Genomic DNA, 57,053 nt, shown 5'->3' with positions numbered 1-57,053 from the left:
AGGCCGCGGTACCGACATCGTGCTGGGCGGCAATATCGAAAAGCAGATTTCCGCCATCGAGGCCGACGAGTCGCTGTCCGAGACGGAGCGCCGCAACAAGGTCGAAGCCTTGCGCGCCGAGTGGAAGATCGAGCACGACAAGGTGACCGAGCTGGGCGGCCTGCGCATCATCGCGACCGAGCGCCATGAATCGCGCCGTATCGACAACCAGCTGCGTGGCCGTGCCGGCCGCCAGGGTGACCGTGGCTCCTCGCGTTTCTACCTGTCGCTGGACGACCAGCTGATGCGCATTTTCGCGGGCGACCGTGTCAAGGCCATCATGGAGCGCCTGAAGATGCCCGATGGCGAAGCCATTGAAGCGGGCATTGTGACCCGTTCCATCGAAAGCGCGCAGCGCAAGGTGGAAGCGCGCAACTTTGACATGCGCAAGCAATTGCTCGAGTACGACGACGTCGCCAATGACCAGCGCAAGGTCATCTACCAGCAGCGCAACGAGATTCTGGATGCGGTCGACCTGGCTCCGATGATCGACGGCATGCGTGACAGCGCGCTGGCCGATATCGTGCGCCAGTATGTACCCGAGCAGTCCATGGAAGAGCAGTGGGATCTGGCCGGTCTGGAGAAGGTGCTGCGCGAGGAATGGCACATCGACCTGCCACTGCAGCAGCTGCTCGATGGCGCGGAATCGATCTCCGACGAGGAAATCGAAGAGAAGGTCGTTGCCGAAGGCGCACGCCTCTTCAATGACAAGCTGGAGCAGGCGGGCAAGGAGAACTTCATGCAGTTCATGCGTGCGGTGCTGCTGCAGACCCTGGATTCCAGCTGGCGCGACCACCTGGCCGCCTTGGACTACCTGCGCCAGGGCATCCACCTGCGCGGCTACGCCCAAAAGCAGCCCAAGCAGGAATACAAGCGCGAGGCTTTCGAGCTGTTCAGCCAGCTGATCGACCAAGTCAAGACCCAGGTCACCCGCGTGATGATGTCGGTGCAGATCCGCTCGCCTGAGCAGCTCGATGAAGCGACCGAGCAGCTGGAGCAAAGCAACGACCGCACGGCCCATGTGACCTACAGCGGCCCCGACGAGTCGGGCGACGCCGAGTCCAGCGAGCCGCTGGCGCTGCCTGAAGGCGTGCGTGTGGCCCGCAATGATCCATGCCCATGCGGCAGTGGCAAGAAATACAAGCTCTGCCACGGTAAACTCGCATAAATTACCGGATTGCTTCACCACAACGGGCTTTGACTGGTTCATCGCCCGTTTTTTTCATGGTTTCAAGGAAAAGACTGATATGCCCGTCAATTTGAAAGCCCCAATAGCGCAGGACCTGGCTCCTGTCGCCGGTATTCGCATTGGTGTGACGGAGGCCGGCGTGCGCAAGGCCAACCGCAAGGATGTGACGGTGTTCTTGCTGGACGAGGGCAGCCATGTCGCTGGCGTGTTCACCAAGAACCGCTTTTGTGCCGCGCCGGTGCAGATCTGCCGTGAACACCTGGCCAGCCACAGCCAGTCGATACGCGCCATCGTCATCAACACCGGCAATGCCAATGCCGGCACCGGCGCCGATGGCCTGGCCCGTGCCCACGCCACCTGCGATGCGCTGGCAGGCCTCTTGAAGATCGATGCCCAGCAAGTGCTGCCGTTCTCGACCGGCGTGATCATGGAGCCGCTGCCAGTGGACCGCATCACTGCGGGCCTGCCTGCCGCCATTGCCGATGCGCAGCCGGGCCACTGGGCCAAGGCCGCTGAAGGCATCATGACCACCGACACCTTGCCCAAGGCGTTTTCCGCCTCGGCCACCGTGGGCGGCAAGACGGTGCAGATCACCGGCATCAGCAAGGGCGCGGGCATGATTCGCCCCAATATGGCGACCATGCTGAGTTTTCTGGGCACCGACGCAGCCATCAGCCCCGAGCTGATGCCGGCGCTGGCCAAAACCCTGGCCGACCAGTCGTTCAACCGCATCACCATCGATGGTGACACCTCGACCAATGACTCCTTTGTCGTGGTCGCTACCAACCAGGCCGGCAATGCCCCGATCAGCGACTGGAACACCACCGATGGCCAAGCCTTGATGGCTGCGCTGCGCGAAGTGGCACAAAAGCTGGCGCAAGCGATTGTGCGCGACGGCGAAGGCGCCACCAAGTTCATCCAGATCGAGGTCGAGCAAGGCCGTACCGAAGAAGAATGCCGCCTGGTGGCCTATGCGATTGCGCATTCGCCGCTGGTCAAAACGGCTTTCTTTGCTAGCGACCCCAACCTGGGACGCATTCTGGCTGCTGTGGGCTATGCCGGTATCGAGGACCTGGACCAGACCCAGATCGAGCTGTACCTGGACGATGTGCATGTGGCCACCCAGGGCGGCCGCAACCCGGCCTACCAGGAGGCCGATGGCCAGCGCGTGATGAAGCAGCAGGAGATTGTGGTGCGCGTGCAGCTGGGCCGTGGCAACGCATCCACCCAGCTGTGGACCTGCGACCTGAGCCACGACTATGTGAGCATCAACGCGGACTACCGCTCCTGATACCGCTTGGCCAGCGCGCTGGACTGCCCCCAAGCAGGGCGGGGTCCGGCCCCGCTGGCATCCCAACCCTGTGCGTCTGGATACCATGACCGAGTCTTCCCACTCTTCCCTCTCCCCGCTTGAGCGCCTGGTGCAGCGCGCCGAGCAGCTGATGCAGCGCATCGAGTCCGTCCTGCCCCAGGCGCTGCAGGCGCCGGCCGACTGGAGTGATGCCATTGCCTGGCGCTACCGCAAGCGGGCCAATGGCTGTGGCGTGCTGGAGCCGGTGCGCCATGTCGGGGCGATGTCCTTGTCCGACCTGCAGAACATCGACGGGCAAAAAGAGAAGATTGCGCGCAACACCGAGCAGTTTGTGCAAGGCAGCACCGCCAACAATGTGCTGCTGACGGGCGCGCGCGGTACTGGCAAGTCGTCCCTGATCCGCGCCTGCCTGCATGCCTATGCGCCCCAGGGCCTGCGCCTCATCGAGGTGGACAAGGCCGATCTCACCGACCTGCCTGATATCGTCGATGTGGTCGCTGGCCGGCCCGAGAAATTCATCATCTACTGCGATGACCTGAGTTTTGAAGAGGGCGAGCCCGGCTACAAGGCGATGAAGTCGATCCTGGATGGCTCGGTCTCTGCGGCCACACCGAATGTGCTGGTCTATGCGACCAGCAACCGGCGCCATCTGCTGCCCGAGTACATGACCGACAACCTGGCCCAGCAAAAGGGCGAGAACGGCGAGATCCACCCCGGCGAAGTGGTGGAAGAGAAGATTTCGCTGTCCGAGCGTTTTGGCCTGTGGGTGAGTTTCTACCCGTTCAGCCAGGACGAGTACCTGCGCGTAGTGGGCCAGTGGCTCTCAGCGCTGGGTGTGGCGGAGGCGGATATCGAGGCTGCCCGGCCCGAGGCCCTGGTCTGGGCGCTGGAGCGCGGCTCGCGCAGCGGCCGGGTGGCCCACCAGTTTGCCCGTGACTGGGCTGGCCGCAGCCACCGCGAGGTGCAAGGTCGCCAGAAAATTGCCGATGTGGCCGACCTGGGCGAAGAGGCCCAGGATTGAATATACCGGGCTGCTGTGCTGGCAGCCCATGAAGACCTATGAGCCAGACTGATACCACCGAGACCCGCAGCCACACCGAAGTGGCTGTGGGCGTGCTGATCCGCGAAAGTGACAATGCCCTGCTGATAACCAGCCGCCCCCTGGGCAAGCCCCGCGCGGGCTGGTGGGAGTTTCCCGGCGGCAAGCTCGAAGCGGGCGAGACCGTCGAAGAGGCGCTGCGCCGTGAGCTGGTCGAGGAGCTGGGCATCCGCATCGACAACTGCATCGCCTGGAAGGTGACCGAGCACGACTACAGCCATGCGCTGGTGCGCTTGCACTGGTGCAAGGTGACGCAGTGGTCGGGTGATTTTGAGATGCGTGAAGGCCAGCAGATGTCCTGGCAGCAGTTGCCGCTAACGGTGAGCCCGGTGCTGGAAGGCTCCTTCCCGGTGCTGCAATGGCTGAGCGAGGAGCGTGGGCTGCCTTTTGATGCGGACGCCTATGTGCAGGCGGCGCAAGCTGCAGTGAAATAAGCAACGGCAGCACCGCCAAGTGCTGCGGTTGCTAAACGTCGGGGGGCTCAGTCTTCCAGCCGGGGATCACCGTAGGGCTGGTCCAGCGGTGGCGATTGGGCGGGCACCCGAAAATCCTCATTGCCCCAGGCGCCCAGGTCAATGAGCTTGCAGCGCTCGCTGCAAAAAGGGCGAAACCGGTTGCTGCGTGCAAAGCTGGAAGGGCCGCCACACTGGGGACACTGGATGCTGGGGAGTGCGTTGTCTGCGGAAGAACTCATGCAGGCATTGTAGGGTGCCTGCGGGCTGGCGCGATGGCTACGCGGTCTTCAGGCGCAGAGCACCATCTCGTACTGGCCATCCTGTGTGGTCAACGCCAGCTGCCCGCTGTCGGTCTTTTGCAGCATGCGTATCGAGATCATCAGGCGGTTGCCGCTGATCTCGGGCACGAGGCTGGAGCTGGGGTCGATCTTGAGGCGCAGCAGCTGGTAGATGCGGCCCTGGGGCAGGTTCTGCTGGAACTGGCCGCGCACGGTTGCAATGCGCTGCGGCGCACCCGCATCCCGAAAGAGCCGCAGCAGCAAGATGAGGGCGCTGGCCAGCGGCGCAAAACAGGCCGTCCAGCCCTGCAGATCGGTGCGGCGGCTGTTGCTGTCGGCATGCAGCCAGGCGTGGTAGCTGGGCAGGTCAAAGGTGCAGGTGCCGCCAGGGATGCCGGTGCGGTTACGGATGGCCATCAGCCACTCGTTCTCGATCAGCAGCTGGCTGGGCTTGCCGTTCTGGGCCCGCAACTCGCTGTGGGCAGCGTCGATCTGGCCAATCACCTTGTCGAGCATGTCCACGGCGATCATCGGGTTGTCGCGGTAGGCATTGAACTGCTGGCGCTGGCGTTCGAGGTCCTTGAGCAGGTCGGTCTTGAGGTCGCTGCGGGAGGCCACATCCATCACCTCGAACAAGGTGGTGATGGCGAAATGGTGGTCGATGTCCGTGTCGCGCTGCAGGAGTACGTCAAGCCGGCGCAGCAGGTACTCCAGGCGGAGATAGGCTCGCACACGTTCGTTGAAGGGGTACTCGTAAATTATCACGGATCAGTCGGGCTGCAGAGGGCGGTAGTTCGCTATCAATTCATTGTATAGGTCGAATACGGCCTCGCCTAGCGCTTGTAACGACAGCGTTTCATTCCACAGCACCCAATCGGCCTTGCGCAGGCGCTGCAGCCGGCTCGCTTGCTGGGCCATGATGGCCTCGATCGCTGACGCGGCCAGCTGGTTTCGCTGCTGCACGCGGGCTATTTGCGTGCTCTCCAGGCAATCGACCACGATCACCTGGTCCAGGCGTGGGCTCCACTGGCTGGACTCGGCCAGCAGCGGGATATCGAAGATTACCAGGGGCGCATTGGTGGCGCTGCAGGCATGCTGGTACTGCTGGTCAATCTGTTGGCGGATCAAGGGGTGCAAGATCGCTTCGAGCAGTGCCTTGTAGGCGGGATCGCGAAAGGCGGCTTCGCGCATCTGTGCGCGGTCGAGCGCACCGTCCGCATCGACAAAGTGGGCACCCATCTGCGCCGCAATCGGGGCGATGGCCGCGCCGCCCGGCAGCGTGAGCTCGCGGGCAATGCGGTCGGCATCGATCACATGGCAGCCCCATTGGGCAAAGCCCTGGGCGACGGTGCTTTTGCCGCTGCCAATGCCCCCGGTGATGCCAATGCGCGGCCGCATATCAGGGTTGCAACAGGCGGTCGACGATACCGGTGCCGAACCACATGACCAAGAAGCCGGCACCTGCGAGAAAGGGGCCAAAGGGGATATAGCCGCCTTCGCGCAGGTTGGAAAAGATCTTCATGGCAATGCCGATCACCGCGCCCACCACCGACGAAAACAGTGCAATAGGTATCAGCGCTTGCCAGCCAAACCAGGCGCCCAGCGCAGCCAGTAGCTTGAAATCACCATAGCCCATGCCTTCCTTGCCGGTCAGCAGCTTGAAGGCCCAGTAAATGAGCCAGAGCGCCAGGTAGCCAATGGCGGCACCAAACAGCGAGTCCTTGAGCGGCACATCGATCCAGCCCATCGCACTGGCCAGCAAGCCTGCCCAGAGCAGCGGCAAGGTCAGGTCATCGGGCAGCAGGGTCGTGTCCCAGTCGATCAGCGCCGCAGTCAGCAGCACCGATGCAAAAAAGCACCAGGCCAGGCCCGTGGCGCCCAGGCCCCAGCGGTGGATGCAGTAGGCCCAGAGCAGGCTGTTGGCGATTTCTACGACGGGGTAGCGGGCAGAAATACGCGCTTTGCACTGGCTGCAGCGCCCCTTCAGAAAAAGCCAGCTGACCACGGGCACGTTCTCGTACCAGCGGATCTGGTGGCTGCAATGGGGGCAGCGTGAGGCGGGGGTCCAGAGGTTAAAGCGGTCTGTTTTGGTTTCCACCGCAGGCGCTGCCTGCGGTGCTTGGGTACTGTCCGTAGCTGCCAGCATGTCCTGGGCATCACGCCGCCATTGGCGCTCCAGCATCAGCGGCAGGCGGTGCACCACCACATTCAAAAAGCTGCCCACCAGCAGGCCCAGCAGGGCAAACAGCCCTGTGTTCAATTGCGCTTCTGACATGCTTACACCACCTGGCCCAGCTTGAAGATCGGCAGGTACATCGACACCACAATGCCGCCGATGATCGTGCCCAGAAACACGATGATGATGGGCTCCATCAGGCTGGACAGGCCGGCAACGGCCTCGTCCACCTCGGCTTCGTAAAAGTCTGCCGCTTTGCCCAGCATATGGTCGATGGAGCCGGATTCCTCACCGATCGCGCACATCTGCAGCACCATCGAGGGGAACACATGGGCATCCGACATGGCGACTGTGAGGCTGGTGCCGGTAGAGACCTGCGCCTGGATCTTCTCGGTTGCCACCGCAAACACGGCATTGCCGGAGGCGCCACCGACCGAGTCCAGCGCTTCGACCAGGGGAACACCAGCTGCAAACATGGTCGACAAGGTGCGCGTCCAGCGTGCCACGCAGGATTTTTCAATCAAGGGGCCAAAGATCGGCACCTTCAGCAGCCAGCGGTCCATGGTGCGCTGCATTTTCTCGCTGCGCTTCCAGGCCTGCAAAAAGAAGTAGATGCTGCCGCCAATGCCAAAAAAGATCAGGTACCAGTAACTGACAAAGAAATCACTGATGGCCATCACGATCAAGGTGGGGCCGGGCAGGTCGGCGCCAAACGACGTGAAAACCTCTTTGAACGCCGGAATCACAAAGATCATGATGATGGCCACCACGACAAAGGCGACGATGATCACCGAAGTCGGGTACATCAGGGCCGAGCGGATCTTGCTCTTGATGGCCTCGGTCTTTTCCATGTAGGTGGCCAAGCGGTCGAGCAGGCCTTCCAAAATACCGGCTGCCTCACCGGCCTCGACGAGGTTGCAATACAGCGCATTGAAGTACATCGGATGGCGGCGAAAGGCGGTGCTCAGTGACGAGCCCGACTCCACATCGCTGCGTACATCGTTGAGCAGCTTGGTCACGCTGGGGTTGGTGCTGCCCCGGCCGACAATGTCAAAAGCCTGCAGCAAAGGCACACCGGCCTTCATCATCGTGGCCAGCTGGCGCGTGAACAAGGCGATGTCCTTGGGCTTGATGCGCTTGCCCGAGCGCATGCGGCGCTTTTTGATCTTGGACGGCAAAATGCCCTGCCGGCGCAGCGACGCGATGACCTGGTTTTCTCCACCCGCGCGGGACTCGCCGCGCACGATCTTGCCGTTGCGGTCCTTGCCTTCCCACTCATAAACGGCTTCGTTCGATGTTTTCTTGTTGACTGTGGTTGCCATTTATCCCTGCCCTCATTGCTTTATTCGTTGGTGACGGCTAAGACCTCTTCGAGTGAGGTCAGTCCCTTTTTGACTTTGTGCAGGCCTGACGTGCGCAAGGAGCGGACATTTTCTATGTCGGCTTGCTCGGCGATTTCCAGTGCGCTGCCATCGCGCAAGATGATGCGCTGTGTTTCTTCGGAGATGGGCATCACCTGGTAGATGCCCAGGCGGCCCTTGTAGCCATTGTTGCAGGCGTCGCAGCCAACGGGCTCGTAGGGCATCCAGGTGCCATCCAGGTCCTCTTCCTTGAAGCCCGCTTCCAGCAGCGCTTCATGGGGGATTTCGGTGGGGCGCTTGCAGATCGGGCAGAGCTTGCGTGCCAGGCGCTGCGCGGTGATCAAGATCACGCTCGACGCGATATTGAAGGGCGCGATCCCCATATTGCGCATACGCGTCAAGGTGGTGGGGGCGTCGTTGGTGTGCAGGGTCGACAGCACCAAGTGACCGGTCTGCGCCGCCTTGATGGCGATGTCGGCCGTCTCGAGGTCACGGATTTCACCGACCATGATGATGTCGGGATCCTGGCGCAGAAAGGACTTGAGCGCGGTCGCAAAGGTCAGACCGGCCTTTTCATTGACATTGACCTGGTTGACCCCGGGCAGGTTGATTTCCGACGGGTCTTCGGCAGTCGCTATATTGACCGCTGGCGTATTGAGAATATTCAGGCAGGTGTAGAGCGACACGGTCTTGCCCGAACCCGTGGGCCCCGTGACCAGAATCATGCCGTAAGGGCGCTTGATGGCGCTGAGCAGGCGCTCCTTCTCTTCGGGCTCATAGCCCAGTGCATCAATGCCCAGCTTGGCGCTGCTCGGATCGAGAATACGGATCACGATCTTTTCGCCAAACAAGGTGGGCAAGGTGCTGACCCGGAAATCGATCACCCGATCCGCGCCGATCTTGAGCTTCATGCGGCCGTCCTGCGGCACGCGCTTTTCCGAGATATCCAGGCGCGAGATCACCTTGATCCGCGATGCCAGCTTGTCCTTGATGCCCGGGGGCGGCGAAGCGATTTCGCGCAGCTCTCCATCGATGCGAAAGCGGATGCGGTACTGGTGCTCATAGGGTTCGAAATGCAAGTCCGATGCACGCATATTGAAGGCATCGATCAGCATCTTCTGCAAAAACTTGACGATGGGCGCATCTTCGACCTCATCTCCGTCATTGCTCGCGGTGTCGGTGTTTACCGACTCATCATCAATCTCGAATTCATTGAGGTTGACATCGCCGGTGATCATGTCCTGGATGTTGTCGCCGCCCTTTTTCGCAACAGACTCCAGCGCCTTGACCAGCTTGGAATGTTCTGCAATCACCCAGTCCACGCTCAGCTGGGTGGAGAACTTGATCTGCTCGGCCACCGAGTGGTCGGTCGGGTCGGCGGTAACGACGATCAGCCGGTTGCCGCGTTTGGCCAGGGGAATGATCTTATTGCTGAGCGCCAGTTTGGGATCAAGCAAACCTGTTGCCAGCCGGGTCAAATCGATAGCATCGAGGTCGACCAGCGGCGCGCCATAGACCGTCGAGATGATGCTGGCTACATCGCTGCCGGAGACGGCACCACTGGCCACCAGCTCTCCAATGAAGCTGTTCTTGCTTTTGAGACTGGTGGCGTACAAGGCCTCCGCCTTGGCAACAGGAAGCTTTCCACTGGCTACCAGCGCTCTGGCAATGCCGGGGAGGGCGACGGCTTTGGGGGGGGTGTTGATGTCAGGCATGTAAAGGGAAGACGCCTATCGTCGATAGCCTCGCTGCGTAATCCGGCAAACTGTAGCAGTTGTTCGGAGATTTAACAAAGAAATGCACCCTGCAGGCCGCGCCACTGCAGTGGATCTGCGACAGTCTGCACGGTACCCTTGGCCCATGTGCACTCGCCTTGGTGCTTACTCTCGGCGGTCCAGCAACTGCGAGGCCAGTGTGGTCAGTGCCTGGGTGTAGGCATTGCTGGGCAATAAAGCCAGACAGTCGATGGCCTCCTGGGCCTGCAGCGCAGCCGCTGCCCGCGTGGCTTGCAGCGAGCCGGTGTCCTTGACGACCTGCACGATATGGGTCATATGCGGGGTGGAGCCCTGCTCAATCGCGCTGACAATCATCTGCCTATCATCGGCGCTGGCGCGCTGCATGGCAATGATCAGGGGCAGGGTGACCTTGCCTTCGCGCAAATCATCGCCAATATTCTTGCCCATTACGGTAGTGTCGCCGTCATAGTCCAGTGCGTCGTCAATCACCTGGAAGGCCGTGCCCAGCGAGCGGCCATAGTTGGCGCAGGCCTCCTCCAGCGCTGCGGGTGCGTCCGTCAGCACGGCAGCAAGGCGGGCGCTGGCCTCGAAGAGCTTGGCGGTTTTGGAGCGGATGACGGAGAGGTAGCCAGCCTCGTCGAGATCGACATTGTGGGTGTTGATCAGCTGCTGCACCTCGCCCTCGGCAATGATGTTGGTCGCCTCCGACAGGATCTGCATGACGCGCATGCTGTCGGCATCAACCATCATCTGGAAGGCGCGTGAGTGCAGAAAATCACCGACGAGCACACTGGCGGCATTGCCAAAGCTCTCGTTGGCGGTAGGTTTGCCGCGCCGCATCGTGGACTCGTCCACCACATCGTCGTGCAGCAAGGTGGCGGTGTGGATGAACTCGACCACCGCCGCCAGGTTGAAATGCTGCTCGCCCCGGTACTCCAGCGCGCCGGCCACCAGCAGCAGCAGTGCCGGGCGCAGGCGCTTGCCGCCCGCCGAGATGATGTAGTGCGATACCTCGCCGATCAGTGGAACGGAGGAGCTCAGGCGCCTGGCAATCACGGCATCCACCTGCCGCATATCTCCGGCGACGAGGCTCAAGGGGTTGGACGGGTTGGGAGTGTTGGACTCGGACAAGGCGGCTATCTCGGCATTTTATGGATATCGCATTATAGAAACGAGAGCAGCGCCACTTGCAGACATGCCCGGTTGTCCGTCTCGGGGATGCGCTTTCTGGCCCGGTTGTGGTGCAAAAGCGTGCAGGGTTTGCGTCTTTTCAGACCCCGTGCTACAATCTTCGGCTCTTGCGAAATTTCTTTGCAAGCTATCCCCTTTTTAGAGGTTCTTATGTACGCGGTCATAAAAACCGGTGGCAAACAGTATCGTGTTGCTTCCGGCGAAAAAATCAAGGTAGAACAGATCGCTGCGGACGTAGGCCAAGAAATCGTGATCGACCAGGTTCTGGCAGTCGGCGACGGCGCAGAGTTGAAGGTTGGTACGCCCTTGGTGTCCGGAGCAACTGTGACGGTTACGGTAGTAGCCCACGGCAAGCACGACAAGGTGCGCATTTTCAAGATGCGTCGTCGTAAGCACTATCAAAAGCGCCAAGGCCATCGCCAGCAGTTCACTGAGCTGCAAATCGGTGCGATTGCAGCTTAACAGGAGCTATATCTCATGGCACAGAAAAAAGGCGGCGGCTCTACGCGCAACGGACGTGATTCCAAGCCAAAGATGCTGGGTGTGAAGGCTTTCGGTGGTCAATTGATCAGCGCCGGTTCGATCATCGTGCGTCAACGCGGCACCAAGTTCCACCCCGGCACCAATGTCGGCGTGGGCAAGGACCACACCTTGTTTGCTCTGGTGGACGGCCACGTGTCGTTCGAAACCAAGGGCGCTTTGTCCAAGCACACGGTGAGCATCACCAAGGCTGCTTAAGACAAGACAAGTGTCTTGAAGGCCTTCATTGGCCTTGTCCAAAGCCCCGCGCAGTCGGGGCTTTGGTGTTTTTGGGCCGGACCGCCTGGCGCCTCGGTGCGACAATAGCGGTTTTGGCAAGGCTGCATGTATCGGTATGCAGCAGAACAATTCCCGTAATTCCTGTACCAGGGCGGGTGGATAACGACCATGAAATTCGTAGATGAAGCGTTTATTGACATTGCAGCTGGCGATGGTGGCAATGGCTGTGTGTCGTTCCGCCATGAAAAGTACAAGGAATTCGGTGGCCCCGATGGCGGCGACGGCGGCCGCGGCGGCCATGTGTACGCGCTGGCCGATGTCAACCTCAACACCCTGATCGATTACCGCTACTCGCGCCGCCACGAGGCCGAGCGCGGTGAGCACGGCAAGGGATCGGACATGTTCGGCAGCGCGGGCAAGGACATCACCTTGCACATGCCGGTGGGCACGATCATCACCGATGCGCAAACGGGCGAAGTGCTGTTTGAGCTGCTCAACCCGGGCGAGGTCATCACCATCGCCAAGGGCGGTGACGGCGGTTTTGGCAACCTGCGTTTCAAGAGCGCAATCAACCGTGCGCCGCGCCAGAAGACCCCGGGCTGGAAAGGCGAGCGCCGCAACCTGAAGCTGGAGCTCAAGGTGCTGGCCGATGTGGGCCTGCTGGGCATGCCCAATGCCGGCAAGTCGACCTTTATCTCGGCGGTCTCCAACGCCCGCCCCAAGATTGCCGACTACCCCTTCACCACCTTGCACCCGAACCTGGGCGTGGTGCGCGTGGGGCCGGAAAAGAGCTTTGTGGTGGCCGACATTCCTGGCCTCATCGAAGGCGCCTCGGACGGTGCCGGCCTGGGCCACCAGTTCCTGCGCCACCTGCAGCGCACGCGCTTGCTGCTGCATATTGTGGATCTGGCACCGTTTGACGAGGGCGTGGACCCTGTCGCGCAGGCCAAGGCGATTGTCGGCGAGCTCAAGAAGTACGACGAGGAGCTCTACAACAAGCCGCGCTGGCTGGTGCTCAACAAGCTGGACATGGTGCCCGGCGACGAGCGGGTCGCCAAGGTCAAGGATTTTGTCAAGCGCTACAAGTGGAAGGGCCCGGTCTACGAGATCTCGGCGCTGACCCGCGAGGGCTGCGAGCCGCTGATCAAGGAGATCTTCCAGTTCGTGCACAAGATGCAAAAGGCCGAGCAGGAGCCCCAAGAGGTCGATCCGCGCTTTGCGGCAGGCGCCGAGCAGGATGCGCCCGACTTCTCGGACGACCCGCGCTTTTCGTCGCCGGACTGAGTGGCAACCCTTGCACCCTAGATTTCTCATTGTTGGATAGCTGCTTGCGCTTGCCAGGCGGGCGCAATGCCGGAAAAAGCAAAAATGGCATCGAATGTTCTGCGCGACGCACGTCGCATCGTCGTCAAAGTCGGCTCCAGTCTGGTCACCAACGAAGGCAAGGGCCTCGATGAAGGCGCCATCACCGAATGGAGCCGCCAGCTCGCCGCGCTGGTGCATGGCGAGGGCGGGGCCAAGCGCGAAGTGATCATGGTCTCCAGCGGCGCGGTGGCCGAGGGCATGAAGCGCCTGGGCTGGCAGCAGCGTCCCAAGGAGATCCATGAGCTGCAGGCGGCAGCGGCTGTCGGCCAGATGGGCCTGGTGCAGATGTACGAGACCAAGCTGCGCGAGCAAAACCTGGGCAGCGCCCAGGTGCTGCTGACCCATGCCGACCTGGCCGACCGCGAGCGCTACCTCAATGCCCGCGTCACCTTGCTGACCTTGCTGCAGCTGGGGGTGGTGCCGGTCATCAACGAAAACGACACGGTGGTCAACGACGAAATCAAGTTTGGCGACAACGACACCCTGGGTGCGCTGGTGGCCAACCTGGTCGAGGCCGACGCGCTGGTGATTCTGACGGACCAGAAGGGCCTCTACACCGCCGATCCCCGCAAGAACCCGGACGCCCAATTTGTGCACGAGGCGCAAGCGGGTGACCTGAAGCTCGAAGCGATGGCCGGTGGTGCCGGCTCCGGTATTGGCAAGGGCGGCATGCTCACCAAGATCCTGGCCGCCAAGCGCGCGGCTGGCTCGGGCGCATCCACGGTGATTGCCTGGGGGCGCGAGCAGAATGTGCTGCTGCGCCTGGCCGCAGGTGAGGCCATCGGCACCTTGCTGGTCGCCGATACCCACAAGAACCAGGCGCGCAAGCAGTGGATGATGGACCACCTGCAGATGCATGGCTATGTGACGGTGGACGAAGGCGCTGCCCTGAAGCTGCGCAGCGACGGCAAGAGCTTGCTGCCCATCGGCATGGTGAGCGTGCATGGTGAGTTCTCGCGCGGCGAGGTGATTGGCGTGCGCGACCCGCAAGGCGTGGAGCTGGCACGCGGCCTGGCCAACTACAGCAGCGCCGAGGCGCGGCGCCTGTGCCGCAAGCCATCGTCAGAATTTGAGCAACTGCTGGGCTACACCGGTGAGCCCGAGATGCTGCACCGTGACAACATGGTATTGACGGGGCATTGATCGGGGCCCGCTAAGCCCGTTTGGCCTGTTTGGCCCGACAGGGCCTGCGGCGGCGGATCACACGAGCGCCGTGCAAGCACAAAAAAGCGTCCCTCGGGACGCTTTTTGCATGTAGCCACCGGTCAGCCGTCAGCCATTGTCAGCCGTTTTGCTGCGGGTCACGCCCGGCATTGCCCGGGTCCGGGTCAAAGCTGGCGCCGGGCGGCATCTCCATCTCCTGCATCATGCGCAGCGGAGAGTGGTAGCTCACCACCGTGGTGGTCGTCACCGACACCTGCAAGGTCTCGGTCAGCGCCGGGTCTGGCTCATGCGGCTCACCATCGCGCGCACGCGCATTACTGCGCAAATAGCGGTTACGCGGATCGTTGCGTGGCACAAAACGCGACAGCTCGGTCAAGGCCATTTCGTAGACGCCGCGCTTGAATTCCACCACCACATCGAGCGGCACCCAGTAGTCATTCCAGCGCCATGCATCAAACTCCGGGTGGTTGGTGGCGCGCAGATTCAGGTCCCAGTCGTGGCCTGTTAACTGGAGCAAAAACCAAATCTGCTTTTGTCCGCGATAATAGCCCCTGGCATCGCGGCGGATGAAGCGTTCGGGCACCTCGTACCGTAGCCAATCCCGCGTTCTAGCCACAATACGTACATGCTCCGGTCGCAAGCCCACTTCCTCATGCAGCTCTCGAAACATCGCCTGCTCGGGGGTTTCTCCACGGTCAATACCACCCTGCGGAAACTGCCAGCTATGGGTGCGGATGCGCTTGCCCCAAAACACCTGATTGCGCTGGTTGAGCAGGATGATGCCGACGTTTGGCCTAAAGCCATCTCGGTCCAGCATAATCTAACCCCAATTTTTTAAACTGTGTCCATTATGCCTGCGCCTTGAAGCCATCTTCAAGGGGGCAACTACTAGGTCCATTGTCATAGACTATGAAAGCTTCGCAATTTCTCATCTCGACCCTGAAAGAAGCGCCTGCGGACGCTGAAATCGCCAGCCACCAGCTGATGACGCGCGCCGGCATGATCAAGAAGCTTGGCGCCGGCATCTACAACTACATGCCGATGGGTCTGCGCGTGATCCGCAAGGTCGAGGCCATCGTGCGCGAAGAGATGAACCGCGCCGGCGCCATCGAGGTGACCATGCCCGTGGTGCAGCCCGCCGAGCTGTGGCAGGAGACTGGCCGCTTTGACAAGATGGGCGCCGAGCTGCTGCGCATCCAGGACCGCCACGCGCGTGACTTTGTCATCCAGCCTACCAGCGAGGAGGTGGTGACCGACATCGCGCGCCAGGAGTTCAAGAGCTACAAGCAGCTGCCCAAGAACCTCTACCAGATTCAGACCAAGTTCCGCGACGAGCGCCGTCCCCGCTTTGGCCTGATGCGGGGCCGCGAGTTCATCATGAAGGACGCCTATTCCTTCGACAAGGACCGCGACGCCGCCCAGATCAGCTACCAGACCATGCGCGCTGCCTACAAGCGCATCTTTGACCGTTTTGGCCTGCAGTACCGCGCCGTGCGTGCGGACAGTGGCGCCATCGGCGGCGACCTGAGCGAAGAGTTCCAGGTGATTGCCGCGACCGGCGAGGACGCGATTGTCTACTGCCCCAACAGCGACTACGCCGCCAATATCGAAAAGGCTGAAAGCCTGGCGCCCACCCAGCCCCGTGCGGCTGCCGTGCAGGCCATGACCAAGACGGCTACGCCTGGCAAGAGCACCTGCGCCGATGTGGCCCAGCTGCTGAACCTGCCGCTGGCCAACACCGTCAAATCGCTGGTGCTGGCCACCGACGAGACCAATGACAAGGGCGACATCCTGGGCTCGCAGGTCTGGCTGCTGCTGCTGCGCGGCGACCATGACATGAACGAGATCAAGGTCGGCAAGGTCGAGGGCCTGGCCAACTTCCGTTTTGCGACAGTGAGTGAGATCGAGGAGCACTTTGGCTGCCAGCCGGGCTACCTGGGCCCGATCGGCCTGCAAAAGCCCGTCAAGCTCGTGGTGGACCGCGATGTCGCCGTGATGGCCGACTGGGTCTGCGGCGCCAACGAGGCCGACTACCACCTGACCGGTGTGAACTGGGGCCGTGACCTGCCCGAGCCGGCCGTGGTCGCCGATCTGCGCAATGTGGTGGCGGGCGACCTGTCGCCAGACGGCCAGGGCGAGCTGGCCATCGAGCGTGGTATCGAGATCGGCCATGTGTTCTACCTGGGCACCAAGTACTCCAAGGCGATGAAGGCCACCTTCCTGGCCGAAAATGGCAAGCCCAGCGAGTTCGAAATGGGCTGCTACGGCATTGGCGTGACCCGCTTGCCAGCAGCCGCCGTGGAGCAGAACCACGACGAGCGCGGCATCATTTGGCCGGACGCGATTGCCCCCTTCACCGTGGTGATCTGCCCCATCGGCATGGACCGCAGCGAAGCAGTCAAGACTGCGGCTGAAAAGCTACACGCGGACTTGTTGGCTGCTGGCGTCGATGTGATACTGGACGACCGCGGCGAGCGCCCGGGCGCGATGCTGGCCGATTGGGAGCTGATTGGCGTGCCGCACCGCGTGGTGCTGGGCGACCGGGGCCTGCAAGAAGGCATGGTCGAGTACCAGCAGCGCCGCGAGACCGCCGCCACCAAGGTGCCTGTGGACGAGGTGTTCAGCTTCCTCACCAGCCGCCTGGCCTGATGCGGGCCATGGGCTGCACGCGCAGCCCCTGCCGCAGGCACAGCACAAATACAGTCACAGAGGGATCGATCGAGGATGTCAGGCTCACGCATTGCTTTACCTGCGGGCGTATCACGCCGCGCGGCCATGGCATCGTTGCTGGCCGGGCCAGGCGCCTGGCTGGCTGCGCCGCAGGCTGCGCTGGCCGGTGGCCAGTTGGAAGAGCCCCTGATCGACTCGGTGCGCTCGGCACTCACGGCAGCGATCGGCAGCGCCGCGCCACCGGAGCCGGTGTTTGTCTCGACCGAGGCCAAGATCGTCTACCTGCGCTGGTTGGGCGCGATGAGCGACCGCCTGCGCCGGCGCAAACCGGACTGGGAAGTGCGCCGCGATTTTCTGCAGACCGTCTGGTACGAGGCTCGGCGTGCGCGCCTCGATGAATCGCTGGTGCTGGGCCTGATCCAGGTCGAGAGCGGATTTCGCAAGTTCGCGATGTCCAATGTCGGGGCTCGCGGTTACATGCAGGTGATGCCGTTCTGGACCCGGGTGATCGGCGATGGCGACCCGGCCAAGCTGTTCCATATGCAGACCAATCTGCGCTTTGGCTGCGTGATTTTGCGCCACTACCTGGACCGCGAGAAGGGCGATTTGTTCATGGCGCTGGGCCGCTACAACGGCAGCCGTGGCAAGGACACCTACCCCAACCTGGTCTACGGCGCGCAGCGCCAGTGGCTGTTCGAGAACAAGGTCGAAGCCTGAAGACGAAGGTCCGCGGCGCCTGCCAGCGCTGCCGCACAAAGATAGCCACCGCATGCGGTGGCTTTTTCATCGGGCTAAAGGCTTGGTAGGTGTCAGGCGACCAGGCTGCCAGTGGCCGGCGGCAGCGGTGAATCGGGCACCTTGTTGGGGTCCACGATGGTGACCAGCACCTGGTCGATGCGGTAGCTGTCCACGTCCATCACCTCGAACTGGTACTTGCCCCAGACCACCTTGTCGGTGCGGCGCGGGATGCGGCGCAGCATCACCATCAAGAAGCCGCCCAGGGTCTCGTACTCGTCGGAATGCGGCAGGTCGTCCAGCAGCAAGGTTCGCTCCACATCCTCGATGGGGGTGATGCCGTCGATCAGCCACGAGGTCTCGTCGCGGCGCACGATCAGCTCCTCATCGACCGGGCCCATCAGGTCGCCCATGACGGTGCTCATCACATCGTTGAGCGTGACCACGCCGACCACCAGGCTGTACTCATTGACGATGATGGCAAAGTCCTCATGCGCCTGGCGGAACTGCTGCAGTACTTCGGCCAAGGTCAGCCGGTCGGGGATGACCAGGGCCTTTTTGACCAGGTCCTCGTCCCGCAGCTTCATCGGCAGGTTGTTGAGCGCGCGCTGGAACAGGTCCTTGGCATCGACATAGCCGACCACATGGTCGATGTCCCCGGCGCAGACCGGGTAGGTCGAAAAGGGTTCCTCGGCAATGCGGGCGCGGATGATGTCGTCGCTGTCGTCCTGGTAGAAGAAGGCGATGCGGTCGCGCTGGGTCATCGCCGAGCCGACGGTGCGCGTATCGAGTTCGAACAGATTGGCGATCACCTGCTGCTCCTGCGCGGCCAGCACACCGGCCTTGGCGCCGGCCTCGGTCATCGCCAAAATGTCTTCATAGGTGATTTTTTCATCGCGGATCGTCGACAGGCCCAGCAGGCGAAACAGGCCATCGGCCGCCTTGCTGTAGAACCAGACCACGGGTTTGAAAAGGGTCATGCACCACTGCATGGGGCGCGAGACGCGCAGCGCCAGCGCCTCGGGCTCAGCCATCGACAAGCGCTTGGGCAGCAGATCGGCGAGCAAAATGAACAGCGAAGTGACCACGGTGAACGAGAACAGAAAACCGATGGTCTGCGCGGTGGCCGGCTCCAGCCAGCGGCTGGCGATGCCTGAGACAAAGGGACTGAGCGCCCCTTCGCCAACGATACCGCCGAGAATGGCCACCGCATTCTGGCCCACCTGCACGACGGTGAAGTACTCACCGGGCTGCTCCTGGACCTTCATCACACGCTCTGCACGCGGGTCTCCGTCATCGACCATCTGCCGCAATCGCAGGCGGCGCGAGGCGGCCAGCGATATCTCCGCCATGGAGAAAAAGGCGCTCAAGCTGATCAGCAAGGCAATGACAAAGAGACTCTGCGTAAGATTCATAGACATCCATGTGGGAGCAGTGCAGACCGGCTGCTCACATTTTTCGGCAAAAGCGGTGGTGGCGCGCGGTGCGCCACCGGTTTGAATCGGTGTTCAATGGTCGCATGCCCGTCTGGAGACTGGCAAGTGCTTTTGGCAGCAGGCGCTGGAGGCCCATAGCGGGCGGGCGATGCGCGGTGGTGCTGCGGGTGTCAAGCTTACCCCAGCCGACCGGCTATGGCTGCGGGCAAGGCCATTGTGTGTTGCCATCGCACCGCCCTGCACGCGGGTCTGCGGCGCTAGCCGGGCACAAAAAAGCCGCCTCACAAGGCGGCTTGGTTGCGGCTGGCCAACTCGGGCGCTAGACGATCAGAGCGTGGCCACCAGTTGCTGCAGCTCGCCCGATTCGTACATCTCCATCATGATGTCCGAGCCGCCGATGAATTCACCTTTGACATACAGCTGCGGGATCGTGGGCCACTGGCTGTAGTCCTTGATGCCTTGGCGGATCTCGGGGTCTTCGAGCACATTGACGGTGGTCAGACCACGGGTCTCCACGCCACTGGCTTTGAGAATCTGAATGGCACGGCCGGAGAATCCGCATTGCGGAAAGCTGGCCGTTCCCTTCATGAACAGCACGATGTCATGGCCTTTGATCAGCTGGTCGATGCGTTGTTGGGTATCGCTCATGGATGGGCTCCGTCGGGGCGTGTGGGTTGCAATGTAATCGGGTCAGCGCTTGGATGAGCTACCCAAATGCGGGCGTTTTGCCGCAGTTCAAGCGCGGGCATGGTCACTATTATTTCACGGAAGGCCATTGTCCGCCGCTGGCGCGCTCGATGCCTGCGAGGTCCTTGCGGCTTTGCACCTGGGCAAAACCGCGCTGGGCCAGCAGTGAACGCACCGCTTCTGCCTGGTCCCAGCCATGCTCGATCAGCAGCCAGCCGCCCACGCGCAGGTATGCGGGTGCCGCATCGACGATATGGCGGATGTCGTCCAGGCCATCGGCCCCGCTGGTGAGCGCCTGGCGCGGCTCATGGCGCAGCGCGGGCATGTGCGGGTCGTCGTCGCGGATGTAGGGCGGGTTGCTGACGAGGGCATCAAACGGTCCTTGCAGCGCCGACAGCCAGTGGCTGTGCGCAAAGCGCAGCGGCAGCTGCAGCCGCGCCGCATTGGCCTGGGCAACGGCCAGCGCATCGGTGCTGGCATCGACCGCCCAGACCTCGGCGGCGGGCAGCGCATGCTGCAAGGCCAGTGCAATCGCGCCGCTGCCGGTGCCCAGGTCGGCCAGGCGCAAGGCCGGCTGGCCCGGGGCGGCATCGGGCAGCAGCTCCAGCGCCCAGTCCACCAGGGTTTCGGTATCGGGGCGCGGGTCCAGCACGCGGCCGTCCACGGCCAGGTCCAGCCCGTAAAAGCCTTTGTGGCCCGTCAGGTAGGCCACCGGTTCGCCATCGGCGCGGCGCTGCAGCCACTGCTGCCACTGCGCAGTCTGCGCGCTGCTCAGGCGATCGCCATCATGGGTGATGAGCCAGGCGCGCGCATGGGTGGGCTGGCCGCAGAGGTGGAGCAGCAGCATCTGCGCATCGATACGGGCGATGCCCAGCGCAGCGGCTTGCGCCAGCGCCTGGGTGAGCGTGATGGGGGTGTCGGGGGTGGAGGCATTCATGTCGATACGCGATTCGCTGTTGCTGCCGCTTATGGGCGGGCGGCCTGCACAAAGGGCCGAGATTGCAGGACCAGGATCTGGCCACCGGCAATGGCCCATTCAATATCCTGGGTGCGGCCGCCAAACTGCTTTTCGATCGCAGCGCCGGCATGGGCCAGACGTTTGACCAGCGCATCGCTGAGCACCTGGCGCTGCGCCACGGCCACCTCCTGCACGCCGCCGCCGGGCGCCAGGCGCAGCTCGGTGTCCTCGGCCGAGCGGCTGAGCACCTGCACGGCCTGGCTGCGGCGCGAGTACAGCACCTGCTCTGCCACGCGCCGGCCTTCCACCACGCGGATGCCAATGCCGCGCTTGGCGGCGATAAAGATGCTGTGCGGGGTGCCGCCCAGCGGGTCGCGCGTGACCATGACGCCCGAGGCCTCGGAGTCCAACGCCTGCTGCACCAGCGCCGCCATCGCGACGGCATCCTGCGCAATGCCAGCGGCACGGCGCGCCTCCCAGGCCTCGAAGTTGAAGACCGAGGCCCAGACCTTGCGCACGGCATCGAGCAAGGCTGCTTCGCCCTTCACATGGGGGACCGTGGTGTAGAGGCCCGCGCCACTGAAGCCGGGCAAATCCTCTGAGCTTGACGAGCTGCGCACAAACACGCCGGCCTGCTGCAGCTGGCTGGTCCAGCGCGCCTGCAGGCTGCTGGCAAATGCGGCATCGAGCGGCATCTGTTCGATCTCGGCGCGCAGCGCAGCCAGCGCATTGCGCCGCACGGCGGCGTCGCTGTCAAAGCCCGGCTGCTGCTGCATGCGCGCGACTTTTTCGGCCAGGCCAAAACGCTGCATCGCGGTGGCATAGGCGCCAAAGGGCAGGCAAAAACCATCGGGCACGCTGACCCCGGCAATGCCCGCATGCCGCACTTCTCCCAGGTTGGCAGCCTTGGCCCCGCACTGGCGGCGGTTGGCAGCGCGCAGGGCGGCCAGAGGCTGCAGTGCGGTGCTGTGGGTGTCTTTCTGGATGCTGGCGCCGGCGATGCTGCGTTTGATTTTTGATCGCGTTATGGCTTGGTCGCGCTCGGCATCGGTGGCGGCACGCAGCTGGTAGTCCTTGGCGCTGACCGCCAAGTGCACCCATTGGCCGTTGTACGCCGCCAGCAGCTGGCTGGCATCGCGCACATAGGCGTTGGGTACGCCCCAGCCTTTGGCCAGCAGGTTCACGTGCGAAACCATGGTCGAAGGCTGCTCGGTCAGCACGCCTGCCACAGGCGGCAGCGCGATGGGCACCTGGCGCAGCACGACGATGTCGCTGGGCAGCAGGTCATGGACTTGGTCGATATCGTCCACCAAACGCAGGCGGCCCACGGCCTGGCCCGGGTTCAGCGGTAAAAAGCGTTGCTGGCCGATCAGCGCGCTTTGCGTCACTGCGGGGATGCCTGCAGTGGCAGCCACCTGCTCTTGCGCGCTGGCATTGGCCTTGAACTGCACCGCTGCAAAAAAGTGGCTGCGCAGCTGGGCCTCGGTTTCGCGCAGCAGGCTGGCGGTCAGCTGGTCGCCTTCCCAGAATTCATAGACAAAGCCGTCGATCTGCGGCTGCCAGCTCAGGGTGCCCAGGATAAAGCGGCGCTCTGCGACGCGGTAGTTGCGGTTCAGCGCCTCCCTGCCGCCACGCAGCAGGCCTTGCTCGCGCAAAAAGCGGTCGTGCAGCTGAAAGCGTGGGGTGTTGATGAAGTACAGCCGCGCTGCAGGCTGTGCCTGGCGGTCGATCACAAAGATCACATGGGGCTGGGCCAGCGGCGTGCCGGCGTTGTAGACGCGCGCCAGCTGGTCAAAGGCGGCATGGCTCATCAGATCAGCGGCAAAGGGCTGGCTGCTGTGGTTTCCCATGGCCTGCGCCGGTGAGGGGCTGCCTGGCCTGGCGATCAGCTCTTGCGGCGCGCGGCCATCCTCGTACATCGAAGGCTTGCGCGCCAGCTGCGCCGAGGCGCTGCTCGCGGCCAAGGCCAGCGCCATGTATCCCGCAGCACGCCAGGCCGCGCGCCCTGCAAAACCGGGGTGGTGGCTGGGCATCGCAGGCCTTATTGGTTGACTTCCAGCTCGGCCAGCAATTCGGCCTCGCGTTCGGACTGCAGCGCTTCCATCAGTTCGCTGAGGTCACCGTCCATGATGAAACTCAGCTTGTACAAGGTCAGGTTGATGCGGTGGTCGGTGACCCGGCCCTGGGGAAAGTTGTAGGTGCGGATGCGGTCTGAGCGATCACCCGAGCCGATCAGGCCCTTGCGCATCGCCGCTTCCTTGGCAGCGCGCTCGCTGCGCTCTTTTTCCTGGATACGGGCCTGCAGCACCTGCAACGCCTTGGCCTTGTTGCTGTGCTGGCTGCGGCCGTCCTGGCATTCGGCGACGATGCCGGTGGGCAAGTGGACGATGCGCACGGCCGAGTCGGTCTTGTTGATGTGCTGGCCACCGGCGCCGCTGGCGCGGAAGGTGTCGATGCGCAGATCGGCCGGGTTCAGGGTGATGGCCTGCTGCTCATCGGGCTCGGGCATCACCGCCACGGTGCAGGCGCTGGTGTGGATGCGGCCCTGGGTTTCGGTGGCGGGCACGCGCTGCACGCGGTGGCCGCCCGATTCAAAGCGCAAGGTGCCATAGACGTTGTCGCCGCCGTCAATGCGCAGCACCACTTCCTTGTAGCCTCCCAGCTCGGCCTCGTTGGCGCTCATGATCTCGACGCGCCAGCCCATGCGCTCGGCGTAGCGCGTGTACATGCGCGTGATATCGCCGGCAAACAGCGCCGATTCATCACCGCCGGTGCCGGCCCGCACTTCGACAAAAGCGGGGCGGGCATCGTCGGGGTCCTTGGGCAGCAGCATGCGCTGCAGCTGCGCGGCCAACTGTTGCAGCTCGGCCTCGCCGCTGCTGATCTCTTCGCGCGCCATGTCGGCCATGTCCGGGTCGGCCAGCATTTCCTTGGCGCCTTCGATATCGGATTCGATCTGCTGGTAGCGCGCAAAGCGCTCGGCCACGGCGGCGACATCGGTGTGTTCGCGCGAGAGCTTGAGGAACTGCGGCATGTTGGCCATGATGTCCTCGCGCGAGAGCAGAAAATTGAGCTCATTGAGGCGCTCGGCATAGCGTTCCAGCTGTTGGCGGAGAAAGTCTTTCATGGCGACCTGATAAGGCAGGGCCTGCGCATGCGCTGCAAAAAAGCAGAGATCAAAAAAAGTGCAGGCCGAGTAAGGAGAAGAGGGGCGAGGAGGGCGAGCAAAGGGCGGCCAAGCCGCGCAGCGTCGCTACAAACCCGATTGGTGGCCGTTGCCGCCGCCGCGTTGGCTGCGCAGAAACAGGCGCGAGACCATGTCAGCCGTCTGGGCACGCGCCTGGGCGTCGCCCGCGTGCAGCTCGGCCATGGTGCCGTGCAGAATCTTTTGCGACAGGCCGCGTGTCAGTGCATCGAGCACCGCGTCCATGTCTTCGCCCTTGGCCAGGCGCTTTTTTGCGCGCTCGATCTCCAGCGCACGCCAGACGTCGGCCTGCGCATTGATCTGCTGGATCAGCGGCACAGCGCCGCCTTCGGGGGCACGCTGATCCATCCAGTGCATGAAGCGCTGCACGCCGGCATCGATGATGGTTTCGGCCTGCACGACGGCCGCCTGGCGCTGCTCCTGGCCGGCCTTGACCACATGGGCCAGGTCGTCCACGGTGTAGAGGTAGACATCGCCCAGGTTCTTGACCTCGCCCTCGATATCGCGGGGGACGGCCAGGTCCACCATGAAGATCGGGCGGCGCTTGCGTTTTTTCAGCGCGCTCTCGACCGCGCCCAGGCCGATGATCGGCAGGCTCGATGCGGTGCAGCTGATGATGGCGTCGTATTCGTGCAGGTGGTCGGGCAGATCGGCCAGGCGCATGGTGCTGGCGCCAAAGTGGCCCGCCAGTTTTTCGCCGCGCTCCAAGGTGCGGTTGGCCACCGTGATGTGGGCCGGCTGCTTGGCCGCGAAATGGGTGGCGCACAGCTCAATCATCTCGCCAGCGCCAACAAACAGCACGCGGATCTTGGTCAGGTCTTCAAACAGCTGGCCGGCCAGGCGCACGGCAGCAGCGGCCATGCTGATGCTGTGCGCGCCAATTTCGGTGGCGCTGCGCACTTCCTTGGCGACGGCAAAGCTGCGCTGGAACAGCTGGTTGAGCGTGGTGCCCAGCGAGCCGGCTTCTTCAGCCGCACGCACGGCGTTCTTCATCTGGCCCAGGATCTGGGCCTCGCCCAGCACCATCGAGTCCAGCCCACTGGCGACGCGAAAAGCGTGGCGGGCGGCCAGGTCGTTTTGCAGGGTGTAGGTGTAGTTTTTCAGCGCCTCGGCGGGCAGGTCGCCGTTTTGGGCCAGCCAGCGCAGGGTGTGGTCAAGCGCCGGCTCTTGGGCGGCGCAGTAGATCTCGGTGCGGTTGCAGGTGGACAGGATGGCGGTTTCCACACCGGCGTGGCTATGCACACCCGAGATCGTGCTGCGCAAACTCTGCAAAGTTGGCGCAATCTTGTCGAGTGCAAATGCAAACCGGCCGCGAATGTCGACCGGTGCCGTCGTGTGGTTGATGCCCAGGGCCCAAACTGCCATGCCAGGGATTATAAAATCTCTGTAAATCCATTGCTTGTCGTATCAGTACCAGCTTGACTTATATCAACCTGTCCGCTCCATGCTTGCCACCACCAGCCTCTGGCATCTGCTGAACTTCTGTGCCCCGGCCGCCTTTTTGGCGCTGCTGCTGGTGCTTGCCCGCTGGCTGTTTGCACACAAGGCCACGCCGCTGCTGCCCTGGTATGGCCAGCTGGCGCTGCATTTTCTGGTCGGCTGCGCTGCGCTCTTCGTCGCGCTGCTGTGGCAAGGCCGCGACGGCAGCCTGATGGGCTATGCGCTTTTGGTGATGGCACTGGCCAGCAGCCAGTGGGTGGTGCTGGGTGGCTGGCGGCGTTGATACCGAGGCTCTTATTATTTTCTGCGGCGCTGGCTATACGTTTCTTTACAATTCAGACATAATTGTGGGATGACCACCACAACGCCTTTGTCTGGCCACCGCTCCCGGTGGCTTTTCTGTATCTGCTTCTTGGTGGTGGGCGCGGCAGCGGTTGCGCTAGTCTGGGGCTCGCAGGCCTTGCTGTTTGCCGATACCAATGATTTTCAACGCGTGGTGGGCCATCTCTACCTGACGCCCATGGGCAACGGCATCCACTGGGCGCTGCCCGATCGGCCCTTTCGCACCCCGGGCAATCCGGAGCTGGCCTCGCACATGTTCACTTTTGCCGGCTGGGTGCAGCGCTTTATGCCTGGGAATATGTTTGACCTCTCGCGCACGGCGCTGGCGGCCAAGCTGCTGCTGCTCGCCTATGCCGCTGTGCTGGCCTGGGCATGCGCGGCGGCGCTGCAGCGTGGCGCGCTGGGCTGGTCGGCCATGGCGCTGGCCTGGCTGGCCGTGTTCTTCATGGCACACAACATCGGCATGGCCCAATCCTTTTATGCCGAATACGCCTGTCTGATCGCGCTGCCGCTGCTGCTGCTGGGCCTGCTGGCCTCGCGCCGGGCTGTGCGGATGGTCGGACTGGGCCTGGGGGCGCTGGTGTGCGGCCTGGCCAAGGTGCAGTATTTCTATGTGCCGCTGCTGGCGCTGTTGTGCGTCTGGGCGGGCGCCCGCTGGCAGCGCATGCTGCCCGACAAGGGGCTGCTCAAGCTGCTGCTGGCGGTACAGGTGCTGTGCCTGGTGCCCTTGCTGATCGGCAAGAATGCGAGCCTCAATGCCTACCATGGCGTCTACCTGGGCTCGTACATGGTGCTCACACCCGGGCAGCTCGATGGCCTGGGCGTGCCGGCCGAGCGCCGGGACTGCATCGGTGTCGATGCCTGGGGCAATGCACTCTCGGGCCCCGGCGGCACCCAGGTGCTGCACACGGATCGCGATTGCTACCCCGTCACGCCCAAGCTGGGCAAGGGCGATGTGCTGCGGCCTTATCTGCACTATCCGCTGACCCTGTGGCGCCTGGCCCGCTTTGCGCTGCCCAGCCATTTCACCGTGCAGTACTTCCATGTGTTTCCCGGTAACTTCTACCTCCATCGCCACGACGGCGGTGCCCAACCGGTCACCGACCTGCTGCTGCGCATGAGCGCGCAGCGCGACCGCATCGTCACGCCGCTGGCGCCCCTCTTCCTGCTGGCGGCACTGGCACTGTTTGCGGCCAGCCGCAGCCGCCAGGCCGGCCGCTTGCGGCCTCTGGCGGTGGGCAGCTTGCTGCTGGCGCTCCTGGTGGTCTCGCAGGTCATCATCGTGATGCTGGGCGAAGGCGTGCGCGATATGAGCAAGCATCTGTGGGCCGCGCAACTGGCGCTGGACATGCTGGTGCTGCTCGTGGCCGTGCAAGGCCTGGGCTGGCTGGGGCTGTGGTGGCGGCGCAAGGCAGCGCGCGCTGCCGAGGCGACTGCAACTACCGCCTGACGGGTGCGGCGTCAATCCGAAAAAATGCGAGACAGGCGCTGGTTGTAGAAGCGGGGTGTGCCGGTCATGATGGGTCTGTGCAGGCTGCGTTCGCACGGCCTGCCTCTCTACCGATAACAAACCCAAGGAGACAGACCATGAAGTACATTGCACACGCCTGCCTGGCAGCCATCACGGGGCTGGCGTTCAGCGCCGCGGCCCAGGCGCAGCAGCCTTTTCCGACCAAGCCCGTGCGCGTGGTCATCGGCTTTCCCGCTGGCGGCCCGCTGGACCAGCATGCCCGCCTGCTGACCGACAAGCTCCAGGGCGTGCTGGGCCAGCCCATCATCGTTGACTACAAGCCTGGTGCCGGTGGCGCAGTCGGGGCGCAGGATGTCATGAAGGCGCCAGCCGATGGCTATACCTTGATGCTGGCCAATACCGGTGTGATGGTGATCAACCCTGCGCTCTACCCCAAGTTGCCCTACAGCACCTTGCGCGATTTCACACCGGTGGCGCGCACGGCCATGCAGCCCTTGGCCCTGCTGGTCAACAACAAGGTGCCGGCCAAGAACCTGCAGGAGTTCATCAGCTACGCCAAGGCCCACCCGGGCAAGGTCAACTTTGGCTCGGCCGGCAATGGCGGCATCAGCCACCTGGTGCCCGAGATGTTCAAGAGCGCCACCGGACTGGACCTGGTGCATATCCCCTACAAGGGCAGTGCGCCGGCCTTTACCGATCTGGTGGGCGGCCAGGTGCAGTTCATGGCCGAGAGCATTCCGCAGGCCGCTGCCTACCACAAGCAGGGCAAGGTGCGTGCGCTGGCCGTCACCAGCAAGGAGCGCAACCCGGCGCTGCCCGAGGTGCCCACGGCTATTGAAAGCGGGCTCAAGGGCTTTGAGGTGGTGGGCTTCTATGGCTTTCTCGCACCCGCAGGTACGCCCAAGGAGGTGGTGAACCAGCTCAGCGCCGCCTTTGGCCAAGTGATGCAGATGCCCGATGTGCGCGGGCGCATGGTGGAGCAGGGCGCGGACCCGGCCTTTCTCGGTGCGGAAGCGTTTAGCCAGTTCCTGGCTGGCGAGATGCCGCGCTGGGCCGAGGCGGTCAAGGCCTCGGGCACCAAGATGGACTGACACAGCAGGCCCATCGCAAAAAGCCCGGCATGACCGGGTTTTTGTATAGCTATAAAAAATATAGCATCTAGCGCACTTAGTGTTTCAAAGCCGTGGGCCATCCTGGGCCGGGCTGAACAGGTCCACCCGGTCGGTGATGATGCCGTCGGTGCCCAGGTCAATCAGGCGCTGCGCAGCCCATTCGTCGTTGACGGTGTAGCTGCTGCAGTAGAGGCCTGCGGCATGGACCTTGGCCACCAACGCGGCATCCCAGAGCGCATGGTTGAGCACCAGCGCCTGGCAGCCCAGCTCCAGCGCCAGCTGCAGCTCGGCGTCACCGCTGCCATCGGCCAGCTTGTCGACCAGCAGGCCGCGTGGGATATGCGCTGCCACTTCGCGGGCGCCGCGCAGCGAATCGGCCTTGAACGAGGTGAAAAGCGGCGGCACCACGGTTTGCGGCCAGATGCGGTTCATCAGCGAACCGGCGGCACGGCCTGTTTCCAGCTCCTGGCCGGGCGTGGGCTTGATCTCGACATTGAGAAAGAGGTGGTTGGCCAGGCACCAGCGGGCCAGCGCCTCGAGGGTGGGCAGGTTCTCGCCCGCATGGCTGCGCGAATGCCAGCTGCCGGCATCGAGCTGGGCGAGCTCACCCATGCTCAGGTCGCTGCCCGTGCCCTGGGCATTGGTGGTGCGTTTCAGGTCCGCATCGTGCATCAGAAACAGCACGCCGTCGCGGCTGAGCTTGGCATCGCACTCGAACATGCGGTAGCCGTGCGCGGCGCCCAGGCGGAAGGCGCTCATGGTGTTCTCAGGCGCCAGTTTGCCTGCGCCGCGGTGGGCCACCCAGCGTGGATAGGGCCAGTTGCTAGAAAGCGTCATATCAATCTCGATGAGAAAAAAGAAAAGCGCCACAAGTGCTGCACTTGGGCGCTGGTGTTCAAGCGTTCAGGTCAGGAGCCAAGGCGTGGCCGTTGTGCTCATCGCCTTGCCACGCTCAGATGCGCTTGCCGGTATCCGCATTGAACCAGTGCAGGCGGTCTTCGCGTGCGCTGATGCGCGCCACTTCACCGGGCTTGGGGAAGGGCGTGCCTTCTTCCACCCGCACGGTGACCTGCTCGCCGCCCACTTTGCCGTACAGCAGGCGCTCGGCGCCCAGCAGTTCCACGGTTTCCACCTGGAATTCCCAGCCGCCCGAGTCCACCAGGTCGATGTGCTCAGGGCGGATGCCCAGGATCTGGCCGGCCTTGCCATTGGCAGAATTTTTCAGCAGGTTCATCGGCGGCGAGCCGATGAAGCCGGCCACAAAGGTCGAGGCAGGGGTGTGGTAGACCTCTTCGGGCGTGCCGAACTGCTCGACATTGCCGCCGTTCATCACGATCATGCGCTGGGCCAGCGTCATCGCTTCGACCTGGTCGTGGGTCACGAACAGGCTGGTGATGCCCAGCTCGGCGTGGAGCTTCTGGATTTCGATGCGGGTCTGGCCGCGCAGCTTGGCGTCCAGGTTGGACAGCGGCTCGTCAAACAGGAAGACCTGGGGCTGGCGCACGATGGCGCGGCCCATGGCCACGCGCTGGCGCTGGCCGCCCGACAGCTGGCGCGGCTTGCGGTCCAGCAGGTGCGACAGCTCCAGGATCTTGGCAGCCTTGTCCACGCGGCGCTTGATCTCGTCCTCGGGCACCTTGGCGAGCTTCAGGCCATAGGCCATGTTCTCGTAGTTGCTCATGTGCGGGTAGAGCGCGTAGTTCTGGAACACCATGGCGATGTTGCGCTTGGCGGGCTCGAGGTTGTTGACGATCTTGTCGCCAATCATCAGGTCACCGCCGGTGATTTCTTCGAGGCCGGCAATCATGCGCAGCAGGGTCGACTTGCCGCAGCCCGAGGGGCCCACCAGAACGATGAATTCACCGTCCTTGATTTCGGCATTGACGCCATGGATCACGGGCACGGCCGATTTGCCGGTGCCGTAGCGTTTGACAATGTTCTTGAGAGAGATGGAAGCCATAAGAAGGTTTCGTTGTATCGGTCAAAGATGGTGGAGGGACAAGATGGCGAGGGGTTACTTTTCGGTATCCACCAGACCTTTGACAAACCACTTTTGCATCAGCATCACCACCAGGGTCGGCGGCAGCATGGCCAGGATGGCCGTGGCCATCACGATATTCCAGTCCACAGCGGCTTCGCCACCGGCCAGCATGCGCTTGATGCCGATCACCACAGGGTACATGTCTTCCGAGGTGGTCATCAGCAAGGGCCACAGGTACTGGTTCCAGCCGTAGATGAACTGGATCACGAACAGCGCAGCGATCGAGGTGCGCGACAGCGGCACCAGGATGTCCTTGAAAAAGCGCATCGCGCCCGCGCCATCGATGCGTGCGGCTTCCACCAGCTCATCGGGTACCGTCAGGAAGAACTGGCGGAACAGGAAGGTGGCGGTGGCCGAGGCGATCAGCGGCAGGGTCAGGCCGGCATAGCTGTTGAGCAGGCCCAGTTCCGCCACGACCTTGTAGGTGGGCAGAATCCGCACTTCAACGGGCAGCATCAGCGTGAGGAAAATCGCCCAGAAGCAGATCATCTTGAAGGGGAAGCGGAAGTAGACGATGGCAAAGGCCGACAGCAGCGAAATCGCGATCTTGCCGACGGTGATGATCATCGCCACCCAGAAGCTCACCCACATCATGTGCATGACGTTGGTGTTGGAGCCCAGCTTGCCAGAACCAAACAGCGCGGCCTGGTAGTTCTCCCAGAGGTGGGCGCCAGGCAGCAGCGGCATGGGGGACTGCACGATCGCGTCCGCCGTGTGGGTCGATGCGATGAAGGCCAGGTACAGCGGGAAGGCCACAATCGCCACGCCGAGCACCAGCACGGCGTGCGAGAAGAAATTGAGCCAGGGATTGCGGTCAACCATGATCAGTACTGCACTTTCTTTTCAACATAGCGGAACTGCACCACGGTCAGCACAATGACGATCAGCATCAGCACGACGGACTGCGCTGCAGAGCCGCCCAGATCCAGCGCCTTGAAGCCGTCCTGGTAGACCTTGTAGACCAGGATCGAGGTCGATTGGCCAGGGCCGCCTTGCGTTGCCGCATCGATGATGCCGAAGGTGTCGAAGAACGCGTACACGATGTTGATCACCAGCAGGAAGAAGGTGGTGGGCGAGAGCAGCGGCAGCTGGATGTTCCAGAAACGGCGCCAGGGGCTGGCACCATCGATCGATGCCGCTTCGATCAGCGCCTTGGGGATGGACTGCAGGCCCGCGAGGAAGAACAGGAAGTTGTAGGAAATCTGCTTCCACACCGAGGCCATGACGATCAGCGCCATCGCCTGGTTGTCATTCATCATGTGGTTCCAGTTGTAGCCCAGCTTGCCCAGGTAATAGGTGACCACGCCGATAGATGGCGAGAACAGAAACACCCACAGCACGCCGGCAATGACAGGTGCGACGGCATAGGGCACGATCAGCAAGGTCTTGTAGACCATCGCAAAGCGCACGATGCGGTCGGCAAAGATGGCCAGCACCAGCGAGATGGCAATGCCCGCGCCTGCGACCAGCACCGAGAACATGGCGGTGCGCTTGAAGGAATTCAGGTAGGTGGGGTCGGCGAACAGGTTGCGGAAATTATCCAGCCCCACCCATTCGGTGCTCATGCCGAAGGCGTCTTCCATCTGGAAGGACTGCAGCACAGCCTGGCCAGCGGGCCAGAAAAAGAAAATGCCAATGATCAGCAACTGCGGTGCAATCAACACCCAGGGCAGCCATTTAGAGCGGAAAAGTACGCGTTTTTCCATGATGGAGCTCAAAAACAAAAAAACCGCCGGGGCTGAGGGCAGCCGCCGGGCGATGGCTCATCGACTGCGCCCGCCCTACGCGTGCAGGGTGGGCGCATGTGATGAAAGGATTAAGGCTTGTACGACTTTTCGAAGCGGGCCAGCAGTTCGTTGCCGCGGGACACGATGGAGTCCAGGGCTTCCTTGCCGGTCTTCTTGCCAGCCCAGACCTGTTCGAGTTCTTCGTCCTCGATGGTGCGGATCTGTACGTAGTTGCCCAGGCGGATACCACGCGAGTTGTCGGTCACCTTGCGGATCATCTGGGTCACGGCGGTGTCGGTGCCAGGGTTCTTTTGGTAGAAGCCGGACTTCTCGGTCAGGTCATACGCGGCCATCGTCACAGGCAGGTAGCCGGTGCGCTGGTGCGAAGCGGCCTGCACCTTGGTTTGCGAGAGGAATTCGAAGAACTTGGCCACGCCCTTGTATTCTTCGGACTTCTTGCCAGCCATCACCCACAGCGATGCGCCACCGATCACGGTGTTCTGAGGCGCGCCCTTGACGTCAGGGTAGTAAGGCAGGGGTGCCAGCGCATAGGCAAACTTGGCGTTCTTGGCCACGTCGCCGTAGAAACCGGACGAGGTCTGGATCATCGCGCATTCACCCGCGGTGAACGAAGCCTGGGCGGTGGAGGCACGGCCCTTGTAGACAAACTCACCGGCCTTGGCCGCAGCGGCCAGGTTGTCGATGTGCTTGACGTGCAGGGGCGAGTTGAGCTTCAGGCGGGCCTTATAGCCGTTGGCGCTCAAACCGTTTTGTTCGGTCGCGAACTCGACGTTGTGCCAAGTGGAGAAGGACTCCAGCTGGGTCCAGCCTTGCCAGGCCAGCGTCATCGGGCAGCTGTGGCCGCTTTCCTTGAGCTTCTTGGCAGCAGCGAACACTTCAGGCCAGGTGGTGGGCGCCTTTTCCGCGTCCAGACCGGCCTTCTTGAAGGCGTCCTTGTTGTAGTAGAAGATGGTCGTCGAGCTGTTGAACGGGAAGCTCAGCATCTGGCCGTTAGGTGCGGTGTAGTAACCGGCCACGGCTGGGATGTAGGCCTTGGGGTCGAAGGATACGCCGGCGTCGGACATCACCTTGCCCACGGGCACGGTGGCGCCCTTGGAGGCCATCATCGTGGCGGTGCCCACTTCAAACACTTGCAGGATGTGGGGCGCATTGCCCGAGCGGAAGGCTGCAATCGCTGCCGTCATCGACTCGTCGTACACACCCTTGAAGGTTGGCACAACCTTGTATTCCTTCTGGCTGTCGTTGAACTCCTTGGCCAGGTCGTTGACCCATTCGTTGTTCACGGCGGTCATGGAGTGCCACCATTGAATCTCGGTGACGGCATGGGCGGACAGGCTGGTAGTGGCTGCAATACCGGCAGCGATGACCAAACGCTTGAAGTGCATGAATGCTCCTAGGGGTTTATAAAACGCTCAAAAACGAATCGTATGTGGCGTTTGTGAATGTTCTGTGACGTTGTGGCATATCCGCTGGTTTTAGGCAACTGGGGAAAGCCAGCGCCCGTCCGCACAGCGTCAACAAATACAAGGCGTTACGATTGTAGTTCAGCCGCCATTCGTATTCGAGAGAAAAGTGTAACCTTAGGGGTTTAGACGCGACAGCGCTTTGGGGTTGTCACATGGGACTGTCAAACAGTTGTGGTAGAGGCGGGTGCGGGGTTCGAAATGCTCAATTTCGATCAAATAAGAAAAAATAGGAAAAAGTACGCGCTGACGCCGGCGGGTACTGGGATGGGCTCAAGACCGTCTGGTGCAGTGCGGCAAAGCCAGACTGCGGCGTACCATGTTTTAAAACGGGCAGCCATGGGTGCAAGCCCGGTGTCATAAAATCGGTGGCCCCACTGCTTACCCATAAAAGGGAGCGCCCGCTCCCGTACAGGTCCCCACACATGAACGCACCGATTGCGCTGGCAAGCTTGCAAGCACAGGTTGACGGGCCCGCCCGTCTCCGCGAGATCCCCTACAACTACACCTCGTTCTCTGACCGCGAAATCGTCATTCGCCTGCTGGGCGCGCAGGCCTGGGATCTGCTCGACCAGCTGCGCCAGGAGCGCAAGACGGGCCGCTCGGCGCGCATGCTCTACGAGGTCATGGGGGATATCTGGGTGGTGCAGCGCAACCCCTACCTGCAAGACGACCTGCTGCACAACCCGGGCCGCCGCAAGCAGCTGGTGGAAGCGCTGGAGCACCGCCTGGCCGAAGTGCAAAAGCGCCGCGCGCCCGCCGAGGACCCGGCGCGCGATGCACTGGTGGGGCAGCTGATTGCCGCAGCGCAGGTGGCGGTGTCCGAGTTCGACACCACCTTGCAGGAGGCGACCGAGCTGCGCCGCAAGGTGCAGCGCACCTTCAAACCGCTCACCGCCAAGGACAACGTCAAGTTTGACGGCCTCTCGCGCGTGAGCCATGTGACCGACGCGACCGACTGGCGCGTCGAATACCCGTTTGTCGTGCTGACGCCCGACACCGAAGAGGAAATGGCCGTGCTGGTCAAGGCCTGTATCGGCCTGGGGCTGACGATTGTGCCGCGCGGCGGCGGCACCGGTTACACCGGCGGCGCGATTCCGCTGAGCTGGCGCAGTGCCGTCATCAATACCGAGAAGCTCGAGAAGATGTCCGAGGTGGAGATGGTGTCGCTGCCGGGCATCGACCACCTCGTGCCCACCGTCTGGTCGCAGGCCGGTGTCGTGACCCAGCGCGTAGCCGATGCGGCCGAGCGCGGCGGCTTTGTGTTTGCGGTCGATCCGACCTCGATCGAGGCCTCGTGCATCGGCGGCAATATCGCGATGAATGCCGGCGGCAAGAAGGCCGTGCTCTGGGGCACGGCGCTGGACAACCTGGCGAGCTGGCGCATGGTCACGCCCGATGCGCAGTGGCTGGAAGTCACGCGCCTGGACCACAACCTGGGCAAGATCCACGACGCCGAGATGGCCAGCTTCGAGCTGAAATACCTGGAGGCCGACGGCAAGACCCTGGTGCGCACCGAGCGCCTGGACATACCGGGCTACAAGTTCCGCAAGGAAGGCCTGGGCAAGGATGTGACCGACAAGTTCCTCTCGGGCCTGCCGGGCATCCAGAAAGAGGGCTGCGACGGCCTCATTACCAGCGCGCGCTGGGTGGTGCACCGCATGCCTTCGCACACCCGCACCGTCTGCCTGGAGTTCTTTGGCAATGCCAAGGATGCCGTGCCCTCGATCGTCGAGATCAAGGACTATATGTTTGGCGAGCAAAAGCGCTGCGGCGTGCTGCTGGCCGGGCTCGAGCACCTCGACGATCGCTACCTGAAGGCGGTGGGCTATGCGACCAAGAGCAAGAAGCACGGCGGCCTGCCCAAGATGGTGCTGTTTGGCGACATCGTCGGCGACAACCCCGATGAAGTGGCGCGCGTGACCAGCGAAGTGGTGCGCATCGCCAACTCGCGCAGCGGCGAAGGCTTTATCGCCATCAGCCCCGAGGCGCGCAAGAAATTCTGGCTGGACCGCAAGCGCACCGCCGCCATCAGCCGCCACACCAATGCCTTCAAGATCAATGAAGACGTGGTGATTCCGCTGCCCCGCATGGCCGAGTACACCGATGGCATCGAGCGCATCAACATCGAGCTGTCGCTGAACAACAAGATCAAGCTCTGCGACGCGCTGCACGACTTTTTTGCCAAGGGCAAGCTGCCGCTGGGTAAGCAGGATGACGCCAACGACATCCCGTCCGCCGAGCTGCTCGAAGACCGCGTCGCGCAGGCGCTGGTGCTGGTCACCGAGGTGCGCAACCGCTGGCAGGGTTGGCTCGATGGCGTGGCCGAGCAGTTCCGCCAGCTGCAGGACCACAGCCTGCGCGCCAGCTGGAAGAGCGATCTGCGCGCGCCGCTGGCCGCGATTTTTGGTGGCTCGGCCTATAAGCCGATCATGGACGAGGTGGTGGCCATCCACCAGCGCGTGCTCAAGGGCCGCGTGTTTGTCGCGCTGCACATGCATGCGGGCGATGGCAATGTGCACACCAACCTGCCGGTCAACAGCGACGACTATGAAATGCTGACCACCGCGCATGCCGCCGTGGCCCGCATCATGGCGCTGGCGCGTAGCCTCGATGGCGTGATCTCGGGAGAGCACGGCATCGGTATCACCAAGCTGGAGTTCTTGAGCGACGACGAGCTGCGCCCCTTTGCCGAGTACAAGGCCAAGATCGACCCGCACGGCCACTTCAACAAGGGCAAGCTGCTGCGCCCCGAAGAGCGCCGTCTGCTGCTGGAGCAGACCTACGCGGGCGACAAATCGCGCAAGTCGCTGATGTATGCCGACCTGACCAATGCCTATACGCCATCGTTTGGCCTGATGGGGCATGAGTCGCTGATCATGCAGCAAAGCCATATCGGCGCGATTGCCGACTCGGTCAAGGACTGCCTGCGCTGCGGCAAGTGCAAGCCGGTCTGCGCCACCCATGTGCCGCGCGCCAATCTGCTGTACTCGCCCCGCAACAAGATTCTGGCGACCTCGCTCCTGGTCGAGGCCTTCCTCTACGAAGAGCAGACGCGCCGCGGCGTGTCGATTCGCCACTGGCAGGAGTTCGAGGATGTCTCGGACCACTGCACGGTTTGCCACAAGTGCGCCACGCCTTGCCCGGTCAAGATCGACTTTGGCGATGTGACGATGAACATGCGCAACCTGCTGCGCCAGATGGGCAAGAAGAGCTTCCGTCCGGGCAACAAGGTGGCGATGGCCATGCTCAACGCGACCAACCCGGACACCATCAAGCTGCTGCGCAAGACCATGGTGGGCGTGGGCTTCAAGGCCCAGCGCCTGGCGGTCGATGTGCTCAAGGGCTTTGGCAAGCGCCAGACCGCGCACCCGCCCGCCAGCGTGGGCGCCGCGCCGCTCAAGGAGCAGGTGATCCACTTCGTCAACAAGAAGCTGCCCGGTGGCCTGCCCAAGCAGACGGCGCGTGCGCTGCTCGATATCGAGAACAAGGACTACGTGCCCATCATCCGGGACCCCAAGACCACCACCTCCGAGACCGAGGCGGTGTTCTACTTCCCCGGATGCGGCTCCGAGCGCCTGTTCAGCCAGGTGGGCCTGGCCACGCAGGCCATGCTCTGGCATGCCGGCGTGCAGACTGTGCTGCCGCCGGGCTACCTGTGCTGCGGCTATCCCCAGCGCGGCTCGGGCCAGTTTGACAAGGCCGAGAAGATGATCACCGACAACCGGGTGCTCTTCCACCGCGTGGCCACCACCTTGAACTACCTGGACATCAAGACCGTGGTGGTGAGCTGCGGCACCTGCTACGACCAGCTCCAGGGCTACCAGTTCGACAAGATCTTCCCGGGCTGCCGCATCATCGACATCCATGAGTACCTGCTGGAAAAGGGTGTGACCCTGCAAGGCAAGAGCTCCTACCTGTACCACGACCCCTGCCACACGCCGATGAAGCAGCAGGACCCGATGAAGACCGTCAAGGCGCTGGTGGGTGACAACGTCTTGAAGAGCGAGCGCTGCTGCGGCGAATCGGGCACCTTGGGGGTTACGCGTCCCGATATCTCGACGCAGATCCGTTTCCGCAAGACCGAGGAAATCCGCAAGGGCGAAGCGCAGTTGCGCGAGTCCGGCCAGGTGCAGGCCAAGGAGAACGTCAAGATCCTCACCAGCTGCCCCAGCTGCCTGCAGGGCCTCAACCGCTACCAGGACGATCTGCAAAACGGCCTGCTCGAAGCCGACTACATCGTGGTCGAGATGGCGCGCGAGATCCTGGGTGAGAACTGGATGCCCGAGTACGTGCAGCGTGCCAACCAGGGCGGCATCGAACGGGTGCTGGTATGACGGCCGCCAACGGCAACTCCGACTCCGACTGCCCGCTGTGCCAGACCGAGGGTGGACGCCTGGTCTGGCAGGGCGCCTGGGGCGGCGCCCTGCTGCGCGTCATCCATGCCGACGAGGCCGGTTTTCCCGCGTTCTACCGCGTGGTCTGGGGCGCGCATGTGGCTGAACTCTCGGATCTGTCCGAGTCTGAGCGCCAGTGGTGCATGGACGCGGTGATGGCGGTCGAGCTGGCGCTGCGTGCGCTGGAGCCCGCACCGGCCAAGATCAACCTGGCGACCCTGGGCAATATGGTGCCGCATCTGCACTGGCATGTGATTGCGCGCTTCGCGGAGGACAGCCATTTCCCCGCACCCGTCTGGGCTTCGGCCCAGCGCCCGCGCAATGCCGGGCTGGAAGCGGCGCTGGCTGCCCAGTTGCCCGCAGCGGAGGCGCGTATGCTTGCGGCGCTGGAGCGCCTGCGTACGGCATAATTGCTATTGTTTTTGATAGCATGGCGCTGGCGCAGAGGGCCCGCCCTGCATCCGCCAAGACTGCGGCCATCGGGCCGCTGGGCCTGGTTTGCAAAGGATTGACATGGCTGGCTTGAACCACGATACCCCCACCCCCACGGCACTGACGGTGCATGGCGCAAGCCGTGTGCTGGAAGTGCAATACGCCGATGGCGCGGCGTTTCGCCTGCCATTCGAGCTGCTGCGTGTGTACTCGCCCTCGGCCGAAGTGCAGGGCCACGGCCCGGGCCAGGAAGTACTGCAGACCGGCAAGCGCGAGGTGTCCATCGTCGCGGTGGAGCCGGTGGGCAACTACGCCATCAAGCCTATCTTCTCGGATGGCCATGAAAGCGGCCTCTACAGCTGGCAGTACCTCTACGAGCTGGGCAGCCGCCAAAGCGAGCTGTGGCAGGCCTACCTGGACCGCCTGCAGGCCGCAGGTGCCGACCGCGACCAGCCCATGCCCGGCAAGGCCGGCAGCGCCTGCGGGCACCAGCACTGAGCCAGCGCTGGCCACCAGGCCCGGGTAAGGGCACTGTTATTCGGAAAAATTTTGTATTTAAAGCTATTAAAATGATAGCTTTGAATATTCGTCATCATTGGCTCTGAATGTTTTATGCATTGAACTGCATACCCTCGAATAATTCGGGGTATGGGGGTCGGACGTTACAGAGCTTGCTAGCATTCACACCATGAGTACCACCCACTTTGGATTTGAGACCGTTGACGAGAAGGACAAGGCGCGCAAGGTGCGCGGTGTGTTCGACTCGGTTGCGAGCAAATATGACGTGATGAACGACCTGATGTCCGGTGGCCTGCACCGCGTCTGGAAGCACTACACCGTCATGGTCGCCAACCTCAAGGAAGGCCAGCGCGTGCTGGACATCGCAGGCGGTACCGGTGATCTGTCCCTGGCCTTTGCCAAAAAGGTGGGCCACAGCGGCCAGGTGGTGCACACCGATATCAACGAAGCCATGCTGCGCGTGGGCCGCGACCGTCTGATCGACAAGGGCCTGAACCTGCCCACCACGGTCTGCGATGCCGAAGCCCTGCCTTTCCCGGACCAGCACTTTGACCTGGTGAGCGTGGCCTTTGGCCTGCGCAACATGACCAACAAGGACCAGGCGCTCAAGGAAATGTGCCGCGTGCTCAAGCCGCGCGGCAAGCTGCTGGTGCTGGAGTTTTCCAAGGTGGCCAAGCCGCTGGAGAAGGCCTATGACTTGTATTCCTTCCAGGTGCTACCACGTATAGGGAAGATGGTGGCGGGGGACGCCGACAGCTACCGCTACCTGGCCGAATCGATTCGCATGCATCCTGGTCAGGCAGAACTCAAGGCCATGATGCAAAAAGCAGGCTTTGGCCATGTGGACTACCACAATATGACGGCAGGGATTACCGCCTTGCATGTCGGGATCAAATGCTGAAAGAGTGAGACGCGATACCGGTCGCAAAGCCAGGCGCCTGCCCAGTGCCCAGCGCAATACAACACAACAGACCGGGGTTGCTGAGAAGCGGGCGTGGATGTAATAGCCGGCGCAAAGGCGTACCGGCCCTAACAAAACGGAGCAAATATGACAAAACTGTGGTCAGTGGTCTTGGTGGTACTGCTGGCATTTGTGCACCTCGATGCCGATGCCAAGCGCATGGGAGGTGGCAAGTCCATGGGCCAGCAGTCCGGCAATGTAACCCAGCGGCAGGCGACGCCTGCGCAAGCGCCTGGCAACAATGCCACCGCGCCTGCGCAAGCCCAGCGCCCCGCTACCCCTAACGCCGCCCCTGCGGCGCCCAAGAAGCCTTGGGGCGCGATGCTCGGCGGTCTGGCCGCTGGTCTGGGCCTGGCCTGGCTCGCCCATTCGCTGGGCTTTGGTGAAGCCTTTGCCAACATGCTGCTGATCGGCCTGGCCATCATGGCGGTGCTGGCCATCGTCGGCTTTGTGATGCGCCGCAAGGGCGCTGCTGCGGCCCAGCCTGCGCAGTCGCCTTTCGCCTTCCAGGGTGCTGGCAACGCCGCGCCGCAAGCGCCGGTCTCGGCCCCTGTTGCGCCCCAGTACAACCCCGAGAAGGTCGGCAACGACGCCTCGGCCCGCCCCTGGGAGCAGGGTGCAGCGCCTGCCGCTGCTGCGGGTGGCAGCATGATTGGCGCTGGCCTGGCTGGCGCGCAGAATTGGGGCGTGCCTGAAGGCTTCGATGCCAATGGCTTCCTGGAAGCGGCCAAGCGCAACTTCGTGACCCTGCAGTCCGCCTGGGACCGCTCGGACATCAACACCTTGCGCTCGATGATGACCGACGAGATGCTCGGCGAAGTCAAGGGCCAGTTGCAGGACCGCGAGCAGCACCGTGAAGGCGCGCAGCCCAACCAGACCGATGTGGTGATGCTCGAAGCCCAGCTGCTGGGTATCGAGGATGTCGGCAATGCCTACATGGCCAGCGTCGAGTTCTCGGGCATGATCCGCGAAGAAGCCCATGCCGGCCCCAGCCCCTTCCGCGAAGTCTGGAACATGACCAAGCCCAAGGATGGCACCAGTGGTTGGCTCGTAGCAGGCTTGCAAGCCTTGCAGTAAGCAAACCGTAAAACTCCACCGCTTTGCCTGTTAATCCTGACGACGGGCAGCGGACTTGGGGAATAATTGGGGACTATGGCAACACAGTCCCCTTTTTCTTTTCCGGGCGGCATTTTTGCGCGCATTCTGGAGTCGGCCCAACCCCCGCAGTGGCTGGTGTCGGAGGTACAGCACCGCGTGGTGCTGTTCCTCAATCACGTGCTGATGCAGGAAAGTGCGGCCATGGAGCGTCTGGTGCGCCAAAGCGGGCGCGTCGTCCAGGTGCAGTGGCGCAGCATTGTGCTGGCGCTCAAGATCACGCCCGCTGGCCTGCTGGACCTGGCAGGCGCCCAGGAAACCCCCGACCTGCGCGTGCAGGTGGTCGATGACTCGCCGCTGGCTTTGGCGCGCGGCGTCATCCAGGGCGAGAAGCCCGCCATCCGCATCGATGGCGATGTGCAGTTTGCCGCCGAGATCCAGTGGCTGGTCGACCATGTGCGCTGGGATGTGGAAGAAGACCTGGCCCGCCTGGTGGGCGATACCCCCGCGCATTGGCTGGCCCAGCTGGGCCAGCGCGTAGCGGCTGCGCTGCGCCAGTTCGTCAGCATGGGCGTGCGCACGGCGGATCGCTTTGGCGCCGGCCGCTCTGGCGCGCAGGCCCAGCCGCCTGCCCCGCCCACGCCCCCCGGCTACGCTGCGGACAGCGACCCGGCCAGCGAGCGCACTACGACATGAAGCGCTTTTTTCGCGGCTTCACCATTTTGTGGGTGGTCTGGCGCTATGGCTTGCACGACATGGTACTGTCCAGCTTCAACCACCCCTGGCTCAAAGGCATCACCCGGGTACTGCGCATAGGCCGCAAATGGACCGAGCCGCGCGGCCAGCGCCTGCGCGAGGCGCTCGAGCAACTGGGCCCGATCTTTGTCAAGTTCGGCCAGGTGCTGTCGACCCGGCGCGATCTGCTGCCCCCCGATATCGCCGAAGAGCTGTCCCTGCTGCAGGACCGCGTGCCCTCGTTCGACCCGCGCATTGCGGTGCAGACCATCGAGCGGGCGTTCCGCAAGCCGCTGGCCGAGGTCTTTGTCAGCTTTGATGAAAAGCCCATTGCCAGCGCCTCGATTGCCCAGGTGCACTTTGCCACCATCCGCACCCGTGCGGGCGAGCTGCGCGATGTCGCCGTCAAGGTGCTGCGCCCGGGCATGCTGCCGGTGATCGACAGCGACCTGGCGCTGATGCGCACGATGGCCGAGCTGGTCGAGAAGTTCTCTGCCGATGGCAAGCGCCTCAAGCCGCGCCAGGTGGTGGCCGAGTTCGACACCTATCTGCACGACGAGCTGGACCTGATGCGCGAGGCCTCGAACGCTGCCCAGCTGCGCCGCAACATGGAAGGCCTGGACCTGGTGCTGATCCCCGAGGTGTTCTGGGATTTCTGCCACCAGGAGGTGATGGTGATGGAGCGCATGAATGGCGTGCCCATCAACCAGGTCGATACCCTGCGCGCTGCGGGTGTCGATATCCCCAAGCTCGCCCGCGATGGCGTGACCATCTTCTTCACCCAGGTGTTCCGCGATGGCTTTTTCCATGCGGACATGCACCCCGGCAATATCCAGGTCAGCCTGGAGCCCGAGAGTTTTGGCCGCTATATCTCGCTGGACTTTGGCATTGTCGGCACCTTGACCGAATTCGACAAAGAGTACCTGGCGCAGAACTTCACCGCGTTTTTCCGCCGCGACTACAAGCGCGTGGCCGAGCTGCACATCGAAAGCGGCTGGGTGCCGCCCGATACCCGGGTCGACGAGCTCGAAGCCGCCATCCGCGCGGTCTGCGAGCCGTACTTTGACCGCCCGCTCAAGGAAATTTCGCTGGGCATGGTGCTGATGCGCCTGTTCCAGACCTCGCGCCGCTTCCAGGTCGAGATCCAGCCCCAGCTGGTGCTGCTGCAAAAAACGCTGCTCAACATCGAAGGCCTGGGCCGCCAGCTCGACCCCGATCTGGACCTGTGGAGCACGGCCAAGCCGTTTCTCGAGAAATGGATGCTCGACCAGATGGGCCCCCAGCGCCTGTGGCGCGAGCTCAAATCCCAGGCGCCGCGCTACGCCAAGCTGCTGCCCGACATGCCCCGCCTGGTGCACCAGTACCTGGCGCGCAATGGCGGTGGCAGCCACCACGACGAGACGCTCAAGGAGCTGCTGGTGCAGCAGAAATTGACGAACAAGCTGCTGCAGATCATCATTTGTGGAGGCATTGGTTTTGTCCTGGGGCTGGTGGTGCTGCAAGTGCTCATCCGCATCCGACTTTTTTAAACCCCTAACCCTTACGCTTTGCAGGAGTGACAACGTGCTGCTCTACATGGTGATCGCCTACCTATTTGTAACCATTGGCGTGGGTCTGTGGGCCGCCAAACGGGTCAAGAACACCGCAGATTTCGCCGTCGCCGGCCGCCATCTGCCGCTGTTCATGATCATCACCACCACGTTTGCGACCTGGTTTGGCTCCGAGATTGTGCTGGGTGTGCCGGCCAAGTTCATCGAAGGCGGCCTGCGCAATGTGGTCGAAGACCCGTTTGGTGCTGGCATGTGCCTGATCCTGGTGGGCATGTTCTTTGCGGCCAAGCTCTACCGCATGAACCTGCTGACCATCAGCGACTACTACCGCAAGCGCTACGGCAGCGCGGTCGAGATCATCTGCTCGCTGATCATCATGCTGAGCTACCTGGGCTGGGTCTCCGCCCAGGTCACCGCGCTGGGCCTGGTGTTCAACCTGCTCTCGGGCGGCGCGGTCAGCATCCCCATGGGCATGGTGATCGGTGTGGTGTCCATCCTGGCCTATACCTTGTTTGGCGGCATGTGGTCGGTGGCGGTCACCGATTTTGTGCAGATGATCATCCTGGTGGTGGGCCTCATGGTGCTGGCCTTCTTCGCCTCGGACATGGCCGGCGGCGCCGGAAAGGTGATCGACCTGGCCACCAGCCGCGATCTGTTCCAGTTCTGGCCCGAGCCCACCTGGCATGACATCGTGTTCTTCTTTGCCGCTGCCATCACGATGATGCTGGGCTCGATCCCGCAGCAGGACGTGTTCCAGCGCGTGATGTCGGCCAACACCGAAAAGTCGGCCGTGCGCGGCACCATCATCGGTGGCTCCGCTTACATCCTGTTCGCCTTTGTGCCGATGTTCCTGGTGGCCAGCGCGCTGATCATCATGCCCGAGGCCACCTCGGCCTTGCTCAAGGACGATCCGCAAAAAGTGCTGCCCACCCTGGTGATGGAGAAGATGCCTTTTGTGATGCAGGTGCTGTTCTTTGGCGCGCTGCTGTCTGCCATCAAGTCCTGCGCATCGGCCACCTTGCTCGCCCCGAGCGTGACCTTTACCGAGAACATCTGGCGCCAGTTCCGCCCCAGGGTGAGCGACCGCGAGAACCTCAAGACCATGCGCATCAGCGTGCTGGTGTTCAGCGCCTGCGTGCTGGCCTACTCCATCCGCATGCAGGGCACCCCCATCTATGAACTGGTCTCGGGCGCCTACCAGGTGCCGCTGGTCGGCGCCTTTGTGCCCCTGGTGATGGGCCTGTACTGGAAGCGCGCGACCACCCAGGGGGCGCTGCTTGCCGTGTTCCTGGGCATCGGCATCTGGCTGGCCGGTTTGAACATGGCCTGGGGCGCTGCCTTCCCAGCCCAACTCGCTGGTGTGCTGGCCGCCTTCACGGGCATGATTGTGGGCTCGCTGGCGCCGCAAGCCATCCGCAACCAGAAGACGGACGTGCAGGCCTTTGTGGCCGATACCGCGCCCGCCGCCAGCGGCGCAGCAGTGGCGGGGCGCTGAGCGAACGGCGCTGAGTGCGGGGCGTAGTGCTAAGCCTACGCCCTGGATCGGTTTTGCAACCCGCCTATAATCAAGGGTTTTCCTCCGTTTTCTTACACGCGCGATGCCTATTTACGCCTACAAGTGCAGTGCCTGCGGCTATGCCAAGGATGTTTTGCAAAAAATATCGGATGCACCGCTGACGGACTGCCCCGAGTGCAAGCAAGCCAGCTTCTCCAAGCAACTGACGGCCCCGGGGTTCCAGCTCAAGGGAACGGGTTGGTACGCCACCGATTTCAGTGGCAAGTCGGCTGCTGCGGCACCGGCCAGCGCGCCTGCGGCCGACGCGGCTGCGCCCGCAACGGCAGCTACGCCTGCACCTGCACCGGCTGCCAGCAGCGGCTCGGCGGTCTGAGGGCTGAGAGGTGATGGCGTCCCTGCGCAAATGGTTGCTGACCGGGCTGCTGGTCATCGTGCCGGGCGTCATCACGGTCTGGGTGCTCAACTGGATCATCGGCACGCTCGACCAGACCTTGCTGATCCTGCCGCAGCACTGGCAGCCCGACGAGGTCCTGGGCTACCATATCCCCGGTTTCGGCGTGGTGCTGACCTTGGCGATCTTGCTGATCGTCGGCGGCATTGCCAGCAATTTTGTCGGCCGCAAGCTGGTGGCCTGGGGCGATGCGCTGGTCAGCCGGATTCCGGTGGTGCGCTCGATCTACTCGAGCGTCAAACAGGTCTCCGACACCTTGTTTTCCGAGAGCGGCAATGCCTTTCGCACCGCCGTCATGGTGCAGTGGCCCCATCCGGGCATGTGGACCATCGGCTTTGTGACGGGCGCGCCCAGCGGGGAGCTGGACCAGCACCTGCACCAGGGGCCGGACAGCGCCGATACCGCTTTTGTCAGCGTCTACGTGCCCACCACGCCCAATCCGACGGGCGGCTACCTGGTGATGGTGCGCAAGAGCGACTGCATTGAATTGAACATGAGCGTGGATGCTGCGCTTAAATACATCGTCTCGATGGGGGTCGTGGCTGCGCCCGATGTTCCCACGGGGTCTAAATAACTGAGAACTAAGGCACCTTCATCGGTGCAGGAAGATTGGCTATGGCAATGCGTTCCCAATACTGCGGTCAAGTGACCGAAGCCCAGATGGGCGAAACCGTGAGCCTGTGCGGCTGGGTCAATCGCCGCCGTGACCACGGTGGTGTGATTTTCATCGACCTGCGTGACCGCGAAGGCTATGTGCAGGTGGTCTGTGACCCTGACCGCGCCGAGATGTTCAAGGTGGCCGAAGACGTGCGCAATGAGTTCTGCGTGCAGGTCAAGGGCCTGGTGCGTGCCCGTCCTGAAGGCACCACCAATGACTCGATCAAGAGCGGCAAGATCGAAGTGCTGTGCCACGAGCTGACCGTGCTCAACGCCTCGGTGACGCCTCCATTCCAGATCGACGACGAGAACCTGTCGGAGACCGTGCGCCTGACCAACCGCGTGCTGGACCTGCGCCGCCCCACGATGCAGCGCAACATGATGCTGCGCTACAAGACGGCGATCCAGGTGCGCAACTTCCTGGACAAGGAAGGCTTCATCGACATCGAAACGCCGATGCTGGGCAAGAGCACGCCCGAAGGCGCGCGTGACTACCTGGTGCCCAGCCGCGTGCACGATGGCGAATTTTTCGCGCTGCCCCAGTCGCCCCAGCTGTACAAGCAGATGCTGATGGTGGCCGGCTACGACCGCTACTACCAGATCACCAAGTGCTTCCGCGACGAAGACCTGCGTGCTGACCGCCAGCCCGAGTTCACGCAGATCGACTGCGAAACCTCGTTCCTGAACGAGGAAGAGATCCGCGCCATCTTCCAGCGCATGATCAAGGAAGTGTTCCAGACCCAGCTGAATGTGGACCTGGGCGAGTTCCCGATCATGACCTACCAGGATGCGGCCTTCCGCTTTGGCTCGGACAAGCCTGACCTGCGCGTCAAGCTCGAGTTCACCGAGCTGACCGACGTGATGAAGGACGTGGACTTCAAGGTCTTCTCGGGCGCCGCCAACATGAAGGGCGGCCGCGTGGTGGGCCTGCGTGTGCCAGGTGGTGCGCGCGAGCAGGGCGGTCTGTCGCGTGGCGACATCGATGCCTACACCGACTTCGTCAAGATCTATGGCGCCAAGGGCCTGGCCTACATCAAGGTCAACGAGCTGGCCAAGGGCCGTGACGGCCTGCAGTCGCCCATCGTCAAGAACATCCATGACGCCGCGATTGCCGAGATCCTCAAGCGCACCGAAGCGCAAGACGGCGACCTGATCTTCTTTGGCGCCGACAAGGAAAAGATCGTCAACGACGCCATCGGCGCGCTGCGCATCAAGATCGGCCACAGCGCCTTTGGCAAGAGCACCGGCCTGTTTGAAGACCGTTGGGCACCGCTGTGGGTGGTGGACTTCCCGATGTTCGAACACGACGAGGAAAACGACCGCTGGGCGGCCGTGCACCACCCCTTCACCTCGCCCAAGGACGGCCATGAGGACCTGATGGACACCGACCCTGGCAAGTGCATTGCCAAGGCCTACGACATGGTGCTCAACGGTTGGGAACTGGGCGGTGGCTCGGTGCGTATCCACCGCGCCGATGTGCAGTCCAAGGTGTTCACCGCGCTCAAGATCAGCGCCGAAGATGCACGTGCCAAGTTCGGCTACCTGCTGGATGCGCTGCAGTACGGCGCGCCTCCCCACGGTGGCCTGGCCTTTGGTCTGGACCGTCTGATTACCTTGATGACCGGCTCCGAGTCAATCCGCGACGTGATCGCCTTCCCCAAGACCCAGCGCGCCCAGGACCTGCTGACCCAGGCCCCATCGCCAGTGGACGAAAAGCAGCTGCGCGAGTTGCACATCAAGCTGCGCAACCCTGCCGGCGCGCAGTAAGCGGACCGCGCGCTGCATGGGCCTGCCTGATGCACCGCGCCGCCACAAGGCCAAAGCCCCCGGGCTTTGGCCTTTTTTTGTCATTGTGGGGCGCTATGCTCGGCGTGACTGACAGATTGCAAAGGGTGCCCATGCAAGCGATGACTGCGACTTCCAACCGAACCGGGCGCTGGGTGCACGGTATGGCCTTGGCCGCCATCGCGCTGGCCTTGGCCGGCTGCGGTGAGAAAAAGACCGAGCTGGGCCAGGGTGGCTCCGAAGTCTCTGGCTCGGCCGGGCCGGCAGGCGGCCAGGGCGCGCATGCCAGCCTGGAGCGCTGCGACGAGCCGATCGCCACGGTGGCCTTGCTGGAGAACCCGCGCGGCTATGTGATGCCCAGCAGTGTGAACCTGCCGCCCACACCCGTGCCGCTGGTGCGCTTGCTGATGCAGCAAAGCGGCTGCTTTCGCGTGGTGGACCGGGCTGGAGGCCTGCAGGGCACGATCCGCGAGGGCGAGCTGCAGGATGCCGGCGTGCTGCGCCCCAATGGCACGGTGCAAAAGCGCAAGGGCTATGAGGCCCAGTACACGATGGTGCCCAACCTCACGTTCAGCGAGCAGGATGCCGGCCGGGGCCTGGCGGGCATCATCGCGATGATCCCGGTGCTGCGCGATATCGCGGGCCTGGCCGGTGTGGCTGAGCAGGTCAAGTTCAAGGAGGCGCAAACGGCCCTGTTCCTGACCGACAACGAAACCACCGAGCAGGTTGCCGCGGCCACCGGCTCGGCCCGCGCGACCGACCTGGGCGTGGGCGGTGTGCTGCTGGGCCGCCTGGGGGGCGGCGCCGGCATGGGCTGGAGCAATACCAATGAGGGCAAGGTGATTGCCGCCGCCTTTCTGAACGCCCACAACCTGATGGTGCAGCAGGTGCGCCTGCTGCAGGCCAAGGCCTTGCCACCGGCCGTGGCCACCCGCAAGCCGGAGGCCCGGCGTTGACGATGCAAGACACCAGGAGCGAAAGCCTGCCCTACAAACTGCCCCGCTCGGTGCTGGTCATCATCCACACCGCCGATCTGCAGGTGCTGCTGCTGCGCCGCGCCAGCCAGATGGAGGGCCAGGACTACTGGCAGCCCGTGACCGGCAGCCAGGACAGCGATCGCGAAACCTGGCAGGAGACGGCGGTACGCGAGGTTTTTGAAGAGACCGGCATCGATGCCGAGCAGCACGGCTGCGTACTGCGCGACTGGGGCCTGGAGAACACCTACCCGATCTACCCGGCCTGGCGCCACCGCTATGCGCCCGATGTCTGCATGAACACCGAGCATGTCTTTAGCCTGCAGGTGCCGTCCTACACCAAGATCGTGCTCAGCCCGAGGGAGCACACCGCCCATGCGTGGCATCATTGGCATGAAGCAGCACAGCGCTGCTATTCCATATCGAACAGCGAAGCCATTCTGTGGCTGCCGAGGTTCATAGCTGCATGACCGATACTCACGACGATTTACCGATACTGCGGGTGGCCACCTACAACATCCACAAAGGGGTGCAGGGCCTGGGACCCGTGCGCAGGTTGGAGATCCATAACCTGGGGCTGGCGGTCGAGCAGATGGATGCCGACATCATCTGCCTGCAGGAAGTGCGCAAGGACAACCGCAAGGAAGAGAGCTTCTTCAACAACTGGCCCGAGCAGAACCAGGCAGATTTTCTGACCCCGCTGGGTTACACCGCCGCCTACCGCACCAATGCCACCACGCGTTGGGGCGAACACGGCAATGCCTTGCTCACCCGCTGGCCGATTCTGGAATCCAACCACCGCGACATCTCCGACCACCGCTTCGAGCAGCGCGGCCTGTTGCATGTGGCGATGGAGATTGCCGGCCAGCGCATCCACACCATCGTTGTGCATCTGGGCCTGGTGCATGGCAGCCGCCTGCGCCAGACCGCGTTGATCCATGAATTCATCAAGGCCCATGTGCCCGATGACGAGCCGGTGATTGTCGCGGGCGACTTCAATGACTGGGGCTTTCAGGTCAAGCGCATGCTGGCCGGCTTTGGCTTGTTCGAGTACGACGAGCAGCCGCTGATGACCTACCCCTCGCGTCTGCCCGTTGTGCAGCTGGACCATGTCTATGCCCGGGGTTTGACCCCCTGCGGCCTGTTTGTGCCCCGGGGTCGCATCTGGTGGCGCATGTCCGACCATTTGCCGTTGATTGCGGAGTTCAGGCTGCGCGACTGAGGCCGCAAGCGCTTTTCGGCTTTGGGGCGCTGGATGCTATCGAATCCATAGCTTTTCGCCTTTTCTTGCGCTGGCCTAAGAACCTGTTCAAAGTCTCCTCGCGCCGCGACAGTGTCTTTGCGGGATGGGATGCGAGGGGGCGCCCAGCCGCGCAACACCGCAGTAATAGCTGTGCTATTGCGAGGATTTGCAACGACGCAGTCCGCCCCTGCCCGGGCGGCCCTAGCCGGGCGCCCCTTCCCGGGCAGCGCAAAGCCACTGTCCCTACGGGTTGAAGTGAAATCGGGCGATTTCTGCGCGCTGGCCCTTGCTTGCACCCCGGTGCAAGCTGCGTTCCATCCCTTCGAACTCATCCCGATTGCACTCCAACGCGGCTGCGTAGAGACTCTGAACAGGTTCTAAGGGGGAGAAACACCGTATGCTTGCGGGTCTGCAATCGCTGCTACCATCCCCGCTATGTTTACAGAACTATCCGATCCGAATAAAGCACCCGCCAGCGACGAAGGCACGCCGGTGTCCGTCAAGATCCGTGAGCGGATAGTGGCAGCCCAGCAGCGCTTCCATGCCAATGACAACATCTCCGAGTTCATCGAGCCCGGTGAGCTCGAGCTGCTGCTCGACGAAGTCGAGCACAAGATGCAGGGCGTGCTCGACAGCATGGTCATCGACACCAAGGACGACCACAACACCCGCAACACCGCGCGCCGTGTTGCCAAGATGTATCTGACCGAGGTGTTCAAGGGCCGCTATGTGCCCCAGCCCGTGGTCACGGCCTTCCCCAATGCCGAGCACCTGAACGAGCTGATGATCGTCGGTCCGATCACCGTGCGCAGTGCCTGCAGCCACCACCTCTGCCCGGTCATCGGCAAGGTCTGGATCGGCGTGCTGCCCAACAAGAACACCAATGTGATCGGCCTGTCCAAATACGCGCGCCTGGTTGACTGGGTGCTGGGCCGCCCCCAGATCCAGGAAGAGGCCATCGTGCAGCTGGCCGATCTGATCATGAAGAAGACCCAGCCCGACGGCCTGGCCGTGGTGCTGGAGGCCTCGCACTTTTGCATGTCCTGGCGCGGTGTGCGCGAGATGGACTCCAAGATGCTCAACTCGGTCATGCGGGGCGAGTTCCTCACCAACCCGAATCTGCGGCGCGAGTTTTTGTCGCTGATTCCGCAGCGCGCAGGCAACTGATCCGCACCCTGACGGTGTGACACCCGGGCCCGACCCGGGTTATTTTTTTCCGTCTCGCATCTTTCGCCTCGCTTCCACCGCCTCCCCAGCCATGACGCTCCACGCTTTCACGCTCATCATCGCGGCCGGCATCATCCACGCTTTTTGGAACATCGTCGCCAAGAAAGCCGGGGGCGATGCTCGCTTTTCGCTGTTTACCTCGGTGCTCAATGCGCTGGTGTGGCTGCCGGTGGGCTGGTGGGTGGGCAAGGATGTGGTGCCCCAGTGGGGCATGACCGAATGGGCCTTTGTCTCGGCCAGCGCCTTGCTGCATATCTTTTACTTCGTCACCTTGCTGCGCGGCTACCGCGTGGCCGATCTCACCGTGGTCTACCCGCTGGCGCGCGGCAGCGGGCCGCTGATCTCGTCGATGGTGGCGGTGCTGTTTCTGGGCGAGCACCTGTCCAGCCTGGGCGCGGTAGGCATTGCCGCGGTGGTTGCGGGCGTATTCCTGATTGCCGGCGGCCCGGCCATGCTGCGCGCCGCCAGCCGGCCCGGTCCCGGCGAGGCCCGCGATCGCACCATCAAGGGCCTGTACTACGGGCTGCTCACGGGCCTGTTCATTGCCGCCTATACGGTGGTGGACAGCTATGCCGTCAAGGTGATGCTGCTCTCGCCCATCCTGCTCGACTACATGGGCAACCTGGTGCGCGTGGTGATGCTCGCGCCGCTGGGCATGATGAACTGGGCTGAGACCCGGCGCCTGTGGTTGCAGCAATGGCGCTTTGCGCTGGTTGTCGCCATCTTCAGCCCCATGGCCTATGTGCTGGTGCTGTATGCAGTGCAGACTGCGCCGATCTCGCATGTGGCGCCTGCGCGTGAGGTCTCGATGCTGTTTGCCGCGCTGATTGGCGGCAAGCTGCTGGGCGAGGGTGACCGCCTGCTGCGCATTGCTGGCGCGCTGCTGATTGGCGTGGGCGTGGTCGCGCTGGGACTGGGCTGAGCGATGCCAGGCGCTGCGCTGCCACCGGTGCTGGGCTGCGATTTCAGCAGCAGCCCGAGCCGGCGCAAGCCCGTGGTTGTGGCCTGGGGCCATCTGGATGCCGAGGCGGGCACGGTGGCGCTGCGGGGCTTTGAGCGCTTTGCCACGCTGGCGCAGTGGCAGGACTTTTTGCAGCAGCAGCCGGCCTGGGTCGGCGGCTTTGACCTGCCGTTTGCGCTGCCGCGCGAGCTGGTGATGCACCTGGGCTGGCCCAGCGATTGGCAGGCCTGCATGCAGCACTATGCTGGCCTGGAGCGCAGCGAGATCCGCGCGCTGTTCAAAGCCTTTTGCGATGCCCGGCCCGCCGGCGGCAAATTTGCCCACCGCGCCACCGATGGGCCTGCTGGCTCCAGCCCGTCGATGAAATGGGTTAACCCGCCCGTCGCCTGGATGCTGCATGCTGGTCTGCCCCGGCTGCTGGCGGTGGGCGCGGATTTCCCCGGTCTGCTGCGCAGAGAAAGTAGCCGCGTCGCGCTGGAGGCCTACCCCGGCATGCTGGCGCGCGAGCTGATCGGCCGGCGCAGCTACAAAAGCGATGACCGCCAGCGCCAGACGCCCGAGCGCACTGCTGCCCGCCAGCAGGTGCTGGATGCCCTGCTGCAGGGTGCCCATTCGCTGCAGCTGCGCCTGCTGGCTAGCCCGGCGCAGCTGGGTAGCATGCGCGATGACGCCAGCGGCGACCATCTCGATGCCGCCATCTGCATGTTGCAGGCGGCCTGGGGCCTGCGCTGCCATTTACAGGGCGATGCGCTCTATGGCCTGCCGCCGGGCACTGATCCGCTGGAAGGCTGGATTGTGACGGCACCGCTGTCGCGCGCGTAGGCGGGGCCTGAGACTGCACACTGGGCGGCAGGCCATAATGTGCCGGTCCTTGATTAAAAGACCTTGCCATGCCTACTCTCCAATCCCTGCTGGCCTTTTTTGGTGTTGCTGTGCTGCTGGCGCTGTCGCCCGGGCCGGACAACTTGTTTGTGCTGATGCAGTCGATACAACGCGGCTGGCGGGTGGGCATTGCCGTGGTCGTGGGCCTGTGCCTGGGCGTGGTGGTGCACACCGCGGCGGTGGCGCTGGGGCTGGCAGCAGTGTTTGCGGCGTCCAGCATCGCGTTCACGGTGCTCAAGTGGTGTGGCGCGGCCTACTTGGCTTATCTGGCCTGGGGCGCATGGCGGGCACCGGTGGCTGCAGAAAAATCCGGTGCTGGCGCGGCCGATAGCGCAAGCTTGCGTACCGAGATGGCGGGCAAGGACTTGCTGGTGATGGTGCGCCGGGGCGTGGTGATGAACCTCACCAACCCCAAGGTGCTGATCTTCTTCCTGGCCTTTTTGCCGCAGTTTGCCGACCCGGCCATCGGCCCGGTCGGCCCGCAGATTTTTGTCTTTGGCGCCGTGTTTATCTTGGCCGCGTTCCTGGTGTTTGGCGCCATTGCGCTGTTCTCGGGCGCCTTTGGCAATCTGCTGCTGCGCTCGCCACGCGCGCAGTTCTGGCTCAACAAGATCACCGCCGTGGTGTTTGTGGGCCTGGCGGTCAAGCTGGCGACCGCGCAGCGCTGAGGCCGTCCAACAGGGCGAAATGGCAGTTCAAGCCGCCAGGGAGGGCGGCAAGCCCAGCCCCTGGTAAATGCGCCGCATATGCGCTGCCAGCCGTTTGGATTGGGGCTGCTGGTTGTGCCAGGGCTGCACCAGGTTTTGCAAGGCCGTCCACTGGCCGCTGTGCCGCAAGGCGCTCCAGTACAGCTGGTTGAACAGGTCGCGCTGGGCGTGGCTGCCGCCGACCTCGACCAGGCGTGCAATCAAGGGCCCCAGCTGATGGGCGGCCTGGCCGTACTGGCCTTGGGCATGGGCCAGCAGGCCCCGCGCGGCGGGCAGGCAGACATCCTGCCAGGCCGTGCGCAGCCGGGGTTGGACCTGCGCATCGGCATGGCCTTGCATGCTGACCAGCAACTGCTGCGCGGCCTCCCATTGCCCGGCGCGTGCCAGGCCGTAGAGGTATTGCAGGTCCAGAAAAGGCAGCACATGGTCATGCTGGCGCTGCAGCAGGTAGGGGCTGAGCTGCTGCCAGCGCGGGCCGACATCGACGCCTTCGAGCTCCAGCCGCGCCAGCAGCGAGATGGAGCCGATCTGGTCCTGCGAATAGGCCGGCACGACGCCCCAGACCTGGCTGTCATGCAGCTGCAGCGCTTCGTCGTGGCGCGCATCCTCCATCAGGAACAGCGCCAGGTGCCACCAGTTGTGCGTCTGCATGAAGGAGTTGAGCCCCGTCCAGCTGCTGCTCGCGCTTTGCATGAAGGCCAGACCCTCGTCCACACGGCCTTGGGTCAGCAGCACATGGGCCAGCGCATGGTGGGCCCAGGGCTCCTTGAAGCGCAACTGCAGCGCCTGGCGCGCCGCGCGCTCGGCCTGGCCCAGTAGATGGCATTGCTCATAGGCAAAGGCCAGCATGCCGTGGAAGTAGGGGATATCGGCGCAGTGCGCCTGGGCCGCCAGCGCCATGCGCAGCATGGCGGGCGAGTCGCCCAGGTTGAAGGCATGGTAGTGCGCGAGCTTGAGCGCGGCCAGATCGCGCGGGTAGTGCTGCAGCAGTGCTTCGAGCCTTTGCGCAGCCAAGGGCGTGTCGCCATCGGCCCAGGCCTCGACGGCGGCCAGCCACTGTGCTTCGCGCTCATGGGCCTGCGCCAGCTGGGCGCGGGCACGCTGCAAAAAGGGCCGCGCCTGCCAGGCGGCCTGCGCATCTTCGGCAAATAGATGGAGCGCGGCGCACCAGGTTTGCACCAGCGGGCTGGGGTCCTGCGCTGCGATGTCCAGGATTCGCAGCACGCGCATCTCGCAGGCAACAAAGCCTTCGGCAAAGTCGTTCAGGTAGGGCAGGGCGGCTGCATCGCTGCTGACCGGGTTGCCATACAGGTCCTGCTGCGTGCCCATGCGCTGCCCTCCTTGTCTCATGCCTGGGGCGGCTGGGGCCAGGGCTTTTGCGGGCCGCGGATCTGCTCGAAAGCGCGCGACAGCTGCAACACGCCCAGGTCGTCAAAACGCGCACCGGCGATCTGCAGGCCAATAGGCAGGCCGGAGGCGGTGTAGCCGCAGTTGATGGATGCGGCCGGCTGCTCCGACATGTTGTAGGGCACGGTAAAGCCGATGTGCTCGAGCGGGCGCAAGGGGTCGTTGGTGGGCGAGGGCCATTGGGCATCGAACGCAACATGCGGCGCGACGGGCGAGATCACAAAGTCAAACGCGCTGCAGGCTTTGACGGTGGCCAGACGTACCTGGTGGAACTGTTGGCTGGCCTGGAAGACCGCGCTGCCGCTCATGCCCTCGGCGCTCTCGGCCCAGGCGCGGATATAGGGCAGCACCTTGTCGCGCTGCGCGCTGCTGAGCGCCTGCAGATCGCTCAGCGAGCGCATGCGCCAGAAGCGGTCCATGCCGTCCAGCATCGCAGGCGTCATGAAGGGCTGCATTGGCGTGATCTGCGCGCCAGCGGCTTCCAGCAGCGCTGCGGCCTGCTCGATGGCCGCGCGCACCTCGGGCTGCAGCGGCAGGCCGCAGCCGGCATCGAGCAACAGGCCAATGCGTTTTCCCCGGATAAAGTCCACGCCGGTGGTGGCCACCGTGCTCCAGGCAATGTCCTGTGCGGGCAGGCTCATCGTGTCGCGCGCATCGGGGGCCGACAGCACCTGCATCATCAGCGCCGAGTCGTCCACGCTGCGGGTCATCGGGCCTGCGGCACGGCCTTGGTAAGGCGGGTCAATAGGGATGCGGCCCAGGCTGGGCTTGAGGCTGTAGATACCGCACCAGCTGGCCGGCAGGCGCAGCGAGCCACCGATGTCGGTGCCGATGTGCAGCGGGCCGTAGCCGGCAGCTGCTGCCGCACCGCCGCCCGCGCTGGAGCCGCCCGGGCCTTTGCTCAGGTCCCAGGGGTTGCGCGCCAGCGGGTGAAAGCTCGACAGCCCCGACGACAGCATGCCGTAGTCGGGCATCGTGGTCTTGCTGAAGCAGATGGCATGGGCCTCTCGCAGGCGGGCGGCGGGCGGTGCATCGGCGGCTGCGGGCACCAGCGTGACGGCAGCGGTGCCGGCGGGCAGTGGGTCACCCTGGGTGGCGATGTTTTCCTTGATGGTCACCGGCAGGCCATCGAGCAGACCGGCGGGTGCGCCCTTGTGCCAGCGCGCTTCGCTGGCCCGTGCCTGCGCCAGTGCCTCTTCGGGCCGGTACAGGTAGGTGGCGCAGAGGTGCGGCTCCCACTGCGCGACATGGTCGATGACGGATTGCATGACATCGACAGGGGAGAGTTCTTGCTTTTGGTAGGCGGCCAGCAGCGCTGTGGCGGGCCAATCGTGCAACGCGGTCATATCGGGCAGGGGGCGGGAGTGGAGTAGGTGTTCAATGAAAAAAGCCCATCCGGGCAGAGCCGTAGATGGGCGGTGTGCTGGTTTGAAGCCTAGCGCAAGACCGGGTTCAAGCCCAGTACATGGATGACAGGTCGTTGATGAAGATCGGCATGTCCTTCCAGAGGCCTCGCACGTTCTTGGCGGCAATCGTCACCCACTGCGGCTGGTACAGGTAGACGTTGGCGGCATCTTCGGCCAGCAGGCGCTGTGCCTCGCCCAGCAGGCGCGAGCGGTCGGCCGGACGCGCTTCGAGCTTGATCTGTTCGAACAGCTTGTTGAACTTCTCGGACTTGTAGCCCCAGTAGTAATCGGGACGGGTGTAGTTCTCCAGATCGAAAGGCTCGACATGCGAGATCAGCGACAGGTCGTAGTTCTTGTTGGTGTAGGTGCCCGAGAGCCACTGCGCCCATTCCACGTTCTGCAGCTTGATCTCGACCCCGATCTTGGCCAGTTGCGCGGCAATGATCTCGCCGCCCTGGCGCGCGTAGGGCGTGGGGGGCAGGGTCATGCTCAGGCTCAGCGGGGTCTTCACGCCGGCCTCGGCCAACAGCTTCTTGGCCTTTTCCACATCAAAGGGGTTGATGCCAGTGGTGTCCACATAGCCATAGGCGCCGGGCACATAGTGGCTGCCAATCGGCACGCCCAGGCCTTCGGCGGCGCCGGCGATGACGGCCTTGCGGTCGATGGCGGCAGACAGCGCGCGGCGCACACGCACATCGTCGAGTGGCTTGCGGCGC

53 protein-coding genes (2 of these 53 cut by a window edge) are annotated in these 57,053 nt (G+C 63.4%); 31 read left to right on the top strand and 22 right to left on the bottom strand.

The features are described from left to right. The 4 genes from secA to DCO45_RS17860 all read left to right on the top strand — a co-directional run. A protein-coding gene (gene secA / locus DCO45_RS17875) for a preprotein translocase subunit SecA (RefSeq protein WP_116927090.1) crosses the window boundary here: on the top strand, positions 1-1,207 show its 3' end. It extends 1,532 nt beyond the left edge of the window; 1,207 of the gene's 2,739 nt are visible here — the last part of the coding sequence; the start codon falls outside the window, past its left edge; the stop codon is at positions 1,205-1,207. A gap of 79 nt (positions 1,208-1,286) precedes the next feature. Then, on the top strand, positions 1,287-2,519 hold the full coding sequence (argJ, locus tag DCO45_RS17870) for a bifunctional glutamate N-acetyltransferase/amino-acid acetyltransferase ArgJ (protein WP_116927089.1): 1,233 nt from the start codon (positions 1,287-1,289) through the stop codon (positions 2,517-2,519). A gap of 85 nt (positions 2,520-2,604) precedes the next feature. After that, positions 2,605-3,561 carry an ATP-binding protein gene (locus DCO45_RS17865; protein WP_116927088.1) on the top strand — a complete coding sequence of 319 codons (957 nt, stop codon included), beginning with the start codon at positions 2,605-2,607 and terminating at the stop codon, positions 3,559-3,561. A 38-nt stretch (positions 3,562-3,599) separates the two neighbouring features. Continuing rightward, complete coding sequence (locus DCO45_RS17860; RefSeq protein WP_116927087.1) at positions 3,600-4,073, top strand: NUDIX domain-containing protein; 474 nt, start codon at positions 3,600-3,602, stop codon at positions 4,071-4,073. Positions 4,074-4,120: 47 nt separating this feature from the next. Here DCO45_RS17860 and DCO45_RS17855 read toward each other — a convergent pair whose 3' ends face one another. From DCO45_RS17855 to DCO45_RS17825, 7 genes are all read right to left on the bottom strand, one after another. Beyond that, positions 4,121-4,333: a DNA gyrase inhibitor YacG gene (locus tag DCO45_RS17855; RefSeq protein ID WP_116927086.1), complete on the bottom strand. Its 213-nt coding sequence runs from the start codon at positions 4,331-4,333 to the stop codon at positions 4,121-4,123. A 48-nt stretch (positions 4,334-4,381) separates the two neighbouring features. Beyond that, positions 4,382-5,137: a cell division protein ZapD gene (gene zapD / locus DCO45_RS17850; protein WP_116927085.1), complete on the bottom strand. Its 756-nt coding sequence runs from the start codon at positions 5,135-5,137 to the stop codon at positions 4,382-4,384. A gap of 3 nt (positions 5,138-5,140) precedes the next feature. After that, complete coding sequence (gene coaE, locus DCO45_RS17845; RefSeq protein WP_116927084.1) at positions 5,141-5,770, bottom strand: dephospho-CoA kinase; 630 nt, start codon at positions 5,768-5,770, stop codon at positions 5,141-5,143. A 1-nt stretch (position 5,771) separates the two neighbouring features. Next, entirely contained in the window at positions 5,772-6,647 is an 876-nt protein-coding gene (locus DCO45_RS17840; RefSeq protein ID WP_116927083.1) for an A24 family peptidase, read from the bottom strand. A gap of 2 nt (positions 6,648-6,649) precedes the next feature. Beyond that, entirely contained in the window at positions 6,650-7,870 is a 1,221-nt protein-coding gene (locus tag DCO45_RS17835) for a type II secretion system F family protein (protein WP_116927082.1), read from the bottom strand. A gap of 20 nt (positions 7,871-7,890) precedes the next feature. After that, positions 7,891-9,624 (bottom strand): type IV-A pilus assembly ATPase PilB, encoded by a 1,734-nt coding sequence (pilB, locus tag DCO45_RS17830; RefSeq protein WP_116927081.1) that lies wholly within the window; start codon positions 9,622-9,624, stop codon positions 7,891-7,893. Between the two features lie 165 nt (positions 9,625-9,789). Continuing rightward, a complete protein-coding gene (locus DCO45_RS17825; RefSeq protein WP_116927080.1) occupies positions 9,790-10,719 on the bottom strand; it encodes a polyprenyl synthetase family protein in 930 nt (309 codons plus the stop codon). A gap of 267 nt (positions 10,720-10,986) precedes the next feature. Between DCO45_RS17825 and rplU the strand changes: the two genes are divergently transcribed. The 4 genes from rplU to proB all read left to right on the top strand — a co-directional run bounded on the left by rplU (position 10,987) and on the right by proB (position 14,103). Next, positions 10,987-11,298, top strand: coding sequence for a 50S ribosomal protein L21 (gene rplU, locus DCO45_RS17820; protein WP_027011098.1), 312 nt, complete (start codon positions 10,987-10,989; stop codon positions 11,296-11,298). A 15-nt stretch (positions 11,299-11,313) separates the two neighbouring features. Then, complete coding sequence (rpmA, locus tag DCO45_RS17815; protein WP_021027814.1) at positions 11,314-11,574, top strand: 50S ribosomal protein L27; 261 nt, start codon at positions 11,314-11,316, stop codon at positions 11,572-11,574. A gap of 189 nt (positions 11,575-11,763) precedes the next feature. Beyond that, positions 11,764-12,879: an Obg family GTPase CgtA gene (obgE, locus tag DCO45_RS17810; RefSeq protein WP_116927079.1), complete on the top strand. Its 1,116-nt coding sequence runs from the start codon at positions 11,764-11,766 to the stop codon at positions 12,877-12,879. Between the two features lie 84 nt (positions 12,880-12,963). Continuing rightward, positions 12,964-14,103, top strand: a complete 1,140-nt coding sequence (gene proB / locus DCO45_RS17805) for a glutamate 5-kinase (RefSeq protein ID WP_116927078.1) — start codon at positions 12,964-12,966, stop codon at positions 14,101-14,103. A gap of 139 nt (positions 14,104-14,242) precedes the next feature. Here the strand turns inward: proB and DCO45_RS17800 are convergent, their stop codons facing one another. Continuing rightward, positions 14,243-14,941 (bottom strand): RNA pyrophosphohydrolase, encoded by a 699-nt coding sequence (locus DCO45_RS17800; protein WP_116927077.1) that lies wholly within the window; start codon positions 14,939-14,941, stop codon positions 14,243-14,245. Positions 14,942-15,033: 92 nt separating this feature from the next. Here DCO45_RS17800 and DCO45_RS17795 point away from each other — a divergent pair, with 92 nt between their 5' ends. Continuing rightward, the gene (locus DCO45_RS17795) at positions 15,034-16,773 is read left to right on the top strand and encodes a proline--tRNA ligase (RefSeq protein ID WP_116927076.1); all 1,740 of its coding nucleotides are present in this window, start codon (positions 15,034-15,036) and stop codon (positions 16,771-16,773) included. Positions 16,774-16,899: 126 nt separating this feature from the next. Beyond that, on the top strand, positions 16,900-17,511 hold the full coding sequence (locus tag DCO45_RS17790; protein WP_232539431.1) for a lytic transglycosylase domain-containing protein: 612 nt from the start codon (positions 16,900-16,902) through the stop codon (positions 17,509-17,511). Positions 17,512-17,603: 92 nt separating this feature from the next. Here the strand turns inward: DCO45_RS17790 and DCO45_RS17785 are convergent, their stop codons facing one another. The 6 genes from DCO45_RS17785 to hemA all read right to left on the bottom strand — a co-directional run bounded on the left by DCO45_RS17785 (position 17,604) and on the right by hemA (position 25,180). Next, the gene (locus DCO45_RS17785; protein WP_116927075.1) at positions 17,604-18,944 is read right to left on the bottom strand and encodes a hemolysin family protein; all 1,341 of its coding nucleotides are present in this window, start codon (positions 18,942-18,944) and stop codon (positions 17,604-17,606) included. 348 nt (positions 18,945-19,292) lie between these two features. Further along, on the bottom strand, positions 19,293-19,613 hold the full coding sequence (gene grxD / locus DCO45_RS17780; protein WP_116927074.1) for a Grx4 family monothiol glutaredoxin: 321 nt from the start codon (positions 19,611-19,613) through the stop codon (positions 19,293-19,295). Between the two features lie 109 nt (positions 19,614-19,722). Continuing rightward, positions 19,723-20,589 (bottom strand): peptide chain release factor N(5)-glutamine methyltransferase, encoded by an 867-nt coding sequence (gene prmC, locus DCO45_RS17775; protein WP_116927073.1) that lies wholly within the window; start codon positions 20,587-20,589, stop codon positions 19,723-19,725. Between the two features lie 29 nt (positions 20,590-20,618). After that, positions 20,619-22,643, bottom strand: coding sequence for a PEP/pyruvate-binding domain-containing protein (locus DCO45_RS17770; protein WP_243419407.1), 2,025 nt, complete (start codon positions 22,641-22,643; stop codon positions 20,619-20,621). An 8-nt stretch (positions 22,644-22,651) separates the two neighbouring features. Beyond that, positions 22,652-23,737, bottom strand: a complete 1,086-nt coding sequence (gene prfA / locus DCO45_RS17765; protein WP_116927072.1) for a peptide chain release factor 1 — start codon at positions 23,735-23,737, stop codon at positions 22,652-22,654. A 126-nt stretch (positions 23,738-23,863) separates the two neighbouring features. Continuing rightward, positions 23,864-25,180 (bottom strand): glutamyl-tRNA reductase, encoded by a 1,317-nt coding sequence (hemA, locus tag DCO45_RS17760; protein WP_116927071.1) that lies wholly within the window; start codon positions 25,178-25,180, stop codon positions 23,864-23,866. A 79-nt stretch (positions 25,181-25,259) separates the two neighbouring features. On the opposite strand from hemA, the gene DCO45_RS17755 reads away from it, so the two are divergent. The 3 genes from DCO45_RS17755 to DCO45_RS17745 all read left to right on the top strand — a co-directional run bounded on the left by DCO45_RS17755 (position 25,260) and on the right by DCO45_RS17745 (position 28,159). Further along, on the top strand, positions 25,260-25,538 hold the full coding sequence (locus DCO45_RS17755; protein WP_116927070.1) for a hypothetical protein: 279 nt from the start codon (positions 25,260-25,262) through the stop codon (positions 25,536-25,538). Positions 25,539-25,607: 69 nt separating this feature from the next. Then, positions 25,608-27,047: a hypothetical protein gene (locus DCO45_RS17750; protein ID WP_133248195.1), complete on the top strand. Its 1,440-nt coding sequence runs from the start codon at positions 25,608-25,610 to the stop codon at positions 27,045-27,047. A gap of 137 nt (positions 27,048-27,184) precedes the next feature. Then, on the top strand, positions 27,185-28,159 hold the full coding sequence (locus tag DCO45_RS17745) for a tripartite tricarboxylate transporter substrate binding protein (RefSeq protein ID WP_116927068.1): 975 nt from the start codon (positions 27,185-27,187) through the stop codon (positions 28,157-28,159). An 84-nt stretch (positions 28,160-28,243) separates the two neighbouring features. Here the strand turns inward: DCO45_RS17745 and ugpQ are convergent, their stop codons facing one another. From ugpQ to ugpB, 5 genes are all read right to left on the bottom strand, one after another. Next, positions 28,244-29,017: a glycerophosphodiester phosphodiesterase gene (ugpQ, locus tag DCO45_RS17740; RefSeq protein WP_116927109.1), complete on the bottom strand. Its 774-nt coding sequence runs from the start codon at positions 29,015-29,017 to the stop codon at positions 28,244-28,246. 115 nt (positions 29,018-29,132) lie between these two features. Beyond that, complete coding sequence (locus DCO45_RS17735; protein ID WP_116927067.1) at positions 29,133-30,140, bottom strand: sn-glycerol-3-phosphate import ATP-binding protein UgpC; 1,008 nt, start codon at positions 30,138-30,140, stop codon at positions 29,133-29,135. 54 nt (positions 30,141-30,194) lie between these two features. Further along, positions 30,195-31,043 (bottom strand): sn-glycerol-3-phosphate ABC transporter permease UgpE, encoded by an 849-nt coding sequence (gene ugpE, locus DCO45_RS17730; protein WP_116927066.1) that lies wholly within the window; start codon positions 31,041-31,043, stop codon positions 30,195-30,197. 2 nt (positions 31,044-31,045) lie between these two features. Next, positions 31,046-31,927, bottom strand: coding sequence for a sn-glycerol-3-phosphate ABC transporter permease UgpA (ugpA, locus tag DCO45_RS17725; protein WP_116927108.1), 882 nt, complete (start codon positions 31,925-31,927; stop codon positions 31,046-31,048). A gap of 110 nt (positions 31,928-32,037) precedes the next feature. Further along, entirely contained in the window at positions 32,038-33,354 is a 1,317-nt protein-coding gene (gene ugpB, locus DCO45_RS17720; protein WP_116927065.1) for a sn-glycerol-3-phosphate ABC transporter substrate-binding protein UgpB, read from the bottom strand. 503 nt (positions 33,355-33,857) lie between these two features. Here ugpB and DCO45_RS17715 point away from each other — a divergent pair. From DCO45_RS17715 to DCO45_RS17630, 18 genes are all read left to right on the top strand, one after another. Then, the gene (locus DCO45_RS17715; RefSeq protein ID WP_116927064.1) at positions 33,858-37,769 is read left to right on the top strand and encodes an FAD/FMN-binding oxidoreductase; all 3,912 of its coding nucleotides are present in this window, start codon (positions 33,858-33,860) and stop codon (positions 37,767-37,769) included. Further along, entirely contained in the window at positions 37,766-38,239 is a 474-nt protein-coding gene (locus tag DCO45_RS17710; protein WP_116927063.1) for an HIT family protein, read from the top strand. The genes DCO45_RS17715 and DCO45_RS17710 overlap by 4 nt, the downstream gene beginning before the upstream one ends. 103 nt (positions 38,240-38,342) lie before the next feature. Next, complete coding sequence (locus DCO45_RS17705) at positions 38,343-38,759, top strand: DUF971 domain-containing protein (RefSeq protein WP_116927062.1); 417 nt, start codon at positions 38,343-38,345, stop codon at positions 38,757-38,759. A gap of 190 nt (positions 38,760-38,949) precedes the next feature. Next, entirely contained in the window at positions 38,950-39,681 is a 732-nt protein-coding gene (gene ubiE / locus DCO45_RS17700; protein WP_116927061.1) for a bifunctional demethylmenaquinone methyltransferase/2-methoxy-6-polyprenyl-1,4-benzoquinol methylase UbiE, read from the top strand. Positions 39,682-39,828: 147 nt separating this feature from the next. Next, positions 39,829-40,818 carry a TIM44-like domain-containing protein gene (locus tag DCO45_RS17695; RefSeq protein WP_116927060.1) on the top strand — a complete coding sequence of 330 codons (990 nt, stop codon included), beginning with the start codon at positions 39,829-39,831 and terminating at the stop codon, positions 40,816-40,818. A gap of 75 nt (positions 40,819-40,893) precedes the next feature. Beyond that, positions 40,894-41,532: a hypothetical protein gene (locus DCO45_RS17690; RefSeq protein ID WP_232539429.1), complete on the top strand. Its 639-nt coding sequence runs from the start codon at positions 40,894-40,896 to the stop codon at positions 41,530-41,532. Next, positions 41,529-43,100, top strand: coding sequence for a ubiquinone biosynthesis regulatory protein kinase UbiB (ubiB, locus tag DCO45_RS17685; RefSeq protein ID WP_116927059.1), 1,572 nt, complete (start codon positions 41,529-41,531; stop codon positions 43,098-43,100). The genes DCO45_RS17690 and ubiB overlap by 4 nt, the downstream gene beginning before the upstream one ends. A 34-nt stretch (positions 43,101-43,134) precedes the next feature. Next, a complete protein-coding gene (locus DCO45_RS17680) occupies positions 43,135-44,616 on the top strand; it encodes a sodium:solute symporter family protein (RefSeq protein ID WP_116927058.1) in 1,482 nt (493 codons plus the stop codon). Between the two features lie 103 nt (positions 44,617-44,719). Beyond that, positions 44,720-45,010, top strand: coding sequence for an FmdB family zinc ribbon protein (locus DCO45_RS17675; protein WP_116927057.1), 291 nt, complete (start codon positions 44,720-44,722; stop codon positions 45,008-45,010). Positions 45,011-45,023: 13 nt separating this feature from the next. Then, positions 45,024-45,662: a DUF502 domain-containing protein gene (locus DCO45_RS17670; protein WP_116927056.1), complete on the top strand. Its 639-nt coding sequence runs from the start codon at positions 45,024-45,026 to the stop codon at positions 45,660-45,662. 41 nt (positions 45,663-45,703) lie between these two features. After that, positions 45,704-47,512 (top strand): aspartate--tRNA ligase, encoded by a 1,809-nt coding sequence (gene aspS / locus DCO45_RS17665; RefSeq protein WP_116927055.1) that lies wholly within the window; start codon positions 45,704-45,706, stop codon positions 47,510-47,512. A 182-nt stretch (positions 47,513-47,694) separates the two neighbouring features. Next, on the top strand, positions 47,695-48,486 hold the full coding sequence (locus tag DCO45_RS17660; protein WP_182345840.1) for a CsgG/HfaB family protein: 792 nt from the start codon (positions 47,695-47,697) through the stop codon (positions 48,484-48,486). Between the two features lie 2 nt (positions 48,487-48,488). Then, entirely contained in the window at positions 48,489-48,974 is a 486-nt protein-coding gene (nudB, locus tag DCO45_RS17655; RefSeq protein WP_116927054.1) for a dihydroneopterin triphosphate diphosphatase, read from the top strand. Further along, complete coding sequence (locus DCO45_RS17650) at positions 48,971-49,726, top strand: endonuclease/exonuclease/phosphatase family protein (RefSeq protein WP_116927053.1); 756 nt, start codon at positions 48,971-48,973, stop codon at positions 49,724-49,726. Before nudB ends, DCO45_RS17650 begins: the two co-directional genes overlap by 4 nt. Before the next feature lie 456 nt (positions 49,727-50,182). After that, on the top strand, positions 50,183-50,914 hold the full coding sequence (gene folE / locus DCO45_RS17645; RefSeq protein ID WP_116927052.1) for a GTP cyclohydrolase I: 732 nt from the start codon (positions 50,183-50,185) through the stop codon (positions 50,912-50,914). Positions 50,915-51,005: 91 nt separating this feature from the next. Further along, a complete protein-coding gene (locus tag DCO45_RS17640; protein WP_116927051.1) occupies positions 51,006-51,896 on the top strand; it encodes a DMT family transporter in 891 nt (296 codons plus the stop codon). Positions 51,897-51,899: 3 nt separating this feature from the next. Further along, on the top strand, positions 51,900-52,757 hold the full coding sequence (locus DCO45_RS17635; RefSeq protein WP_116927050.1) for a DUF429 domain-containing protein: 858 nt from the start codon (positions 51,900-51,902) through the stop codon (positions 52,755-52,757). A 68-nt stretch (positions 52,758-52,825) separates the two neighbouring features. After that, positions 52,826-53,485, top strand: coding sequence for a LysE family translocator (locus tag DCO45_RS17630; RefSeq protein ID WP_116927049.1), 660 nt, complete (start codon positions 52,826-52,828; stop codon positions 53,483-53,485). Between the two features lie 27 nt (positions 53,486-53,512). On the opposite strand, the gene DCO45_RS17625 is transcribed toward DCO45_RS17630, so the two are convergent. The 3 genes from DCO45_RS17625 to DCO45_RS17615 form a co-directional block, all read right to left on the bottom strand. After that, positions 53,513-54,853 (bottom strand): tetratricopeptide repeat protein, encoded by a 1,341-nt coding sequence (locus tag DCO45_RS17625; protein WP_116927048.1) that lies wholly within the window; start codon positions 54,851-54,853, stop codon positions 53,513-53,515. Between the two features lie 17 nt (positions 54,854-54,870). Continuing rightward, a complete protein-coding gene (locus DCO45_RS17620) occupies positions 54,871-56,277 on the bottom strand; it encodes an amidase (protein ID WP_116927047.1) in 1,407 nt (468 codons plus the stop codon). 106 nt (positions 56,278-56,383) lie between these two features. Then, on the bottom strand, positions 56,384-57,053 hold the final stretch of the coding sequence (locus DCO45_RS17615; protein ID WP_116927046.1) for an ABC transporter substrate-binding protein. The gene runs 821 nt beyond the window's last position; the window shows 670 of its 1,491 coding nt (coding positions 822-1,491); the start codon falls outside the window, past its right edge; its stop codon occupies positions 56,384-56,386.

The sequence above is a fragment of the Comamonas sp. JNW genome, from assembly GCF_003105075.1.
Classification (GTDB): Bacteria; Pseudomonadota; Gammaproteobacteria; order Burkholderiales; family Burkholderiaceae_C; genus Comamonas; species Comamonas squillarum.
The sequence above is the reverse complement of the archived record's forward strand: the minus strand, read 5'-3'. Positions and strand labels throughout refer to the sequence as shown.

Coding starts and splice junctions, on each gene's coding strand:
- ugpB (WP_116927065.1), bottom strand. CDS start 33,354: ATGCACTTCAAGCGTTTGGTCATCGCTGCCGGTATTGCAGCCACTACC.
- DCO45_RS17785 (WP_116927075.1), bottom strand. CDS start 18,944: ATGAATCTTACGCAGAGTCTCTTTGTCATTGCCTTGCTGATCAGCTTG.
- coaE (WP_116927084.1), bottom strand. CDS start 5,770: ATGCGGCCGCGCATTGGCATCACCGGGGGCATTGGCAGCGGCAAAAGC.
- DCO45_RS17670 (WP_116927056.1), top strand. CDS start 45,024: ATGGCGTCCCTGCGCAAATGGTTGCTGACCGGGCTGCTGGTCATCGTG.
- folE (WP_116927052.1), top strand. CDS start 50,183: ATGTTTACAGAACTATCCGATCCGAATAAAGCACCCGCCAGCGACGAA.
- DCO45_RS17745 (WP_116927068.1), top strand. CDS start 27,185: ATGAAGTACATTGCACACGCCTGCCTGGCAGCCATCACGGGGCTGGCG.
- ugpQ (WP_116927109.1), bottom strand. CDS start 29,017: ATGACGCTTTCTAGCAACTGGCCCTATCCACGCTGGGTGGCCCACCGC.
- DCO45_RS17635 (WP_116927050.1), top strand. CDS start 51,900: ATGCCAGGCGCTGCGCTGCCACCGGTGCTGGGCTGCGATTTCAGCAGC.
- DCO45_RS17755 (WP_116927070.1), top strand. CDS start 25,260: ATGCTTGCCACCACCAGCCTCTGGCATCTGCTGAACTTCTGTGCCCCG.
- obgE (WP_116927079.1), top strand. CDS start 11,764: ATGAAATTCGTAGATGAAGCGTTTATTGACATTGCAGCTGGCGATGGT.
- prmC (WP_116927073.1), bottom strand. CDS start 20,589: ATGAATGCCTCCACCCCCGACACCCCCATCACGCTCACCCAGGCGCTG.
- DCO45_RS17835 (WP_116927082.1), bottom strand. CDS start 7,870: ATGGCAACCACAGTCAACAAGAAAACATCGAACGAAGCCGTTTATGAG.
- ugpE (WP_116927066.1), bottom strand. CDS start 31,043: ATGGTTGACCGCAATCCCTGGCTCAATTTCTTCTCGCACGCCGTGCTG.
- pilB (WP_116927081.1), bottom strand. CDS start 9,624: ATGCCTGACATCAACACCCCCCCCAAAGCCGTCGCCCTCCCCGGCATT.
- DCO45_RS17660 (WP_182345840.1), top strand. CDS start 47,695: ATGGCCTTGGCCGCCATCGCGCTGGCCTTGGCCGGCTGCGGTGAGAAA.
- DCO45_RS17770 (WP_243419407.1), bottom strand. CDS start 22,643: ATGCCCAGCCACCACCCCGGTTTTGCAGGGCGCGCGGCCTGGCGTGCT.
- ugpA (WP_116927108.1), bottom strand. CDS start 31,927: ATGGAAAAACGCGTACTTTTCCGCTCTAAATGGCTGCCCTGGGTGTTG.
- DCO45_RS17675 (WP_116927057.1), top strand. CDS start 44,720: ATGCCTATTTACGCCTACAAGTGCAGTGCCTGCGGCTATGCCAAGGAT.
- DCO45_RS17790 (WP_232539431.1), top strand. CDS start 16,900: ATGGCATCGTTGCTGGCCGGGCCAGGCGCCTGGCTGGCTGCGCCGCAG.
- DCO45_RS17650 (WP_116927053.1), top strand. CDS start 48,971: ATGACCGATACTCACGACGATTTACCGATACTGCGGGTGGCCACCTAC.
- nudB (WP_116927054.1), top strand. CDS start 48,489: ATGCAAGACACCAGGAGCGAAAGCCTGCCCTACAAACTGCCCCGCTCG.
- DCO45_RS17620 (WP_116927047.1), bottom strand. CDS start 56,277: ATGACCGCGTTGCACGATTGGCCCGCCACAGCGCTGCTGGCCGCCTAC.
- DCO45_RS17710 (WP_116927063.1), top strand. CDS start 37,766: ATGACGGCCGCCAACGGCAACTCCGACTCCGACTGCCCGCTGTGCCAG.
- DCO45_RS17735 (WP_116927067.1), bottom strand. CDS start 30,140: ATGGCTTCCATCTCTCTCAAGAACATTGTCAAACGCTACGGCACCGGC.
- ubiE (WP_116927061.1), top strand. CDS start 38,950: ATGAGTACCACCCACTTTGGATTTGAGACCGTTGACGAGAAGGACAAG.
- proB (WP_116927078.1), top strand. CDS start 12,964: ATGGCATCGAATGTTCTGCGCGACGCACGTCGCATCGTCGTCAAAGTC.
- DCO45_RS17750 (WP_133248195.1), top strand. CDS start 25,608: ATGACCACCACAACGCCTTTGTCTGGCCACCGCTCCCGGTGGCTTTTC.
- argJ (WP_116927089.1), top strand. CDS start 1,287: ATGCCCGTCAATTTGAAAGCCCCAATAGCGCAGGACCTGGCTCCTGTC.
- DCO45_RS17630 (WP_116927049.1), top strand. CDS start 52,826: ATGCCTACTCTCCAATCCCTGCTGGCCTTTTTTGGTGTTGCTGTGCTG.
- aspS (WP_116927055.1), top strand. CDS start 45,704: ATGGCAATGCGTTCCCAATACTGCGGTCAAGTGACCGAAGCCCAGATG.
- DCO45_RS17705 (WP_116927062.1), top strand. CDS start 38,343: ATGGCTGGCTTGAACCACGATACCCCCACCCCCACGGCACTGACGGTG.
- DCO45_RS17860 (WP_116927087.1), top strand. CDS start 3,600: ATGAGCCAGACTGATACCACCGAGACCCGCAGCCACACCGAAGTGGCT.
- DCO45_RS17865 (WP_116927088.1), top strand. CDS start 2,605: ATGACCGAGTCTTCCCACTCTTCCCTCTCCCCGCTTGAGCGCCTGGTG.
- DCO45_RS17695 (WP_116927060.1), top strand. CDS start 39,829: ATGACAAAACTGTGGTCAGTGGTCTTGGTGGTACTGCTGGCATTTGTG.
- hemA (WP_116927071.1), bottom strand. CDS start 25,180: ATGGCAGTTTGGGCCCTGGGCATCAACCACACGACGGCACCGGTCGAC.
- DCO45_RS17855 (WP_116927086.1), bottom strand. CDS start 4,333: ATGAGTTCTTCCGCAGACAACGCACTCCCCAGCATCCAGTGTCCCCAG.
- DCO45_RS17625 (WP_116927048.1), bottom strand. CDS start 54,853: ATGGGCACGCAGCAGGACCTGTATGGCAACCCGGTCAGCAGCGATGCA.
- ubiB (WP_116927059.1), top strand. CDS start 41,529: ATGAAGCGCTTTTTTCGCGGCTTCACCATTTTGTGGGTGGTCTGGCGC.
- DCO45_RS17840 (WP_116927083.1), bottom strand. CDS start 6,647: ATGTCAGAAGCGCAATTGAACACAGGGCTGTTTGCCCTGCTGGGCCTG.
- DCO45_RS17690 (WP_232539429.1), top strand. CDS start 40,894: ATGGCAACACAGTCCCCTTTTTCTTTTCCGGGCGGCATTTTTGCGCGC.
- DCO45_RS17825 (WP_116927080.1), bottom strand. CDS start 10,719: ATGCGGCAGGTGGATGCCGTGATTGCCAGGCGCCTGAGCTCCTCCGTT.
- DCO45_RS17800 (WP_116927077.1), bottom strand. CDS start 14,941: ATGCTGGACCGAGATGGCTTTAGGCCAAACGTCGGCATCATCCTGCTC.
- DCO45_RS17640 (WP_116927051.1), top strand. CDS start 51,006: ATGACGCTCCACGCTTTCACGCTCATCATCGCGGCCGGCATCATCCAC.
- rplU (WP_027011098.1), top strand. CDS start 10,987: ATGTACGCGGTCATAAAAACCGGTGGCAAACAGTATCGTGTTGCTTCC.
- DCO45_RS17795 (WP_116927076.1), top strand. CDS start 15,034: ATGAAAGCTTCGCAATTTCTCATCTCGACCCTGAAAGAAGCGCCTGCG.
- DCO45_RS17715 (WP_116927064.1), top strand. CDS start 33,858: ATGAACGCACCGATTGCGCTGGCAAGCTTGCAAGCACAGGTTGACGGG.
- grxD (WP_116927074.1), bottom strand. CDS start 19,613: ATGAGCGATACCCAACAACGCATCGACCAGCTGATCAAAGGCCATGAC.
- rpmA (WP_021027814.1), top strand. CDS start 11,314: ATGGCACAGAAAAAAGGCGGCGGCTCTACGCGCAACGGACGTGATTCC.
- prfA (WP_116927072.1), bottom strand. CDS start 23,737: ATGAAAGACTTTCTCCGCCAACAGCTGGAACGCTATGCCGAGCGCCTC.